Raw genomic sequence first — 46,025 nt, forward strand, 5'->3', positions numbered from 1 at the left:
CGGACGATCTGGCCGCGCTCGAGCCGATGCTCGCGCCCGGCCTGCGCGGCTGGCTCCTGCCCCGCGAAGGCCTGATCGCGCCGATTCCCGCGATGGCCGCGCTGCATGCGGGCGCCGAGGGCGCGCGCTGGCACTGGGCTCGCGCGGTCGATCAGGTGCTGCCTGGCGAGTTGCACTTCGCCGATGGCGGCCGCTGGTCGGGCGACTGGGCGGTCGACGCGCGCGGGCTGGGCGCGCGGCCGCCGCTGCCGCTGCGCGGCGTCCGGGGGGAAATCATCACCCTGTCCCTCGCAGGCCACGGCTTGCGGCGACCGCTGCGGCTGCTGCATCCCCGGCACCGCGTCTACCTGGTGCCGCGCAGCGACAGCGAGATCGTCGTCGGCGCCAGCGAGATCGAGAGCGAGGACCGCAGCCCGGTCTCGCTGCGTTCGGCGGTGGAGCTGATGGCGGCGGCGCAGAGTGTGCTGCCCTCGCTGTCGGAAGCACGCATCCTGCGCCTGGACCGGCACCTGCGCCCCGCCTTGCCCGACAACCTGCCCTTTGTTCATCACGAGCCCGGCCTGCTGCGGCTCAACGGCCTGTACCGCCACGGCTGGCTGCTGGCGCCCGCGCTGGTCGAGCGCCTGCTCGGCGATGCCGGGCTCGCCACGCTGGCGGAGCCGGCGGATCTGGAGATGTCCCCATGAGCGAATCAGAACCTTCGTCGGTCCGCGTTGACGGCGACACGCCGACGCACGCGATGACGGTGCGCCTCGACGACCGGGCGATCACGGTAGCCATCGGCACCACGCTCGCGCAGCTGCTCGCGCGCGAAGGCCGCGCGCAGGACGCGGTGGCCACCGCGCTCAACGGCCGCTTCGTCCCCCGAGCGGCGCGCGAGGCGACGCCGCTGCGCGACGGCGACCAGGTCCTGTTCTTCCAACCGATCGTCGGAGGCTGAGATGTCGGACACCCTCACCCTCGCCGGCGTCTCGCTGGAGAGCCGCTTTTTCCTCGGCACCGCCGGCTATCCGAGCCCGGCCGTGCTGGTGGATGCGATCCAGGCGTCCGGCGCGCAGGTGCTGACCGTCGGCCTGAAGCGCACGCTGCAGGCCGGCGACAACGGCGCGCTGGCCCAGGCGATGGCGGCCGGCACCGCGCAGGGCGCGCGCCTGCTGCCCAACACGGCGGGCTGTCGCAGCGCGCGCGAGGCGGTGCAGCTCGCCCACATGGCGCGGGAGTTGTACGGCACCGCATGGATCAAGCTGGAGGTGATCGGCGACGACCACACGCTGCAGCCCGATCCGTTCGAGCTGGTGGCGGCCGCCGCGGAGCTGGCGCGGGAGGGCTTTGTTGTCTTCCCCTACTGCACCGAGGACCTGATCCTCGGCCGGCGCCTGCTGGACGCCGGATGCCCGCTCCTGATGCCCTGGGGCGCGCCGATCGGCTCCGGCCAGGGCCTGCTCAACCTGCACGGGCTGCGCACCCTGCGCGAACGCCTGCCCGACACGGTGCTGGTGATCGACGCGGGCCTGGGCGCGCCGTCGCAGGCGGCGCGGGCGATGGAACTGGGCTTCGACGCGGTGCTGCTGAACAGCGCGGTGGCACAGGCTGGCGACCCGGTGGCGATGGCGGGCGCCTTCGGCGATGCGGTGAGCGCCGGCCGGCGAGCCTTCCGCGCCGGCTTGATGGCGCCACAGGCCTTCGCGGTCGCCAGCACCCCGGTCAGCGGCCACGCCTTCCTGCTGGGGGACGCATGACCGGGGCCGTCGATCGGCGCGAGCCGCTCGTCAGCGCCCTGCCCTCGCCGCTGGTGCCGCATCCGAGCCTGGCGTCGCCCTGGGCCCCGGCGGTCGATCCGGACCTCACGGTGCTGACGCCCTGGACCGAGGATCCGACGCCACCGGTGATCTGGAGCGTCGCCGGCACCGACAGCGGCGGCGGCGCCGGGCTGAGCGCCGACACGCGAGCCGCGGCGGCGATGGGCGTGCACCTGTGCCCGGTGGTCGCTGCGGTGACGGCGCAGCATTCGCTCGGCGTCAACGCGGTCTTCCCTCTGCCACCGAACCAGGTGCGCGCGCAATTGAGCGCACTGCGCCAGGACCTGTCGCCGCGGGTGATCAAAACCGGCCTGCTCGCGAGCGCGGCGACCGTCGATGCGCTGCTGGCGCAACGCGGCGACGCGTTGCTGGTGGTCGATCCGGTGCTCGGCGCGAGCGCGGACGGCGCAGCCTTCTGTGACGAGGCGCTGCTCGGCGCCTATCGCCATCAACTCGTGCCGGCAGCGGCCTTGATCACGCCGAACCGGCGGGAGGCGGAACGGCTGCTCGGTGTCACGCCTGGCCAGTTGGCAGTGCCGGAACTCGCCGCGAGGCTGCGCGGCCTGGGCGCGCAGGCGGTGTGCATCACCGGCGGCGACGACGCGGCGCAGGTCGACGGGCTGGCGCTGGACTGGCTGGACAGCGCGCTCGCCACCGGCTGGATCGCCTTGCCCAGGCTTTCCGGCCGCGACGGCGCCCCCCCGCATCACCACGGCAGCGGCTGCACTTTCGCGTCCGCGGCGGCGGCAGCGCTGGCGCGCGGCTTCGCGGTCCCGGACGCGGTGATCCTCGCGAAGATGCTGACCTGGTCGGCGCTGCGTGACGGGCATGCGGCCGGCGCCGGCCCCGGACCGCTTCGACCGGACCGCCGCTTCGTCGACGACCCGCGCGCGATGCCGGTGATGGGCTTCGGCGACGAGCGCGTGCCGGACCGGGCGACGCTGACGCGTTGGCGCGAGGTCCTGTGGCCGGCCTCCCGCCGCCCGCCGAACTTCTCCGGCGGCCTCTATGCGATCACGGATCGTCCGGAACGCGTCGCCGCGATGGCGCTGAGCGGCCACTTCGAGCATGTGCAGCTGCGCATCAAGCGCGGTGCCGGCCTCGACGAGGATCAGCTGCGCGCGGCGATCCGCGAGGCGGTGCGGGACATGGCCGGCCGTTCCAGCACGCTGTGGATCAACGATCACTGGCGGCTGGCGCTCGAGGAGGGCGCGCGGGCGCTGCACCTGGGTCAGGAGGACTGGGCCGGCCTGGGCGGCGAGGACCGCGACGAACTGTGGCAGCGCCGTTTGCGGCACGGCGTTCGACTGGGCCTGTCGAGCCACAGCCTGTGGGAGCTGTGCCGGGCGCGCGGCGTCGCGCCCGACTACATCGCCTGCGGTCCGCTGTGGCCGACGACGACCAAGGACATGCCCTGGCTGGCGCAGGGGCTGGCGCAGCTGCGCTGGTGGTCACGGATGGCCGGCGTGCCGGTGGTCGGCATCGGCGGCGTACTGGAAGACCGACAGTGGCGCGCCGGCTTCGCCGCCGGCGCGTCGGCGATGTGCCTGGTGCGCGCGGCGGAGGCGCTCGTCCCTTCGGGTGGACCGCGCTGACCCCGCGCACCGCGCCTGACGCCTCGCTGTCGGCCCGGGCCTGCGCTCGACCAGCGGCTCGCCGATCCCCCCGATTGGCGGCGCCCTTCTTCGCGATTGCCGATGGGCACCGGCTCATGGAGCATCGTTGCTCGTTCGATGCATGCCGCCGGAAGGCGGGTCGCTCGACCGCTTTCAGCGGCCCGTCCGACCAGCAACGAATGTACAACTTTGTTTTACTTGAGACCGTCAGCCTGCCTAGAATGCGGACCTCGCTGCCGCGGAGGAACGGTCATGGAAGTGGTGTTGAAGAAGATGGGAAACAGTACCGCGTTGATTCTCCCGCCGCCCGTGCTGCGGGACCTGGGTCTGGCCGCCGGCCACGCGTTGACGCTGGAGACGACGGCGGACCGCCGGCTCGTCCTGACGCCCAAGCGCAAGTACACGCTCGAGGAGATGATCGCCGCCTGCGACCTCTCGGCCGCGCCGCCGGCCGACATGGCCGCCTGGGACGCGCTCGGGCCGGCGGGGGGCGAGGCGTGGTGAGGAAGACCTTCGATCGCGGCGACATCGTCGCCGTGCCCTTCGACCCCACGCTCGGTCGTGAGCAACGGGGAGCGCGACCGGCGCTGGTGCTGACGCCGCTGGCCTTCAACCGGCTTGGCGACGTGCTGGTGGCCCCCATCACGCAAGGCGGCGACTTCGCCCGCCACGCCGGCTTCGCGGTGATGCTGACCGGCACCGGCTGCAGGACCCAGGGCGCCGTGCTGGTCAACAAGATTCGGATGATGGACCTGCAGGCGCGGCAGGCCCGCCGCATCGAGCGAGCGCCCGCCGAGGTGATCGAGGAGGCCGTCGCTCGGCTGTCGGCGATATTGGCCTAGCACCGCTCCGGATGGGCCGTCCGCGGGTCATCGGCGGGCGTTTCCGCCCCCCCGCGCTCCTCACTGTCGCGGCGACTTCGCCGGCCGCTTCGCCCCCGAGGCATCGGCCGGGGCCGTCGTGCCCTTGACCACCGCCTGCGCCAGCTTGAAGAACACATCGGTGTTGTCGATCACGCCGGTGAAGGCCAGCGCGCCGGGCCCGAAGGCCGACAGCGGGATGTCCGTCGCCGTGTGCACCGCCTGCTCGCCGGGCACCTGGCCGGTGACCAGGAACTCGCCCTGCGCGTCGTCGCGCTCGGCCGCGTTGGCCGGGTACCACTTCAGCGGCTCCGCCTTGGCCAGCGGTTGCTGCGCGTCGCGCAGCGGCGTCTGGTTGGTGCGCCAGTCTTCATAGCGATCCGCGTTCGCGCCATAGCCGACCAGCAGGCGATAGTCGATGTCGGTCGCCTCCGGATAGCCGTCGGCCGCGATGCGATAGCGCGGGAAGCCGGCCTTCTCGTAGACGCCGACGACCTTGTCGCGCAGGTTGGCCGCGCCCTTCTTCGTCGCCGCGTCCAGCAGCGCCTGGTCGGTCAGCATCGAGCCGCCGATCAGCGCCGCGCCCGAGCACTCATGGTCGGCGGTGACGATCACCAGCGTGTCGCCCTGCTCGCGCGCGAAGTCCTGCGCGACCTGCACCGCGCGGTCGAACTCGATCGTGTCGAGCATCCATCGCTCGCTGTCCATGTTGTGCGCCTGCTTGTCGATCGAGGCGCCCTCGATCATCAGCACGAAGCCCTGGGGCTGCTTGCGCAGCGTCGCGAGCGCGGCCCGGGCCATCTCGTCGAGCATTGGCTGGTCGGGGAAGCCGTAGTCGTCGACGACGCTGCCGCCCGCCAGGCCCTTCTTCGCACCGCGGCGACCGTCGATCTTGTCCAGCGCCACATTCATGTTGGAGAAGGCGAACAGGCCCAGCAGCTTGTCCGCACCCGCGCCGGCGATCGCCTCGTCGAGCGCCGTCTTCGTCGGCGCATAGCGGTAGCCCGCGTCCTGGAACTCCCTGATCAGATCGCGGCCCTTGTCCTTCGCGCCCGGCGCCGCGCCCCAGCGCTTCACGATTTCGGCCGTGTGCGGGTCGCTCGTCGAGAAGGCGTAGTCGTTGGCCTCGGCGCGCTCGGAGCCGGCCGTGCCGGCAGGCAGGAACCACTTGCGCCCGCCGCCCAGCAGCACCGTCAGGCCGGTCCGTGAGCGATCATCGAAGAACTGGTCGACGATGCCGGTGCCCGCGCCGCGGTTGCTGGTGTGCACCGCGTTGCCGGCCGGCGTCGCATCGAAGACATCGGCGGTGGTGACGACGCCCAACGCCTTGCCCTGCGTGCGATGCAGATATTCGGAGAGGTATTCGATGCGCGGGTTGTCGAAGGCGTCGACGGTGTCGTCCGGGAACACGCCCTCTTCATTGTTGTTGTTCTTGTTGCCGGAGACGTAGGCCGTCATGCCGGGCGCCGAGTCGGTCACCACCGAGTTCAGCGAGGCGGTCTTGACCATTCCCGTCACCGGGAAGGTGTCCATCGCCAGCGGCTGGATCGCCTTGCCCTGGGCATAGCCGCCCTTGACGATGCGCGCGGCCGTGCGTTGCGCCGCGCCCATGCCGTCGCCCAGCAGGATGATGAGGTTCCGCACCTTCGGCCCCATCGCCGCGGCGAAGGGCACCACGTCGAGGTCGCCGGTGGCGGTGACCTTCTGGCCGTCCGCCTGCACCGCCTCGACGCTGAAGGTGTGGCGACCGGCCTTCTGCAGGCTCACCGCGCGCACCGTCGCGATCGCGGTCTCCGCCGCCACGCCCTTGACGCAGCCGGCCGCGCAGTCGCGCAGCGCGACGGTGGCATCGACCGGCTTGCCGTCGATCAGGAAACGCGCGCCGGTGATGCGCTGCCCCGCATCCGGCTTGATCGTGGCCTGCAGGTCGAAGCGCTGGCCGGGCAGGAAGCGGGCGATGACCGGCTCGGAGCGGCCGCTCGCGAACAGCTCGCTGGGCGGCGTGAGCCGCGTCACGGTGGGAGCCGCCTGGGCGGCGCTCAGCGCCAGCAGCGCACAAGCGCCGGCGAGCAGGGAGGGCAGATGTTTCATCGTCGGGACTCGAGTCGAAGGAATCGGAGAAGGCTGGGAAATGGGGAACGCTGCGGGTGCGCGGATGCGCGGGTGCGCGGGTGCGCTCAGTGGCGATGGCCGGCGCCGTCGAGCCGCAGGCCCGCGGTGGCGTCGGTCTCCAGCGCCCCGGGCGGCAGGCGAAGGCGGATCCAGGACACCCGGCCGGTCTCGTCCTCGACGCGGCCCACCGACAGCGTGCCGGTCAGCAGCACCAGGCCGTCACGGTGCGCGACCAGGCGCTCCCGCTGCGCCGGATCGAGCAGCACGGTGACCGTCGCGGCGGGTAGGTCGTCGGCCTCGCCGTCGGCGTGCTCGCTCATGCGCACCGGACGCGGTGTCAGCCAGAAGCGACCGGGCCGGGCCTGTTCCTGCGCGACCATGTAGCCGACCAGCCGCACTGGACGGCCATCGGCGGCGAGCAGCGCGTCCGACAGTTCCAGGCCCGCAGGGCCGATCGGCGACTTGAAGAATTGGGAGAACCTGAGCTCCGACACCTCGGCCGTCGAGGCGGCCGGCGCGGGCGTGTCTGGCGCGGCCGGTGCCGCGCGCGCCGTCAGCGTCGCCGCGAGGGCGAGCAGGGCCGCGCAGCGGGCAAGCCGCATACCTGTGGTGAGTTCGACGCACATGGGCCGCGATTCTTTCGGCGACGGATGACGGTTCCGTGACGCACCGCTTTTCTTGCTTGACACCGCGCGCGGCGTCACGCGAAGCTGGCCCGCGAAAAAAAAGGGAGCCCATGAACACGCCCGACACCCGGCCGGCGCTGCAGGCCCTGAACGCGCTCTACGCGCGCCGCGCGCCGATCTACGACTACGAGCTGATGCCGGTGGCGCCGCTGCGGCGCGAGGCGATCGCCGCCCTGGAACTGGCGCCGGGGCAGACGGTGCTCGACATCGGCGCCGGAACCGGGTTGAGCCTGCCCGAACTCAGCCGCGCGCTGGGACCCACTGGACGGATCGTCGCCGTCGAGCCCTGCGAGACGATGATGCGGCTGGCTCGCCAGCGCGCGCGGACCAATCACCTGGACACCCCGGTCGACTACCTGCCGACCACGGCCGAGGACGCGCCGTATGCGTCCGCGCTCGACACGCGACGCGCCGACGCGGCCCTGTTCTTCTTCACGCACGACGTGCTGCAGAGCCTGGAGGCCGTCGAGCGCGCACTGGCCGCGCTGAAGCCGGGCGCGCGCATCGTCGCGGCCGGGCTGGCCTGGGCGCCGCCGTGGATGCCGATGAGCAACTGCTTCGTGCTCGGCGCGGCGATGCATTCGATCCTCCGCATGGAGGGCCTGGACTGCCCGTGGCGGCATCTGGAGGCCCGAATGGCCAACGCGGAGGTCGAGCGCCGCTGGCTCGCCTCCGCGTATCTGCTCAAGGGCCGCCGCTAGGCGGCTGGGCCGTCAGTCCTCGATCGGCACGAAGATCCACAGCAGGAAGTACAGCAGCATCCCGCCGCCGGCGCACATCGTGAGCGCGACGAAGACCACGCGCCAGAACCACGCGGCCAGGCCGCTGAGCCGGGCGAGGCCGCCGCACACGCCACCGATCCAGCGATCGTCGCGGCTGCGCCGGAAGGCATTGATCGCATTGACGGCCGGCGCGCCGCCCTGCGGCGTCGCGTAAGCGTAGGCGCTGGACGAGGACGGGCGCGCGCCGGCGCTCAGCACGCGGTCCTTGGCCCGGGTGAACTCCTCGTCGCTGAGGACGCCGCGCTGATGGAGATCGGCCAGGCGGTTGAGTTCTTCGCTGTCGGACATGGAGGGCTCCTTTTCCTGAAAGTCGTGCATCCGGAGATGCGATGGGATGAAGGCTACGCAGCCACCTCATCGGTCGCGACCCACGTGCGACCGGCTGCAGGTGGGCGCGATGCGGAGCGGATGACGCGCGACAGGGCGTTTTCACCCAGTGCCGGCGCGGCATCGCGGACTAGCATTCCCGCCCATGAACCTCGAAACCATCGAATTGCAGACGCGCGAGGCGCCCCGCTTCAGCCTGCTGGTGCTGCACGGACTGGGCGCGGACGGCAACGACTTCGTGCCGGTCGTCCAGGCGCTGGACCTGACGCCGGTGTTGACGCAGGGTGGCCTGCGTGTCGTGCTGCCGAGCGCTCCGGAGATCCCGGTGACGATCAATGGCGGCATGCGCATGCGCGCCTGGTACGACATCCGCCATGGCGACCTCAGCCAGCGCGAGGATGCCGACGGCCTGCGCGCATCGCAGGCGCTGGTCGAGGAGCTGATCGACCGCGAGGAGCGCGAGTTCGGCATCCCGCCGGAACGGGTCGTGCTGATGGGCTTCTCCCAGGGCTGCGCGATGACGCTGATGACCGGCCTGCGCTACCCGAAGCGACTGGCCGGGCTGGTCGGCCTGTCAGGCTATCTGCCGCTGCTCGACACGACCGAGGCGCAGCGCAGTCCCGCCAACGCGACCACGCCGATCTTCCTGGCGCATGGCACCGGCGATGGCGTGGTGCTGCCGGCGCGCGCAAAGGCCTCGCTGGCAGAGCTGCGCCGCCTCGGCTATGCGGTCGACTGGCACGAGTACCCGATGGCGCACGAGGTCAACATGGACGAGATCCAGGCCCTTCAGCACTGGCTCGTGCAGACGCTCACCGCCGCCGCCTGATCGAACGCCCCTTGCTCACACCGATGCCGTCGCCCCGCCCTCTTGATCCGATGCCCTCGTCCATGTCCAACCGGCCTTTCCTGCCTTCGTTGGCCGCGCTGTCGCTGGCGCTGCTGCCCCTTGCACCGCTGACCGCGGCCACGCCACCACAGGCCTCCACGCCGACCGCAGCAGCAGCCGCGACCGCGGTTCAGCCAAGCTCGGCCTTGCCGCCGATCACGCACGATGTCTACGCCACCTGGCGCAGCATCCAGCACACGCAACTGAGCCGCGATGGGCAGTGGATTGCCTACGCGCTGGTGGCGCAGGAGGCCGATGGCGAACTCGTCGTGCGCCGCGTCGCCGACGGCCGCGAGTACCGCGCACCGCGCGGCACCTCGCCGCAATTCAGTGCCGACGGCCGCTTCGTCGCCTTCGCGGTGCAGCCGACGCGCGCGGAGATCGACAAGGCCAGGAAGGACAAGAAGAAGGGCGACGACGCGCCCAAGCCCGGCGCCGCCTGGATGGATCTGGCCACCGGCAAGATTGAATCGGTGGAGCGCGTGAAGCGCTTCGGATGGGGCAAGGACGGGGGCCGGCACCTGGCGATGCTGCTGGAAGCACCGCCGAGGAAGGACGGCGCGAAAGACGGTGCGAAGGAGGTCAAGGCGCCGGCAGACCGGGCCGATGGCGAGACGGAAGCCGGGCTCGACGTCGCTACGCGCGCCCAGGGGCACGACGCATCCCTCGACCAGGAGGCGCCAGCGGACGGCAGCGCGCCGTCCGCGAAGAAGCTGCCCGGCAACGACCTGCTGCTGATCGACGCCGAGACCGGACAGCGCAACACCTTCAAGGACGCCGCCGACTTCGCCTGGAACAACAGCGGCACGCTGCTCGCCTATGTGGTGTCGGTGAAGGACGCGAAGGCCGCCCCCGGCGCATCCGGCGCTGCGAGGGCGATGCCCGCTTCCGCCGCGCCACAGAACCGGCCGGCGGAGCCGTCGGCGCCGGCCTCGGCCAATCCGCCGGCTCCCGCGGCGCTGCCGGCTTCGGATGCCCTCGGTGCGGTGCCTCCCGCCACGCCGGTCGCCGCGGCCAAGCCTGCGGCCGAAGACAGTGCCCGCGAAGGCGTCTACCTGATCGACCCGAGCGCGCCCACGCGGGCACGCGCGGTGATGTCCGGCGCCGGCAGCTACCGGCAATTGCGCTTCGACGAGGCCGGTCGGCGCCTGGCCTTCGTCAGCAACCGTGACCACGTCGCCGAGACCCAGGCCGCCGAGAAGGCCCGGCAGGCCGAGGACCGCAAGGACGGTACGAAGGACGGCGCCCGGGATGGGAAGAGCGACAAGCCCGATCCGACGCCGTTCAAGCTCTTCCTGTGGCAGGCCGGCCAGGACCGCGCCACCGTGCTGGTCAGCGCGGCCACCGCCGGCATGCCCGCCGGCTGGACGCCGAGCGAGCACGCGCCACTGGCCTTCAGCAAGGACGGTCAGCGGCTGTTCCTCGGCACCGCCGAGCTGCCCGCGCCCGAGCCCAAGGACGCGCCCGAGCCGATGAAGGTCGACCTCTGGCACTGGAAGGATCCGGAGTTGCAGTCGGCGCAAAAGGCCAAGGCGGAGCGCGAGCGCAACCGCAGCTACCGCGCCGTCGTGCATCTTGGCCAGGACGTCGACGCCGCGCGCTTCGTGCAGCTCGGCACCCCGGAGCTGCCGACGATCCAGGTCAACGAGAACGCCGGCGTGGCGCTGGGCCTGAGCGAGCTGCCGTATCGCCCGCTGATGTCCTGGGAAGGCGTGTACATGGACGCCTACGCGGTCGACCTGGACACCGGCGCGGCCACGCCGCTCGCGCGCAAGCTGCGCCATGCGCCGACCTTGTCGCCGGCTGGACGCTACGTGCTGGGCTTCGACGCGCCGGCCGCGCGCTGGATGGCCTGGCGGACGGACACGGCGCAAGCGATCGACCTGAGCGGAAAGATCAAGGCCCGCTTCGACAACGACGAGCGCGACGTGCCCGACCTGCCGACCGCCTACGGCAGCGCGGGCTGGACCGGCGAGGACGACAGCGTCGTGCTCTACGACAAGTTCGACCTCTGGGCCGTGCAGCCGGCGACCGGCCAGTCGCGCAACCTGACGCAGGGCTGGGGCCGCAAGCGGCAGATCCAGCTGCGGGTGGTGCCGCTCGACCCCGAGGACGCCGACAAGCGGGCGCTGCCGGCCGATGCGTTGATGCTGGCCGGCACGCACGACCTGACGCGGGCCAGCGGCTACTTCCGCGTCGACGCCAGCGGCGGCATCCCGACCACGCTGTTGCAGGACGACAAGATGATCGGCGGCCTGATCAAGGCCAAGGACGCGGACCGCCTCGTCTTCACCCAGCAGACCTTCACCGAGTTCCCCGACTTGTGGACCTCGACGCTCGCCTTCGAGCGACCGCAGCGCGTCAGCGACGCCAACCCGCAGCAGTCGCGGTATGCCTGGGGCACGCAGGACCTGATCGAGTACACCGCGGCGGACGGCAGGAAGCTGCGCGCGCTGCTGGCCAAGCCGCCCGGCTTCGACCCGAAGAAGCAGTACCCGATGATGGTCTACATCTACGAGAAGATGAGCGACAACCGCCATCGCTACGTGCCGCCGGCACCGGGCCAGAACATCAACGTCTCGCGCTACGTCTCCAACGGCTACCTGGTGCTGCGGCCGGACATCGTCTACACGACCGGCCACCCGGGCCGGAGCGCGATGAACACGGTGCTGCCGGCGGTCCGCCAGCAGATCGCCAAGGGCTATGTCGATCCGAAGCGGGTGGGCATCCAGGGACACAGCTGGGGCGCCTACCAGATCAACTACCTGATCACCCGCACCCACGAATTCCGCGCGGCGGAGGCCGGCGCCTCGATGGCCAACATGGTCAGCGGCTATGGCGGCATCCGGTGGGGCGCGGGCATCAGCCGCGCCTTCCAGTACGAGCATGGCCAGAGCCGCATCGGCGCCACGCCGTGGGAGCGGCCCGACCTGTACCTGGAGAACTCGCCGATCTTCCGTGTCGACAAGGTCACCACGCCCTACCTGACGATCCACAACGACGAGGACGACGCGGTGCCCTGGTACCAGGGCATCGAGTTCTTCACCGCGCTGCGCCGCCTGGGCAAGGAGGCCTACTGGTTCAACTACAACGGCGAGAAGCACGGCCTGCGCGACCGCGACAACATGAAGCACTTCACCGTGCACATGGCCGAGTTCTTCGACCATTACCTGCTGGACCGCCCCCGCCCCGCCTGGATGGACCAGCCGGTGCCCTACCTCGAACGCGGCAAGCGCGATGTGATGGGCCAGTTCAAGCCGGCGGCGCCGCCCGCCGCCACCGCCGTCGCCAAGGGACAGCAGGAGGCCGCCAGCGGCGGCAGCGCGAAGTGAGGCGCGCGGGCCTCAGGCCCGTCGCCCCGAGCCGCAGTTGCCCAGTCAGCGCACCGGGTCCGCGTTCTGCGCGGCCCGGCGGGCGCTCTCCAGCCGCTCGCTGATCGGCGGGTGCGACGACAGCCACTCGACGCCCTCGCTCGTGTGGCCGTCGCGCCGCATCGCGTCGCGCAGCTTGAGCCACACGCCGACCAGGGTCTCGTTGGGCAGGTGCTCGCGCAGGATCAGGCGCTGCGCTTCGGCATCGGCCTCGCGCTCCGCGTTGCGCCCGTAGCGCAGCGTCTGCACCGAGGCCATCGAACTGGCCGCGACGGTGGAGAAATCGCCCATCACCACGCCGGCCACGGCCACCAGGCCGACGCCCTGCACCAGGTGGCGCATCGCATGGCGATGCTTCACATGCCCGGCCTCATGGCCCAGCACCGCCATCAGTTCGTCGTCGGTCAGGTCCTGCGTCATCCCGTCGAGCAGGAACAGCGTGCCGTTGGGCAGCGCGAAGGCATTGAAGCCGCCACGCTCGCCCAGCCGCGCGAAACGCAGCTTGGCGGGCTGGCCCGGGAACACCCGTCCGGCGATGTCCTCGAAGCGCTGGCGCAGCGCGGCCTGCCGCGCCGCCGGCACGGTCGATGGCTTGAGCCAGCGCGCCGTCACCTCCTGCTCCACCTTGTCGCCGACGGCGATGTCGAGCTGCTTGGGCACCAGCGGCAGCGCCACGCGCGCCAGCAGGCCGGCGCCCTGGCGGTCGAACCAGGCGACCAGCGCGATCAGCGCGACCAGGCAGCACAGGACCATCGCCCAGCTCGAGATCAGCTGCGTCGTCAACGACTGGCCGCCCAGCGCGCGTCCCATCGCGCTGTCGGGCGGGATCCAGAGCGTGCCGCCGTCGGGCAGGCCGACCGGCGTCGGGCTGCCGCGCCACCATTCGCCGACCGTCAGGCCCTTGCGGGTGTAGCGACGCAGGCCCGGCAGCGACGGGCGCGACGCGGCCAGCTCGGCCTCCGACGGCGGCATCGAGGAGGAGGCCTGCGGGCGCGGCGGCCAGGGCATGAACTCGAGGTGGTTGCGGCTCAGGCGCACGCGCACCTCCTGCGGGCGGTTCTCGACGCCATCGAACCACCGGGCGGTGGCGGTGTAGGTCTGCGATCTCATGGCGATGTCTCCCCGCTCACCAGCCGATGTCCAGGCCGAAGGCATCGGCCACGCCGTCGCCGACGGCACCGCGGCCGCGCCGCTGGGCGGCGCGCACGACCAGCGTGTCCAGCGGCTCGTCGGACAGCACGGTCATGCCCTCGATACGCAGCTTGGCGATGCGCACCGCGAGGAAGGGCCAGTACAGGCCCAGGGTCAGCACGGTGAGCAGGCCGTGGCCCATCACGGTCTTGAAGAGGGAGAAGGCAGGCAACTCATAAGCGAACTCGATGCCGCCGGCCAGCCGGGTGTTGTCCCAGATCAGCTTCTGCAGCCGCGCGATGTAGATCGGCCAGCCGATCACCCACAGCACCCCGACCGTGGACAGCGGCGCGAGCAGCGCCACCAGCGACGCCTGCGCGCCGAAGAGGGCCTTCAGCGTGCCCATCGCCAGCGCGGCGATGATGCCGGCGACGAAGCCGCCCACCAGGCCGACGCCGACGAGGATCAGGTACAGGCCATAGAACTTGCGCACCGGAAGCTGGAAGTCGAACTCGAGCGCGCCGTAGCGGGCATGACGATGCTGGAAGCGCTTGAGCCAGCCGTGCGCAAGCGGAAACAGCAGTCCGACCGCCAGGCCCGCAGCGCCGATGACGATCGGCCCCAGCCCCATGCCGGCGCCGACCGACACGACGGTCCAGGCCACCAGCAGCGGCAGGCAGGAGGCGTAGACGGTGGCGGCGCTGGCCTGGAAACCGAAGCGCACGCCGCGCCAGCTGGTGTTGCCGAGCTTGAAGCGCTGGGCGCCCGCGAACAGCATCGGCCCGAAGGCGTAGAGCACCGCCAGCATCGCGAAGCCGGCGCCCTTGGACCATTCGAACGCATGGCCGTAGCAGACCAGCAGGGCCAGCGCCAGGACGCGACCGATCAGGATGCGACGCGGATCGCCGTGGAAATCGAAGCCGTCGCCGGCCAGCAGCGTGTGCCGCGCGAACCAGCTCGCCTTGCGGCGCTTCGCCCAGGCGGAGTAGATGCCCAGCGTCGCCAGCGTCAGCAAGGCGTTGACGACCCAGATGCGGAAGTACTCGCTGCCGGTGCCGGTGAAGGTCAGTCGCTGCTCATGCAGCTTCGCGAGCAGGCCGGTGGCCATCGGCCCGGTCTGCTCCGACGGTGCGGCGACGGCCGGCTTGAGGACCGGTGCGCGCGGCCCCGGCGGCGTCGGCAGCGGGGGCGCCAACGGCGCCGGTGGTGCGGCTGGCGGTGCCTTGGGCACCAGTTCCAGCTCGATCTTGTTCTCGATCAATCCCTCTTCTCCCGGGCCGTCCTGGCCCGGGCGAGAGTCTAGTGAAGCTGGCGGCCCCCGCCGATCCCCCGCCAGGGCGAGCGGGGAAAACGCCACGGTCGTGTCAGCGGCCTGTGGGGGGGCCGGGGCGCCCCCGTTCGAGCGCCTGCTGGTGGGCGTCGGCCGGTTCGAACAACGCCACCAGCGCCGCCATCACAGCGCGCGCCTTGGCCGAGTTGTCGCCGCCGTAGTTGCAGACGTAGACATCCAGCGTCACCGCGGCGATCTCCGGCCAACTGTGCAGCGCCACATGCGACTCGGCCAGCAACAGCATGCCGGTGATGCCGCCCGGCGTGCCATCGGCTGCGGCTGGGAAGCGATGCCAGTGTTCGCCAACCACGGTCAGCCCGGCCCCCTCCACCGCCTCGCGGGTCTGGCGGGCCAGGCTCCGGGCATCGGTCAGCAGCGCCGAGCGCGCACAGCCGGACAGGTCGGCGGTGAGGTGCAAGCCGTTCATGGCGGCGGAGTGTAGGCCGGCAGGGCCCGCCGGACCGCGATTCGTCCGCAGGCTGCGCTCAACCGGCCGGCTGGCCGGCTTCGGCCAGCAGCGCGTGGCAGCGCTCCTCGTGCTGGGCGATCTCGGCGAGCGTCACTTCGATGTCGCTGAGCTGCTGCTGCAACTGCTTGCGGTGCTGGTCCAGCACGCCCAGGAACGCGCGCAATTGCGGCACGGTGTCCGACTGGTTGTCGTACATGTCCACCAGCTGCTTGATCTCCTGCAGCGACAGTCCCAGCCGCTTGCCGCGCAAGGTCAGCTTCAGCCGCGTGCGGTCGCGCTGCGTGTACACGCGATTGCGCCCGGCGCGAGCCGGCGTCAACAAGCCCATGTCCTCGTAGAAGCGGATCGCGCGGGGGGTGATGTCGAACTCGGCCGCCAGCTCGGTGATGGTGAACAGCGGCCCCGCGTTGTCGCCGGCTTCGGGCAGCGCGTCCTCGGGCAGGTCATCGGCCGGGGTCGGGCGGGGTGAGGGGCTCATGGCTACACTGGCAAATGACGTTGACGTAAACGTAAGTCTAAAGCCATGGCCAATCCCCGCGAATCGGAACTCACCTACCCCTTGGGCGACACCCTCCCCGGTCCGGGCGAGGCGCTCGACCTGCTGCCCGGCCTGCGGTGGGTGCGGATGGGCCTGCCCTTCGCGCTGGACCACATCAACCTCTGGTTGCTGCGCGACGTCCAGGACGGCCGCGAGGGCTGGACCATCGTCGACTGCGGCATCCACAGCGATGCGACCAAGGCGAACTGGGAACGGGTCTTCGCCGAGCGCCTGGACGGTCTGCCGGTGCTGCGCGTGATCGTCACCCACTTCCATCCGGACCACATGGGCCTGGCCCACTGGCTGACCGAGCGCTGGCAATGCCGGCTGTGGATCAGCGCGACGGACTATCAGCTGGCGCGGGTGGCGTCCTCGTCGACGGTCGGCATGGGCGGCGAGGCGGCGGCGGCCTTCTTCGGCAGCCACGGGCTGACCGATCCGGCAGCGCTGGACAAGATCCGCGGCCGCGCGAGCTATTACCCCAGCATGGTCCCCTCGATCCCGCCCGCGTTCCGGCGGCTGATGGACGGCATGACCGTGCGCATCGGCGATCACGACTGGCGCTGCCTCGTCGGCCATGGCCATGCGCCGGAACACATCAGCCTGTTCAGCGAGACGCTGGGCGTGATGATCTCGGGCGACATGGTGCTGCCGCGGATCTCCACCAATGTCTCGGTGGTGGACGTCGAACCGGAGGCGGATCCGCTGCAGCTCTACCTGGATTCGATCGCGCGGCTGAGCACGCTGCCGGCCGACACGCTGGTGCTGCCCGCCCACGGCAAGCCCTTCCGGGGGCTGCATGCCCGCATCGACCAGCTGCAGCAGCATCACCAGGAGCGGCTGGCCGAAGTGCTGGAGGCCTGCACCGCCAAGCCCTGCCACGCGGCCGAGCTGCTGCCGATGATGTTCCGCCGGCCGCTGGACCTGCACCAGACGACCTTCGCGATGGGCGAGGCGGTGGCCCATCTGCATCGCCTGTGGCTGGGCGGGCTGCTGCGCCGGACGCTGGACGCGGACGGCATCCATCGCTTCTCGGTCTGAGATCGAGGTCGGAGGGAGAGGTCGCTGCCGGCCAACGAGGTCCGGAAAGACAGTCGCCGCCGCCCCGATCACGGGACGGCGGCGCTGCGCCTTGTTATGCATCAGCTTGTCGGCTCTGAGCGCGGGTCGACCTGACGCAGCCGGTGGGCTGGGGGACCCTGAGCGCCGCCGGGAGCGGAACGCGGGAGGGGGTTCTGACTCAGATGCGAGTGATGACAGCGGTATCCAGTGTGCCGCCCCACACAAATCAGCTACAAGCCCCCCCAAAGGGGGAAATGCGAATGTTTACCGCTCTCAACGAGAACGATTGACGGATTCCCGGTCTGGCCTCAGGCCTCGTCCATCAGCGGCAGCACCGCCTGCCTGAGGCGATCGCGTGCGAGTTCGTATTCCGGGAACACCGACCGCACCACCGCCCAGAACCGCGGGCTGTGGTTCATCTCCTTGAGATGGGCCAGTTCATGGGCGACGACGTAGTCGATCAGCGCCGGCGAGAAGTGGATGAGCCGCCAGTTGAGCCGGATCATGCCGTCCGCGCTGGCGCTGCCCCAGCGCGTCTGGGCGGAGGACAGCCGCAGGCCGGTCATCGTGACGCCCAGCGGCCCGGCGAAGTGCCGGCAGCGGGACTCGAACAGCTGCCGCGCCTGGCGCTGCAGCCAGGCCTGCACCGCGTCGCGGATCTGATCCGGCGCCGCGGTCTGCGGCAGACCGAGATAGAGCATGCGGCGCGGCACCGTCGCCAGCGTCGGCTGGGGATCGGCCTGGCCCTCGTCGAGCCGCGTGCCGGTCATCGACGGATCGAGCACGACGATCAGCGGCTCGCCCAGATAGGGCAGGCTGCAGCCGTCGCCCCAGTGGACCCGGGCCGCCTGCGTCCGCTTGGCGCGCTCACGCTGCTCGACCAGCTTGCGCAGGATCCAGTCGCCCTTCTGCTGCAGCGCGTTGTCGATGTCGCCCAGCGGCACCCACTTCGGCGCCGACACCCGCAGGCCGTCCTCACTGACGGTGAAGCCGATGCTGCGGCGCCGCGCGCGCTTGAGCTCATAAGGAATCGCCTGCCCCTGCAGCAAGACCTGGCGCAGCGACGCGCCGGCCTCACCGCGCGAGCGCGGCGTCGGCGCGACGGGATTCGGTACGGGAGGCGGAGGCGCGGGCGGGGGCTCGGTGTCGAACAGCGACAGCTGCGTGAAGTTCAGCAGCGCGCCCAATCCCCGCAGCTTGGAAGGCAGCATGGGCTGCGAGTGTAATCAGACGGCGGCCGGCGCGGGTGGCGGGGCCGGCGGCGCGGGCGGCACGCCGGTCATCGCGGACGCGCCGCCGGCCGGATAGGCCGCCGGGTCCAGCACCCGCATCTCGGTCTCGATCCAGCCCTGCACTTCCTTCATCAGGTCGGCCGGCGTGCGGCCGGTGCTGGGGATCATCGGACCGATGGAAATGTCGACCACGCCCGGCCGCAGCAGGAAGCTCTTGCGCGGCCAGCAGCTCGCCGAGTTCATCGCGATCGGCACCACCGGCACACCGGTCTCGACGGCCAGCCGCGTGCCGCCGGTCTTGTAGTCGCCGGTCTTGCCGCGCGCCACCCGCGTGCCTTCCGGGAACATGATGATCCAGTTGCCCAGGCCGGCGATGCGCCGCCCCTGCGCGGCCACCTTGTTCCAGGCCTCGCTGCGCTTGCTGCGATCGATGTGGATCATGTCCAGCCGCGCCATGGCCCAGCCGAAGAACGGGATGTAGATCAGCTCGCGCTTGAACACGTAGGCCAGCGGCCGCGGCATCAGCATCGGGTAGGCGAAGGTCTCCCAGGTGGACTGGTGCTTGGACAGCAGGATCACCGACTGGCTCTGATCCGTGGGCAGGTGCTCCATGCCGCGCACGCGCCAGCGCACGCCGCAGATCAAGCGGGCGCCCCAGATCGCCACACGCAGCCAGTTGGCACACATCCAGTACAGCTGCGTGCTGTTGAGGAACAGCGAGCACACCACGACCGCGGTGCCCCAGGGCACGACGGTGACGATCAGGTAGAGGACGAAGAGGATCGAACGCAGCGCGATGAGCATCAGCCCAGGTCTCCAGGAGCGGTATCGGGTTCAGCGGATTCGCCACGCGACTCGGCGCGCGCGCGGCGTTCCTCATGGATCAGGGTCTCGGCGAAGGCGGCGAGGTCCTGGTGCACGCGCGAACCGGGCACCAGCGCGATCTGTCCCTGCAGCTGCGCCTCGTCGACGCCGGCCAGGCGGTCGCCACGCACCAGGTGCGGCACGCAGCCGGCGTTGTGCGCCGTCTGCAGGTCGCGCACGCTGGCGCCGACCATGTGCACCTGCTGCAGGTCCACGCCGAAGCGCTCGCCGATCTGTTCGACCAGCCCCGGCAGCGGCTTGCGGCAGTTGCAGTTCTCTTCCGGCGCATGCGGGCAGAAGAAGGCGGCATCCAGTCGGCCGCCCTTCTCCGCCAGCAGCTGGTTGAGCCGCAGGTGCACCGCATTGAGCGAGGCCATGTCCAGCAGCCCGCGGCCGATGCCGGGCTGGTTCGTCGCCATCACCGTGTGCCAGCCGGCGTGGTTCAGCCGCGCGACGGCCTCGAGCGCGCCGGGCAGCGGCTCGAGTTCCTCGGGCGACTTCACGTGGTCTTCGCGGTAGCGGTTGATCGTGCCGTCGCGGCCCAGGATCACCAGCTTCATGCCATGCGGATGGTCGGACCGGGTGGGCATCGCGGGCTCCGTTCTGGGTCAGGGGTAAGGCAGCGACCGGACGGTCAGGCCGCCAGGCGCGACAGGTCCGCGACGCGGTTCATCGCGTCGTGCAGTTGCTTCAGCAGCGCCTGGCGATTGGCGCGCAGCGCAGGGTCCTCGGCGTTGACCATCACATCGTCGAAGAACGCGTCCACCGGCGCCTTCAGCGCGGCCAGCGCCTTGAGCGAACCGGCGTAGTCGTGCTGCTCGAACAGCGCGTCGGCCTGCGGCTTCACGCCGGCGAGCGCGTCGGCCAGCGCCTGCTCGGCGGCCTCGGTCAGCAGCGCGGGCTGGACTTCGGTCGGCAGCTCGCCCTCGATCTTCTTGAGGATGTTGCCCACCCGCTTGTTGGCCGCGGCCAGCGAGGCCGACTCCGGCAGCGCGGCGAAGGCGCGCACCGCGCCCAGGCGCTTGGGCACGTCGCCCAGACGGGCCGGATTCAGCGCCAGCACCGCGTCGACTTCCTGGGCGCTGTAGCCCTGGTCGCGCAGGCTCACCGCCAGGCGGTCGGCGAAGAAGCCCAGCAGCGGCTCGGTCGGATCCTGGATCAGCTCGCCGAAGGCCGGCAGCGCGCCCTGGATCAACTCGGGCAGCGACAGCTGCATGTGGTTCTCGACCAGGATGCGGATCACGCCCAGCGCGTGACGGCGCAGCGCGAACGGGTCCTTGTCGCCGGTGGGCAGCTGGCCGATGCCGAACAGGCCGATGAGCGTCTCCAGCTTGTCCGCCAGCGCGACGACCGTGCCGGTATGGTTGCGCGGCAGCGCGTCGCCGGCGAAGCGCGGCTTGTAGTGGTCCTCGATCGCCTTGGCCACGCCGTCGCGCAGGCCTTCATGGCGCGCGTAGTAGCCGCCCATGATCCCCTGCAGCTCGGGGAACTCGCCGACCATGTCGGTCAGCAGGTCCGCCTTGGCCAGCAGCGCGGCTTCCTGGGCCTTGCTGTCGAGCACGTCGAACTCGTCCTTGGCCTCGACCGTGTACGGATGCTGGGCCATGCGCAGCTGGTTGACGATCGCATGGGCGATCGCGCGCACGCGCTGGGTGCGTTCGCCCTGGCTGCCGAGCTTGCCGTGATAGACCACCTTGTCCAGGCCCTCGACGCGCGAGGCCAGCGTCTTCTTGCGGTCCTGGTCGAAGAAGAACTTCGCATCGGCCAGGCGCGGGCGCACGACGCGCTCGTTGCCCTCGATGACCTTGGACGCATCGTCCGGATGGATGTTGCTGACCACCAGGAAGCGGTGGGTCAGCTTGCCCTGGCCGTCCAGCAGCGGGAAGTACTTCTGGTTGGCCTTCATCGTCAGGATCAGGCACTCCTGCGGCACGGCCAGGAATTCGGGCTCGAACTGGCAGGACAGCACATTGGGCAGTTCCACCAGCGCGGTCACCTCGTCCAGCAGCTCGGGCGCGTCGATCGGCGTCAGGCCCAGCGGCGCGGCCTGCGCCTGCAGCTGGCGCACGATCTCGTCCCGACGCTGGTCGAAGGACGCGATCACCGCGCCCTCTTCCCGAAGCTGGCGCTCATAGCTGTCGGCGCTCTGGACCGTGATCGCCTCGGCCTTGGATTCGAAACGATGGCCGCGCGTCGTTCGGCCGGCGGTGAGGCCCAGCGCGCCGATCTCGACGAGGTCCTCACCATGCAGCGCGATCAGGCCATGGGCCGGGCGCACGAACTTGACGTCGCTCCAGCCGTCGGCCAGCTGGTAGGTCATGACCTTGGGAATGGGCAGCTTGGCGAGCGCCTCGTCCAGCGCCTTCTGCAGGCCGTCCTTGAGCGACACGCCAGCGACGACGGTGTCCAGGAACAGCGCCTCGGCCTTGCCGTCCGGCGCGCGCTTGAGGCTGGGCACGACGGAAGCGTCGGCGCCCACCGAGGCCAGCTTCTTGAGCAGCGCCGGCGTGGCATTGCCCGCGGCGTCCAGCGCGACGGCCACCGGCATCAGCTTCTGCTGCACGGCGCGGTCGGCGGCCTTGGCGGCGACGCCGGCCAGGTGCACCGCCAGGCGACGCGGCGTGGCGAAGGCGGTCACGGCCGCATCGGCCGGAGCCAGGCCCTGGGCCTTGAGCGCATCGGCCAGCACCGCCGAGAACGCCTCGCCCAGCTTCCTCAGCGCCTTGGGCGGCAGTTCCTCGACAAACAGTTCGACGAGCAGGTTCTTCGTGGTCATGGAGCGGTATTCCTCGTCGTCAGGCAGCGGTCTTCTTGTCCGACTTCTCCGCGGCCTTCTCGGACTTCGCGGCGGCTTCGGCGCTCTTCTTCTCGATCTGCGCGACGACCTCGTCGGCCCAGGCCTTCGGGGCCATCGGGAAGCCCAGCCGCGCGCGGCTGTCGACATAGCTCTGCGCCACCGCACGCGCCAGGTTGCGGATGCGGCCGATGTAGGCCGCGCGCTCGGTCACGCTGATCGCGCCGCGGGCGTCCAGCAGGTTGAAGGTGTGGGCCGCCTTGAGCAGCTGCTCATAGGCGGGCAGCGCCAGCCGCGTGTCCATGAGGTCCTTGGACTTGCGTTCGTAGGCGCCGAAGGCCTGCAGCAGGAAGTCGACGTCGCTGTGCTCGAAGTTGTAGGTCGACTGCTCGACCTCGTTCTGATGGAACACGTCGCCATAGGTCAGGCCATCGGTGTAGACGAGGTCGTAGACCGATTCCTTGCCCTGCAGGTACATCGCCAGGCGTTCGAGGCCGTAGGTGATCTCGCCGGTGATCGGCTTGCAGTCGATGCCGCCGACCTGCTGGAAGTAGGTGAACTGCGTCACCTCCATGCCGTTGAGCCAGACCTCCCAGCCCAGGCCCCAGCAGCCGAGCGTCGGGTTCTCCCAGTCGTCCTCGACGAAACGGACGTCGTTCTTCTTCAGGTCGAAGCCCAGCGCTTCGAGCGAGCCGAGGTAGAGCTCCAGGATGTTGGCCGGCGCCGGCTTCAGCACGACCTGGAACTGGTAATAGTGCTGCAGGCGGTTCGGGTTCTCGCCGTAGCGGCCGTCCTTGGGCCGACGGCTGGGCTGCACGTAGGCGGCCTTCCAGTGCTCGGGACCCAGCGCGCGCAGGAAGGTCGCGGTGTGGCTGGTGCCGGCGCCGACCTCCATGTCATAGGGCTGCAGCAGGGCGCAACCCTGCTTGGACCAGTATTCCTGCAGGCGGAGGATCAGTTGCTGGAAAGTCAGCATGAGGCGTCGGGCCGTCGGGCCGGCGGTGGAGCAAAACGCCCGATTCTATGTGCGCCTCGGATGCGGCATCGGCGTGCCGCCCCTGGCGGCGCGCCCCGATCAGGCGACGCGGCGGGCGCCATCGCGACGGCGTCGCCATGCCGGCACCAGCACCGGCAGCAGGCCCAGCGCGACCAGCGCCCACAGCGGCCACAGGCCAGCCGCCGACAGCCAGCGCGCATACGGCGTGGCACCGGTCCGCCCCTCGACGGTGACCTCGAGCACGCCGGCCCGCTCCGCCGGCAGCCGGGCCAGGACCTCTCCGCGATGGTCGACGTGGGCGGTCGCGCCGGTGTTGGTCGCCCGCACGATCGGCCGCTGGAACTCCAGCGCCCGCATCTGCGAGAACTGCAGATGCTGATCCTGCACCATCCGCGGCCCGAACCAGGCCAGGTTGCTCGCGTTGACGAAGACCGTGGCGGCCGCCTCGCCGTGATCCAGCGCGCTGGCGACGACGTCCTCGCCGAACAGGTCCTCGTAGCAGATCAGCGGCCGCAGGCGCTGGCCGGCGAAGGCCAGCGCGCGCTGGTGGGTGCCGCTGGCCTGGTCGTCCATCGGGATGTTCATCGCCCTGACGAACCAGTGGAAGCCGGGCGGAATGAACTCGCCGAAAGGCAGCAGGTGACGCTTGCCGTAGTCGTAGTCGCCCGGGAAGCCGATGCCGGCCAGCGAGTTCACGAAACCAACGGTCGTGTTCCCCAGGAAGGTGCCCAGCAGCAGCGGCCGCAGCCGGGCGTCGCGGCGCAGGCGCGCGATATGCGCCTCGTCGAGGAAGGCCAGCGGCACCGGCAGCACCGATTCCGGCGTGATGACGATCTGCCCGCGGGCCGATTCGATCAGCGCGGTCAGCTGGTCGAGGTTCTGGTCGAAGCGGTCGCGGTCGAACTTCTGATCCTGCGGGATGTTGGGCTGCACCAGCGACACGGCCAGCATGCCGCTCGGCCGGGTGAATTCCCGCGGCAGGAACTGCGCGACGCCGATGGCGACGACCAGCGCGCCCAGCAGCGCCCAGTGGCGCAGCGCCATCGCCGCAGCAAGCAGCGCCGCCACCGCGGTGATGCCGTAGACACCGACATAGGGGGCGAGCGCCGCCAACGGGCCCTGCGCATGCGCATAACCGCTGGCGATCCAGGGAAAGCCGGTGAACCAGCTGGCGCGGGCGAGCTCCGCGCCCAGCCATAGGGCGGCGAATGCGAGCACCCGCCGCGTCGGCCCCGCGCCGGCGGACCAGCGGGCGGCCAGGCCCATGCCGGCCGCGTAGTAGAGGGAGAGGAACAGCGCCAGCGCCAGCACCGCCAGCGCGGACACGGCCGCGGGCAGGTGCCCGAAGTCGTGCATGCTGATGTAGAGCCACCACAGCCCCGACGCCAGCCAGCCGATACCGAACAGGGCGCCGGCCAGCGCGGCGCGGCGCGGCCGGACGCCCTCGCAGGCGGCGACCAGCCAGGCCAGCGCCAGCGGCTGCAACCACCAGGCGGGACTGGGCGAGAACGAGGCGGTGTGCAGCACCCCGGCGACGAGCGCGAGCGCCGGATGGAACAGCCACGCGGCCCGGCCCGGGCGGGCTCCGCCGTCGATCCGGTCCGACAAGGAGCCGCGGCGCATCAGCCGCTGTGGTCGTCGGCCTCGGGCGCCGGTGCGCGGGTCACCTTGAACCAGCGCACGGCGCCGCCGCGATTGATCATCACCGAGAAGCGCAGGCCGGCGACCTCGACGGTCTCGCCACGGCGCGGCACGCGGCCGTGCTCGTGCGCCACCAGGCCGCCGATGGTGTCGAAGTCGGCATCGGACAGCGACAGCCCGAAGGCCGTGTTGACCGCGTCGATCTCGGCGTCGCCCGCGACGCGGTAGCTGCCGTCGGCCAGGGTGTAGATGCCCGCATCGCCATCGCCGACGTCGAACTCGTCCTCGATCTCGCCGACGATCTCCTCGAGCACGTCCTCGATCGTGATCAGCCCGGCGGTGTTGCCGAATTCGTCGATCACGATGGCCAGGTGATTCCGGTTGGAACGGAAATCCCGCAGCAGTTCATTGAGGCCCTTGCTCTCGGGCACGAAAACTGCCGGGCGCAGCAACGCGCGCAGGTTCAGTTCCGGAGCGCGCTGGAGCTTGAGCAGGTCCTTGGCCAGCAGGATGCCGATGATGTTGTCGCGCTGGCCGTCATAGACAGGGAAACGCGAGTGACCGGTATCGATGACGGCGGCCAGCAACTCGTCGGGCGGCGACTGGATGTCCAGCAGGTCCATCCGCGGCGCGGCGACCATCACGTCGCCGGCGCTGAGTTCGGCCATCCGCAGGACGCCCTCAAGCATCTGGCGCGATTCGGGCGCGATCAGATCGCGCTCCTCCGCTTCGGCGAAGTTCTCGATCAGCTCGCTGGTCGAGTCCGGGCCGGGGTGCAGGAATTCGAGGACGCGATCGATGAGACCGCGTTGGTCGTTGCCACGCCCGCCATGCTTGGCGGGCCGACTAGGCTGGGGATCAGACACTGTCGTGTGTGCCGTCGTTGAGGAGGCGCCAGAATAACCGATTGACATTGACATTCGCTTGAAACACAGTCATCCGCCCCCAGTTGCCGGGCCCAAGCTTCTCCACAGATTGGTCGTTCACCATGTCGTCCGTTCCTGACACCGCCGCCCCGGGTTCCGCCAGCGGCGCCGCCCCGAGTCCCGCCACGGGGCTGATCCCCGCCACCATCCTCACGGGCTTCCTCGGCTCGGGCAAGACGACGCTGCTCAAGCGCGTGCTGACCGAGGCGCACGGCCAGAAGATCGCCGTCATCGAGAACGAGTTCGGCGAGGAGAACATCGACAACGACATCCTCGTCAGCGACACGCAGGAGCAGATCATCCAGCTCAGCAACGGCTGCGTCTGCTGCACCATCCGCGAGGACCTGCGCACCACGCTGGCCGACCTGGCCGCCAAGCGCCGCAAGGGCGAGCTGGACTTCGAACGGGTGGTCATCGAGACCACCGGCCTGGCCGACCCGGGCCCGGTCGCGCAGACCTTCTTCATGGACGACGAGATCGCGGAGACCTTCCTGCTCGACTCGATCCTGACGCTGGTCGACGCCAAGCACGCCAACGAGCAGCTCGACACGCGCCAGGAAGCGCGCCGCCAGGTGGGCTTCGCCGACCAGATCTTCCTGAGCAAGACCGACCTCGTCGATGACGCCGCGGTGGACGCGCTGTCGCACCGGCTCAAGCACATGAACCCGCGCGCGCCGCAGTCCAAGGTGCACTTCGGCGAGGTGCCGATCCGGGACGTCTTCGACCTGCGCGGCTTCAACCTCAACGCCAAGCTGGAGATCGATCCCGACTTCCTGGCCGCGGACGACCACGACCATGCGCACGACCACGGTCATGACCATGACCACGATCATCACGACCATGAGCATGACGAGCACTGCGACCACCCGCACCATCACCACCATGACGACGACGTGAAGTCCTTCGTCTTCCGCTCGGAGCGTCCGTTCAACCCGGCCAAGCTGGAGGACTTCCTGGGCGCGATCGTGCAGGTGTACGGCCCGAAGATGCTGCGCTACAAGGGCGTGCTGAACATGAAGGGCACCGACAAGAAGGTGATCTTCCAGGGGGTGCACCAGCTGATGGGTTCCGACCTCGGCCCGAAGTGGATGCCCGAGGAGAAGAAGATCAGCAAGATGGTGTTCATCGGCATCGATCTGCCGAAGGACATCCTCATGCAGGGGCTGGAAGGCTGCCTGGCTTAGTGCCACACTGACCGATGGTCAAACCCATCGGCGGCGCGACGGCGGAGGTGGCTACAATCCGCCGCGCCCGAACCAGGCCCCTGCGCAACCGCGGGAAGCCCCGGCTTCTCATGTCGAGCAGGTATAAAGAGCCGCTAGGAGAGTGAACGTGAGCAAGACACCGGCCTCCAAGACCGCCGCGCCCAAGGCCGCCGCCAAGGTGGCCAAGGCTCCGGCGGCAGGCAAACCCGCCGACGCGGACGCGCCCGACAGCACGGTCTCTCTGCTGGACAGCCCTGTCCGGCCCTCGACCCCGACATCAACGAACCAGAACAGCCGCCCTGCCGTGAAGACCGATCCCAAACTCTCGTCTGCCTGGAAATCCAAGGCCGGTGCCGAACTGACCGACGCCGAAGTGCTGGCGATGCCGGACAGCGAGTACATGAACGACAAGCAAGTCGACTTCTTCCGCGCCAAGCTGACGCAGCTGAAGGAAGACATCCTGTCCAACGCCGGCGAGACGACCGAACACCTGCGCGAGGACACGTCCATCGTCCCCGACCCGGCCGACCGCGCCACGATCGAGGAAGAGCACGCCCTGGAACTGCGCACCCGCGACCGCGAGCGCAAGCTGCTGAAGAAGATCATGCAATCGCTGCAGCGCCTGGAAAGCGGCGAGTACGGCTACTGCGACGAAACCGGCGAGCCGATCGGCCTGGGTCGTCTGATCGCCCGCCCGACCGCCACGCTGTCGCTGGAAGCGCAGCAGCGCCGCGAGCTGAAGCAGAAGATGTTCGGCGATTGAGCCGGACATCGCGCAAAGCAAGGTCCGCCAGAGCATGACCGACCCCAAAGACGGCACCAAAGAAGGCGAGAGCTTCTTCCGCAAGGTGGCGCGCTTCGTCGCCAATCCGACGACCGACTGGGCGGAGATCAACTCCCGCCAGGACGATCCCGAGGCCGATGCCGCCAAGGCCGAGCTGCGGGCCATGGTGGAGCGCAAGCGGCGCAACGATTTCGTGCGCAAGCGCGAGCTCGACATGCTGCGCAAGATTCGCCGCGAGGGCCTGACGCCTGAGCAACTCGCCGCGCTCGGCGGCCATGCGACCTCCGGCATCGACGAACTGGGCCGCATCAGCGAGATCCAGGGCGCGCGCCGCGATGAAGCCAGCGTCAAGGCCAAGATCGACCAGATCGAGCAGCAGATGGTGGGCGAAGGTTTCGTCCCCACGCAGGTGCAGGGCCAGCATCCGCCCGGCTTCTTCGACACCAGCACGCGACCGGTCAATTTCGCCGCGACCCAGCCGGCGGACCAGATCGGCGCACGGGTGTCCGATCACGCCGCGCCCGCCGACATCGAGCGGCTGGACCTGTCGCCGGCGCCGGCCGCGGCCTCGATGGGCGGTGGCATGGCCCCGCTGTCGCCGGCTGGCGGACCCGCGCCGATTCCCGAGCTGAAGAAGGAAATCCCGACGCTGAGCTTCCGTGTCGCCGATCCGCAGGTCGAGGTCAGCGAGGTCGTCCACGATGCCGAGCTGGACGAGGCCGTGATCGCCTTCGCCAATGCCGACTACGAGCACTGCGAGCGCAGCCTGATCGACCTGACCCGGCCGGGCGGCGCGCGCCACGAACATGCCGACACCTGGCTGGTGCTGTTCGACCTGTACCGGGCGACCGGCCAGCAGGGCAAGTTCGAGCAACTGGCCAACGACTACGCCCAGCAGTTCGGACTCTCCTCGCCGCAATGGTTCTCGCTGCCCAAGCTGGTGGCCGCGGCCGTGCAGGAGGAGCGCGCTCCGCGCGGCCGCGCGAGCAGCGTCTCCTGGACGGCGCCGGAATACCTGGACACCGAGGCGGTGACGCAGATGCGCACCCGCTGCGAGAACCTGCCGATGCCGTGGGTGATCGACTGGGCGCCGCTGCGCCAGATCGACATCGAGGCCTGCGCCAAGCTGCGCGACCTGTTCCGCGCCTGGGCGCAGCAGGCGCTGGACCTGCGCTGGCTGTCCGGCGATCACTTCTTCAATGTGCTGAGGGAACAGGCCCCGGTCGGCAGCCGCGACGCGGATCCGATCCTGTGGATGCTGCGCCTCGAAGCGCTGCGCCTGGCCAATCGCCCGGACCAGTTCGACGAGGTCGCGATCGACTACTGCGTCACCTACGAGGTGTCGCCGCCCAGCTGGGAGAAGGCGCTCTGCCATGTCCGCATCAGCGGCAATGCGCTGTCGACGAGCTCGCCCTCCTCGATCCAGCCGGCGGCGATGGACACCGGCATCGCCTTCCTGGAGTCGACGATGACCGACGCGGTCAACACCGCGGCGCTGATGGAGCTGTCCGGCCAGTTGAGCGGCGACATCAGCGAGACGCTGGCGCTGATGACCGAGCAGCTCGGCGGCGCGTCGCTGGTGACGATCGCTTGCCCGAAGCTGATCCGCCTGGACTTCATGGCCGCGGGCGACCTGCTGAACTGGGTGCTGGCGCGCCGCAGCGAGAACCGTGCGGTGCAGTTCACCGACGCCCACCGGCTGGTGGCGCTGTTCTTCGGCGCCATGGGCATCAACGAGCACGCCAGGGTCAAGGTGCGGCACGTCTGACGGCTGCCGCGCCGGCTTCGACCTTCGCGACCACGGGGCCTCTGGCCCCGTTCTTCATCCGGATGTCCGATCATCGACATCGTCAACCGGCATTCGCACAGGCGGGGCCGCTCTCTTTTCCTCACCTTGTGATTCCCATGCGGGAACCCACGTGAGACCTTCATGACGTTCAAGGCGTCCCCGCACGTCCGATCCACCATGTCCCAAGACCACTCTTCCCCGCTTCCGCCGTACCACGGCACCACCATCGTCAGCGTGCGGCGCGGCAACCAGGTCGCGATCGGCGGCGACGGCCAGGTGACGCTGGGCTCGATCGTCGTGAAGTCGACCGCCCGCAAGGTGCGCAAGCTCTACAAGAACCAGGTGCTGGCCGGCTTCGCCGGCGCGACGGCCGATGCCTTCACCCTGTTCGAGCGCTTCGAGGCCAAGCTCGAGAAGCACCAGGGCCATCTGGTGCGCGCGGCGGTGGACCTGACCCGCGACTGGCGCACCGACCGGGTGCTGCGCCGCCTGGAGGCGATGCTGGCGGTGGCCGACCGCACCGCCTCGCTGATCATCACCGGCAACGGCGACGTGCTGGAGCCCGAGCAGGGCATCGTCGCCATCGGCAGCGGCGGCGCGTATGCCCAGGCGGCGGCCAAGGCGCTGCTCAACCACAGCGAGCTGAGCGCGGTGGACATCGTCAAGCAATCGCTGGTGATCGCCGGCGAGATCTGCATCTACACCAACGGCAACCACACGATCGAGACGCTGGACTGACCGGCGCCGGAGCACACGAATGAGCAGCAGCATGACCCCGCAGGAGATCGTCTCCGAACTCGACCGGCACATCGTCGGCCAGGCCGACGCCAAGCGCGCCGTCGCGATCGCGTTGCGCAACCGCTGGCGGCGCCAGCAGGTCGACGAGAAGCTGCGTGGCGAGATCACGCCGAAGAACATCCTCATGATCGGCCCCACCGGCGTGGGCAAGACCGAGATCGCGCGCCGCCTGGCCAAGCTGGCCGACGCGCCCTTCATCAAGGTCGAGGCGACCAAGTTCACCGAGGTCGGTTATGTCGGCAAGGACGTCGACAGCATCGTGCGCGACCTGGTCGACATCGCGGTCAAGCAGGAGCGTGAGCGCCAGATGCGCTTCCAGCGCGCGCGGGCCGAGGATGCGGCCGAGGAGCGCATCCTCGACGCGCTGGTGCCGCCGCCGCGCTCGTCGACCGGCTTCGCGCCGGCGGCGGACAGTGCCGGCGGCGACAACACCGCGCGGCAGGTGATGCGCAAGCGGCTGCGCGAGGGGTCGATGGACGACAAGGAGATCGAGATCGAACTGGCCGAGGCCCGGCCGTCGATGGAGATCGTCGGTCCTCAGGGCATGGAAGAGATGGCGGAACAGCTCAAGGGCCTGTTCTCGCAGATGGGGCAGGAACGCAGGAAGGCGCGCAAGCTCAAGATCGCCGAGGCGATGAAGCTGCTGGTCGAGGAAGAAGCCGCCAAGCTGGTCAACGAGGACGAGATCAAGACCGCGGCGCTGGCACACGCGCAGGACAACGGCATCGTCTTCATCGACGAGATCGACAAGGTGGCCACGCGCGCCGAGCACAGCGGCGGCGCGGACGTGTCGCGCCAGGGCGTGCAGCGCGACCTGCTGCCGCTGGTCGAGGGCACGACGGTCAACACGAAGTACGGGATGGTGAAGACCGACCACATCCTGTTCATCGCGTCGGGCGCTTTCCACCTGAGCAAGCCCAGCGACCTGATTCCCGAACTGCAGGGGCGCTTCCCGATCCGGGTGGAGCTGAAGTCGCTGTCGGTGGAGGACTTCGAAGCCATTTTGTCGAGCACGCATGCGAGCCTGGTCAAGCAGTACCAGGCGCTGCTGGCGACGGAAGGGCTGACGCTGGAGCTGAGCGCGGACGGCATCCGCCGGCTGGCGCAGATCGCCTTCGAGGTCAACGAGCGCACCGAGAACATCGGCGCGCGCCGCCTGGCGACGGTGCTGGAGCGGCTGCTGGACGACATCAGCTTCGACGCGCACAAGCATGCCGGCAAGACCGTCACGATCGCCGGCGCGCAGGTCGACGAGAAGCTCGGCGCGCTGGCGCAGAACGAGGACCTGAGCCGGTTCATCCTGTAGGGAGCGCGTGACGGCGCCAGAATGCGCCCATGAGCACTCCCCTGACCGACCTGTCCGTCATCCCTACCTCCGCGCGCGCGGAAATCCGATCGCGCTTGCGGCGTGCCGAGACCGAGCATGACGTGCGGGTGTTGCTCGCCGTCGAATCGGGCAGCCGCGCCTGGGGTTTCGCCTCGCCCGACAGCGACTTCGATGCCCGCTTCATCTACGTGAACCAGCAGGAGTGGTATCTGTCCGTCGGCCTCGAGGAACAACGCGATGTGATCGAGTACCCCATCGTCGATGAGATGGATATCAACGGCTGGGACCTTCGCAAGGCGCTGCGCCTGTTCCGTAGCTCCAATCCGGGCTTCGTCGAGTGGATCCAGTCACCGATCGTCTACGAAAGCCGCGGCTCCTTCCACGCACGGGCGCTCGAACTGCTGCCCGTTGTGTACTCGATCGTGCGCGGCATCCATCACTATCGCAGCATGGCCAAGACCAACTTCCGCGGCTACCTGCAGACCGAGCAGGTTCCGTTGAAGAAGTACTTCTACGTGCTTCGTCCGCTGCTCGCGGTCCGATGGCTGGAGCGCCACCAGTGCCCCGCGCCCATCGAATTTCATCGCCTGCTCGACACCGTTCGGGATGAACCGGGGTTGCCCGATGCCATCGACGACCTGCTTGAGTTGAAGCGCAACACAGCAGAGCTTGGAATGTCCGCACAGGTGGTCCCGATCCAGCGCTTCATCGAACATGAACTCGACCGCATCGAGGGCCTGGAACTGCCGGCCCACGACCGGCCGGAGGTCGAGCCGCTGCTGTCGGAGTTGTTCCGCGACGTGCTGCGGGAAAGCTGGGCGGGCTGAAGAACTTCTTGCGAGCCGGCTATCGTGCGGCGCACGGCAGGCTCACCCTGCGCTCACACCGGGCTCATGCTGAGCACCGATCCGATGGCCAGACTGGGCGCCTCTCCACCAGGAAAGGAACCCATCCGCCATGAATCGCCTGCTCGTTTCCGTCCTCCTGGGACTACTGGTCTGGAACCTCTCCACCGCACTGCTCATCGATGTCTACGTGCCCTCGCCCTGCGACGCCAGCGGCCGCTGTGACGGGGACATGGTCTTCACCCTCAAGGTCGTCGGCCTGTGGCTCGGCATGTTCTGGCTGAGTTCCGTCGGCGTGCTGCTGTATCACGTCGCGCGGTGGCAGCGCGACTGGCGCCTGCATCATCAAGTGGCCCAGTGATCGGCGAGCGGTGGGCGCCGGCCGGTCGCCGCCCCCGTCGAAATCCGCCGCCCTCGATCGTCGTCCCCGGGAAGCCATCCCGCTTCAAGGAGACACATGATGACCGATGACCCGATCCATGCCTTCCTCGGCGACTACGCGACCGCCGTCCTCGAGCGCGACCTCACGCGCTTCCTGGACCTCTATGCGCAGGACGTCCAGGTCTTCGACAGCTGGGACCGCTGGCACTACGCCGGCCGCGACGACTGGGGCGGCATGATCGCCGCCTGGTTCGACGGCATCCAGGACGTGCGCGTGCGGGTCACCGCGACGGACGTGACAACCTGGTGTGACACGCAGGTCGCGGGCGGCGTGGCGACGCTGGCGTTCACCGCGCTCGATGCCGGCGGCGAGGCGCTGCGCGCAATCGAGAACCGCCTGACCGTGCTGATGCGACGCGAGCAGGACCGGTGGCGCGTCGTCCATCAGCACAGCTCGGTGCCGGTCGACTTCCAGAGCCGGCAGGTCGTGGCGCGCTGAGCGCCCGACGGCCGGCGAGGACTTCACGCCGGCCTCACCGCCCGCTCATGCTGCCCTCGAACGGGATGGCGAGACTGGCCGCTCCTCAATGCATGGACACCCGTCCCGTCATGCCGCACTTCCATGTCTCGCTCCGCATGGGCCGCGATAAGCTCGCGCTCCCGTCGTCCCTCACCGCAGCGCCCATGCCCAGCACCCTCATCGAGATCCGCCGTGCCTGTTCCCCGGAGCAGGAAGCCCAGTTGATCGAAGCCGTGCAGGCAGCGCTGGTCGACGGCTTCCGGATTCCGCCCGAGGACCGCTGCGTGCGCCTAATCGCCTACGAGCCGCATCGCTTCATCCATCCACCGCGGCTCTCGCGGCCCGAGTGCTACACCCTCGTCACGGTGACGGCCTTCGCCGGCCGGACGATCGAAGCCAAGCGCCGGCTCTATCGCGCGATCGTCGATCGTCTCGGCGAGCTCGACATCCCTGCCGACCACATCACGATCACGCTGAACGAGGTCGAGCGGGAGAACTGGGGTCTGCGCGGCGGGCAGCCGGCCTCGGAAATCGACCTCGGGTTCAAGGTCGACGTGTAAGCGCGCTCGACGCGATCGGCTCGCCCCCGAAGCCTGGCCTGGCGCCTGCGGCTACAGCGCCAGGCGATGCGCCTGCAGCGCCAGCAGCCCGTCGAAGATCAGCGAGTCGATCAGCTCGTGCGGGATGTCCAGCGCCGGCGAGACCTTCCAGCCCGCGCCGCCGGTCATCAAGGTGACCGGCTCCTGCCCGCAGCGCTTGACGATGTGGCGGTGCATCCGCTCGATCGCGCCGGTGATCGCGTAATTGCCGCCGCTGGTGAGCGCATCCGAGGTGTTGGTCGGGAACTCGCGCACCTCGCCGGTCGGCACCCGCAGGCCGGCGGTGCCGCCTTCCAGCGAACGCAGCATGATCCCGTGCCCCGGCAGGATCAACCCGCCGAGGAACCTGCCCTCGGCGTCGAGCGCATCCACGGTCACCGCGGTGCCCACCATCACCACCAGTGCCGGTCGCGGCGTCTGCCCCCGCATGCGCGCGAGCACGTGGTGCCGTGCGCCGATCAGCGCGACGAAGCGGTCCGCGCCCAGGCGCCCCGGATGGTCGTAGCCGTTGGTCACGCCGCCGGCCTGCGCCGACGAGGCCACCCAGCGCGGTTCGATGTCCCACAGCTCCATCTGCTCCTCGACACGATGCCGCATCGCGTCGCCGGCGACATTGCTGCCGAGCATGCTGCCCGGCGTCGCCGGCAGCCTGGCCCAGTCGTGCTCGGCCAGCTTCTCGATGTTCTCGAGGAACTGCGCGCCGTGCGCCAGCATCGGGCTGCCCGGCTGCGGGCTCGCGTAAAGCGCCCACTTGAGGCGCGTGTTGCCGATGTCGATGGCCAGGAAGCTCATGGGCGTGGCGGGACCTTCTGTGCAGTTCTACGGGATCGGGCGGCCGGCGCGAGTCAGGGCGGCAGGTTAGCAGTGTTTGTCCTCAAGCCGGTGCCCCCTTCGGCCGATTTAGGATGGGATGCAGGTCAACCGCACCATCCCGGGGCGGCTTCCGACCCAACACAAGGCGCCAGACCGATGAAGTTCTCGATCGCCACGCGACTCTGGATTCCTGTTGCCGTCATGTCCGTCATGACGATCGTCATGTCGCTGGGGGCGGCCTCGCGCACGCGCAGCCTGCTGGAAGTCGCCCAGGCGACCCAGGAGAGGCAGCAGCAGCGCTTCGAGCTGGCGCTGCGCTGGCGCGGCCTCACCGAGGCCAACGCGAGTCGCGTGCAGGCCGGGCTGGCGGCCAACGACAACGCGGTTGCCGATGCGATGAAGGGCGACATCGCCAAGACCACCGAGACGATCAGCACGATCCAGAAGCAGCTCGAGGCCCTCGCCGAAGGCGACGACGACAAGGCCGCGATGGCGCGGATCGCCGAACGACGCCAGGCCTACATCGCCACGCGCAACGAGGCCAACAAGCTCAAGGCCGGCGGCGATGTGAGCGGCGCGCACCAGGCGCTGCGGCAGAAGGTCGTGCCGGCCATCGAGCAGTACCTGGTCGCGCAACAGGACTTCGTCACGCTGCAGCAGCAGCGTTCAGCGGCGCTGCGGGAGGCCGCGGGGGCCGAGCGCATGCGCACCGTGTGGGGCGTGGCGGCGCTGATGGCGCTGATCGTGGGCCTGCTGGCCCTGGCCACCGCCTACTTCGTGCGCACGATCTCGGCGCCGCTGAAGTCGCTGATGGCCGAGGCCGAACGCATCGGCGAGGGCGACCTGTTCCATGTCGACCGTGACTACAGCCAGGACGAGATCGGCGACGTGCAGCGCGCACTGGCCGCGATGAAGAGCTCGCTCCGCAAGGTGATCCGCGAGGTGCGGGCCAGTGCGGACGGCATGCAGACGGCCAGCCAGGAGATCGCCAGCGGCAACCAGGACCTGAGCCACCGCACCGAGCAGACGGCCTCCAACCTGCAGCACGCGGCGTCCTCGCTGGCGCAGCTGACCGGCACGGTGCAACAGAGCGCCGACAGCGCGCGCACCGCCAACCAGCTGGCGGGCAGCGCGGCCGAGGTCGCCGAGCGCGGCGGCACGGTGGTGGGCGAGGTGGTGGGGACGATGGCGCAGATCGACGCCTCGGCCAAGAAGATCAACGACATCATCGGGACCATCGACGGCATCGCCTTCCAGACCAACATCCTGGCGCTGAATGCCGCGGTGGAGGCGGCGCGCGCCGGCGAGCACGGCAAGGGATTCGCGGTGGTGGCCTCGGAGGTCCGGGCGCTGGCGCAGCGCAGCGCGGGCGCGGCGCGCGAGATCAAGGCGCTGATCGGCGACAGCGTGGCCAAGGTCGAGGCCGGCTCCCAGCTGGTGCGCGATGCCGGCGCCACGATGACGGAGATCGTCGCCAGCGTGCAGCGGGTGTCGGACATCATTGGCGAGATCAGCGCGAGCACCGTCGAGCAGAGCCAGGGCATCGGCAGTGTCAACGGCTCGGTGGCGCAGCTGGACCAGATGACGCAGCAGAACGCGGCGCTGGTCGAAGAGTCCGCCGCCGCGGCCGAGTCGCTCAGCGACCAGGCGCGCAAGCTCACCGCCCTGGTCGGGCATTTCAAGGTCAGCGATCCCAAGCCTGGATCGAACGACCCGGCGGTCGTGGTGCCGCCACCGCCATTAGCGCGGACATCGGCTCCGGCACCGAAGCCCGCTGTCGCCGCCTCGACGGCAAAGCCGCCGACCGCGAAGCCGGTGATGGCCAAGCCGGCCGCCGCCGCCCCGTCGACCCCCAGGGCGCCTGCCCCTTCGGTCGTCAAGGCCCGCCCCGCCCTCACGACGCCGCCCACTCCCAAGCCGGCGCCAGCCACCTCTCCCGGTCCCAGCGCCACGTCCGCACCGGGCGACGACTGGGAGACGTTCTGATCCAGCGCAACGGCCTCGGTGATCGAGGCTCCCTCCGCCCCTGGCAGGTCTCCGCCGGCGGCATCGCCGGCCTGATCTTGAGCATCGGCCTGGCGCGCTTCGCCTACACGCCGTTGCTGCCGCTGATGCAGCAGCAGGCCGGCCTCAGCGATGCGATGGGCGGCACCCTGGCCGCCGTCAACTATGCCGGCTACATGAGCGGCGCCCTGATCGCCGCGCTGATCGACGACCCGCGCTGGCGCTCGCGGCTCTACCTCTGGGGCATGGTCCTGGGCCTGATCGCCACCGCGCTGATGCCGCTCGCGCCCAGCCTGCCGCTGTGGGCACTGTCGCGCTACCTCGGCGGCCTCAGCGGCGCCGCCGGCATGCTGCTCGGCTCCGGCCTCGTGCTCGGCTTCCTGATGCGCGCCGGCAAGCGACCGGAGCTCGGCGTCCACTTCCTCGGGCTCGGCCTGGGCATCGTCGTCTCCGCCCTCGGCGCGATGGCGATGGACCAACTCGCGCTCGACTGGGCCGGCCACTGGTGGGGCTTCGTCGTCGTCGGCCTCCCGCTGCTCGCGCTGGCCGTGTGGTGGCGCCCGCCGGTGCCGCCGCCGGTCACCGCGACGAGCACCGCCACCGCGCCCGATCCGCGATGGATGCGCTGGATGATCGCCGGCTACTTCTGCGCCGGCTGGGGCTTCGTCATCAGCGCCACCTTCACCGTGGCGATCGTCGAGCGCCAACCGCTGCTGCGAGGCCAGGGCCCGTGGGCCTGGCTGCTGGTGGGACTGGCCGCCACGCCGGCCGTGTTCCTGTGGGACCGCATCGCGCGCCGCCTCGGCGACCTCAACGCGCTGCTCGCCGCCTTCGCGCTGCAGATCCTCTCGGTCGTGCTGCCCGCGCTCTCCGGCAGCCTGGCGGCGGCCCTGATCGGCGCACTGCTCTATGGCGCGACCTTCATCGGCCTGGTCAGCCTCACGCTCGCGCTCGTCGGCCGGCGTTCGCCCGGCAATCCGGGCAAGGCGATGGCCCGCCTCACCCTCAGCTATGGCGTCGCGCAGGTGACGGCGCCCGCGCTGGCCGGCGCGATGGCACAGGCCAGCGGCAGCTATCTTGCTTCGCTCTGGCTGACCGCCGCGGTGCTCACCGTCGGCATGGCGATCATGGGCCGCCTTCGTGCGCTGGAGCAGAACGCCACGGCCTGAGACTCACGCGGCGCGGAAGGCCGCCTCGGCCTGAAGCGCCTCCGCAAGACGGGCCTCGGCGCCGCCGCTCGTCTCGAGCGCCGCCAATCCGGCGACCTCCCGCCACCGCGGCGACAAGGCCACCACCTCGCCGATCACCAGCAGCGCCGGGCTCGGCAGGCCCTCGCGCTCGATCGCGACCGGCAACTCCGCCAGCGTGGTGAAGCATTCGCGCTGTCGCGGCGTGTGCGCCGCGCTGACGATCACCGCCGGCGTGCTCGCCGACAGACCGCCGTCCTGCAAGGCCTGCGAGATGACCGCCGCCCGCGCCAGCCCCATGTAGACCACCAGCGTCAGCCGGCTCTTCGCCAGCGCCGCCCAATCGGGCGCAATGCCGTGCTCGCCGTTGTGCCCGGTCACGAAGGCCACGCCCGGCGTGCAGCGGCGGTCTGTGACCGGCACGCCGACCGCAGCCGGCGCCGCCAGACCGGCCGACAAGCCGTTGATCACCTCGACCTCGATGCCGGCCTCCCGCAGCGCATCGACCTCCTCCCCGCCGCGGCCGAAGACGAACGGATCGCCGCCCTTCAAGCGCACGACACGCGCGCCGGCCCTGGCCTCACGGATCATCAGTTCGTGGATGAAGCGCTGTTCCGTCGAGACACAGCCGCCGCGCTTGCCCACGCGCAGCACACGCGCCGACGCCGGCAGGCAGGCCAGCACCCGCGCATCGACCAGGTCATCGGTCAGCACGACCTCCGCCTGCTGAAGCCGCTTCATCGCCTTGACGGTCAGGAGCTCCGGATCGCCCGGTCCCGCGCCGACGAGGGACACCATCGGCGCGCTGGGATGCTCGATGGGATGCGGGCTGGCATGTGGGCTGGCATCGAGGGACGTCATGTCGCTTCCTTCACTGCATTCGAAACCGAAGAACTCGCCGGCGGAACGGCCTGCACCATCCGGCGCAATGCCGGCAGGCAGGAGCCGCACTGCGTGCCGCAGCGCAACTCGCCCTGCAGCGCCGCCAGACGCGCCTCGGGCGCGCCCTCCGGCTGCCGCTGCAGGCAGGCGGTGATGGCGTCCTCGCGCACGTTGAAGCAGTTGCAGACCTGGGGGCTGACCGCCACCGCGGGCCCGTCCGCATCCGGGGCGAGGAGCCGGCGCCCGAACGGCGCGACCGGCACGCGCTCGCTCCACAGCGCATCGAGCCACGCGCCCTCAGTGCCCTCTCCGACGCGCAGCAACGCCTGCAACCGCGCCTCGGCCCCGTCGCCGTCCAGCCGCAGCGAACGGCTGCGGCCGCGCCGGCCATCGGCGTAGCGCAGCACGCCGATGCCATTGAGTTGCAGCACCGTCGACAGCGCCTGCACGACCGGCGCGGGCGGCGGCTCGGCGAAGGCCAGTTCCAGGCTCCAGCCCTCCAGCCCCTCGTGCGCGGGTCCGGGCAGGCAGCAGGCGTACTCGGCCTGATCCATCAGCACGCGCAGCTGGCTGCGCAGCGCGGCCGCGTCGCCGGCCTTGACCCAGGCCGCGCCGAACACGCGCCACGGCAGGGCCACCGTCTCCACCGAGACAGCCGCGAACTTGAGCTCGGGCTGCCGCGCGTCCGGACAGAACGCCGGTTGCGTCAGCGCATTGATGCCGAACTGGCCGCGCCCCCCGAGGAACTCGCTGCCCCAGTGCATCGGCAGCCACGCCTGCTGCGCGCCGACGCCCTCGTCCGCGCGCAGCGGCACGATCAGCGGTCCGCGTCGCGACTGCACGCGCACCAGCGCGCCAGCGGTCAGCCCGCGGCGCGCGATGTCCTGCGGATGCATCGACAACGCGGGCCCCGGTTCGCCGGCAAAGAGCCGCGCGACGGTGCCGCTGCGGCTCATGCCATGCCATTGATCGCGCAGCCGGCCGGTGCTCAGGGCCAACGGGTACTTCGGATCCTGCATCTCGGCCGTCGGCTTGAACGGCTTGGCGATGAATCGCGCCCGGCCGTCCGCATGCGCGAAGTGGCCGTCCTCATACAGCCGCGACTTCGCGCCCGCGGCGCCCGCCGGCCAGGGCCACTGCCGAGGCGCCTCTTCCAGCATCGCGTAGCTGAGCCCGCCGATGTCGAGGTCCCGGCCCCGGGTCGCCTCGCGATGCTCGATCCACGGCTGTTCCGGCGTCTCCCACGCGAAGAGGCTGGGCTCACCCGGCCGCAGCGCGGCCTCGATGCGCTGCGCGACATCGCGCACGATGCGCCAGTCGGCGCGGGACTCGCCCGCCGGCGGCAGCGCCGCGCGCACCCGGCTGATGCGGCGCTCGCTGTTGGTGACGGTGCCTTCCTTCTCCGCCCAGGTCGATGCCGGCAGCACCACGTCGGCGAACGCCGCCGTCGCCGTGCCCGCGAACGCTTCCTGCAGGATCACGAGCTCGCAGCGCTCCAGCGCCGCGCGCACCAGGGCCTGATCGGGCAAGGACTGCGCCGGATTCGTACAGGCGATCCACAGCGCCTTGACCTCGCCCCGGGCGGCGGCCTGGAACAGTTCCACCGCCGTCTTGCCCGGCTTGTCAGGCATCGCGCCGACGCCCCACAGCGCCGCCACTTCGTCGCGATGGGCCGCATTGCCTGGATCGCGATGGCCCGGCAGCAGCGTCGCCATGCCGCCGCTCTCGCGCCCGCCCATCGCATTGGGCTGGCCCGTGAGCGAGAACGGCCCCGCCCCGGCGCGGCCGATCTGGCCCGTCGCGAGATGCAGGTTGATCAGCGCCGTGTTCTTCGCCGCACCGCTGCTGCTCTGGTTCAGGCCCATGCAGTACAGCGACAGCGTCGACGGCGACTGCGCGAACCACTGCGCCGCCTGCAGGATCTGCGCTTCCTTCAGGCCGGTGAGCCGCGCCGATTCGCTCGGCGTCATCGTGCGCACCAGCGCCTTCAGCTCCGCGAAGCCGGCGGTGTGTCGCTCGATGAACGCGGCGTCGATCCAGCCTTCCCAGATGCACGCATGCAGCATGCCGTGGAAGAGCGCGATGTCGCTGCCCGGCTTCAGCGCCAGGTGCAGGTCGGCGAACTCGGCCGTCTCGGTGCGGCGCGGGTCGACGACGACGATCTTCATCCCCGGCCGCACCGCACGCGCCGCCTCGATGCGGCGGAACAGGATCGGATGCGCCCAGGCGGTGTTGGAGCCGGCGATGAACAGGCAGTCGGACTGCTCGAGATCCTCATAGCAGGCCGGCGGCGCATCGGCGCCCAGCGATTGCTTGTAGCCCACCACGGCCGAGCTCATGCACAGCCGCGAGTTGCTGTCGATGTTGTTGGTGCCGACCAGCCCGCGCGCCAGCTTGTTGAACGCGTGGTAGTCCTCGGTCAGCAATTGCCCGGAGATGTAGAAGCCGATCGCATCCGGCCCGTGCTCGGCGCGGATCGCGAGCAACTGGTCGGCGATGCGCTGCGTGGTCGTGTCCCAGTCCTGCGCTTGCAGCGGTTCATCGCGCGTCGGTCGCCAGGCCGGCTGCAGCAGGCGTTGCCGCTGGCGCACCAGCGGCGTCGCGGTCAGGTGCAGCGTCGATCCCTTGGTGCACAGCCGGCCGAAGTTGGCCGGATGGTCCGGATCGCCACGCACGCCGACGATGCGCGCGGCCTCGCCCTCGCCCACCGTGTCGATCAGCACCCCGCAGCCGACGCCGCAGTACGGGCAGGTCGATCGCGTGCTGCGCATGCCCTCGGCCGGCGCGTCCGTGGCCGCGGCGGGCTCGTGATCCTGAGGCGCCCGGGCGTTCATCGGCCGGTGCCGCTCAGCAGGCCACGCGGGTGCAAGGACCGGCCATCACCGGCGGCAGGTCGATGCCCACCGTGTCCAGTTCCTGCCGGTCCAGCAGCACGACGCCGTCCTCGACCTTCACCTGGAACACCGGCGTGCGGCCCTCGTCGGGCTCCCGGGCGCAGCCGTTCTCCAGCGCGATGGTCCAGTTGTGCAGCGGGCACGCCACCGCGTTGCCGAAGACGATGCCCTGGCTCAGCGGCCCCGCCTTGTGGGGGCAGCGGTCGAGCAGCGCGTGGATGCGGTCGTCGGCGGTGCGGAACAGCGCCACCTGCGGGCCCTTGGCGCGGGCGACGCGGCGCGAGCCCAGCACAGGAATGTCGGTGACGGCGCAGACGGAGATCCAGTCGGTCATGGCGGGGCCTCTTGATCAGAAGGGGCCGCGCAGCGGCGCGGCGGGAACGGTTTTGGCGCTGGCACCGGCGGACTCGGACGACGCGGCGCCGGTCGGCACGGCGATGCTGGCCACCGGCTCGAACTGGCGCACGTCGACCTGCGCCTTCGCGAACTCGAACCACGGATCGGGCTCGCCATCGAGCGCGTACTGCAGCTCGGCCCACAGCGCCTTGCGGCCCTCGTGATCCTCGAGGATGCGCTGCTTCACATGGTCCAGGCCGACGCGGCTCACGTAATGCACGGTGCGCTCGAGGTACCAGCCCTCCTTGCGGTACAGCTGCATGAAGGCGCCGGTGTACTCCATCACCTCCTCGGCGGTCTTGAGCTTGACCAGGAAGTGCGCGACCTCGGTCTTGATGCCGCCGTTGCCGGCGATGTACATCTCCCAGCCGGAATCGACACCGATGATGCCGACGTCCTTGATGCCGGCCTCCGCGCAATTGCGCGGGCAGCCGCTGACGGCGAACTTGACCTTGTGCGGCGCGTACATGCGCCACATCGCGCGCTCCAGGTCCTTGCCCATCTGGGTGCTGTCCTGCGTGCCCATGCGGCACCACTCGGAGCCCACGCAGGTCTTCACCGTGCGCAGCGCCTTCGCGTAGGCATGCCCGCTGGGCATGCCGATGTCGCGCCAGACGTCGACCAGATCCTCTTTGCGGACGCCCAGCAGGTCGATGCGCTGGCCGCCGGTCACCTTGACGGTCGGGATCTTGTATTTGTCGACGGCGTCGGCAATCCGACGCAGCTCATCGGCGGTTGTCTCCCCGCCCCACATCCGCGGCACCACCGAGTAGGTGCCGTCCTTCTGAATATTCGCGTGGCTGCGCTCGTTGATGAAGCGCGATTGCGGATCGTCCACGGCCTCCTTCGGCCAGGACGAGATCAGGTAGTAGTTCAGCGCCGGACGACAGGTCGAGCAGCCGTTGGGCGTCTTCCAGCTCAGGCGCTCGTAGACCTCGTCCAGCTTGACCAAGTGTTCGTCGAAGATGGCGTTGCGCACCTCCTGATGGCTCAGTTCGGTGCAGCCGCACATGGCCTTCTTCTTCGGCGCGGCGGAATAGTCGCCGCCCGCGGTGAACATCAGCAGCTGCTCGACCAGCCCGGTGCAGGAGCCGCAGGACGCGCTGGCCTTGGTGTGCTTGCGCACCTCCTCCAGCGTGAACAGGCCCTTCTCCTTGATCGCCTTGCAGACGGCGCCCTTGGTGACGCCATTGCAGCCGCAGACCTCGTCGCTGTCGGCCATCGCGGCGGCCTTGTTGTGGCCCTGGTGGCCGACGTCGCCGATGTTGCTTTCGCCGAACATCAGCTTGTCCCGGATGTCGGCGATCTTGCGGCCCTCGCGCAGCAGCTTGAAGTACCAGCTGCCATCGACGGTGTCGCCGTAGAGGCAGGCGCCGACCAGTTGGTCGTTCTTGATGACGAGCTTCTTGTAGACGCCGGCGAAGGGATCGCTCATCACGATCTCCTCGGTGCCGTCCCCGCCCATGAAGTCGCCGGCCGAGAACAGGTCGATGCCGGTGACCTTCAGCTTGGTGCTGGTCTGGCTGCCGAGGTAGCGGCCGATGCCGAACTGCGCCAGGTGGTTCGCGCAGACCTTGCCCTGCTCGAACAGCGGCGCCACCAGGCCATAGGCGATGCCGCGGTGCGCGGCACACTCGCCGACGGCGTAGATGCGGGGATCGGTCACCGTCTGCAGCGTGTCGGTCACGACGACGCCACGATGGCAATGCAGGCCCGCGCTTTCGGCCAGCGCGGTGTTGGGGCGGATGCCGGCGGCCATCACGACCAGGTCGGCGGGGATCTCCTCGCCCCCCTTGAAGCGCACCGCCATCACGCGACCGTCCTTGTCGCCGATCAGCGCCTCGGTGTGCGCGCCCATGCGGAAGCGCAGGCCGCGCTCCTGCAGCGACTTGCGCAGCAGCTCGCCGGCCTGGTCGTCCAGCTGGCGCTCCATCAGCCAGTCGCCGATGTGGACCACGGTGACCTGCATGCCGCGCAGCATCAGGCCGTTCGCCGCTTCCAGGCCCAGCAGGCCGCCGCCGATGACGACGGCGTGCTTGTACTTGGTCGCCGCCTCGATCATCGTGTTGGTGTCGGTGATGTCGCGGTAGCCGATCACACCGTCCAGGTCCTTGCCGGGCACCGGCAGGATGAACGGATTGGAGCCGGTGGCGATCAGCAGCCGGTCATAGTCGGCCTCGGTGCCATCGGCCGCGATCACCTTGCGCCGGATGCGGTCGATCTGCGTGACCGTCTTGCCCAGGTGCAGCGTGATGCCGTTCTCCTCGTACCAGGAGAGCGGGTTGAGGATGATCTCGTCCAGCGTCTGCTCGCCGGCCAGCACCGGGCTGAGCAGGATGCGGTTGTAGTTCGGATGCGGCTCGGCGCCGAACACGGTGATGTCGTACAGATCGGGCGAGATCTTCAGCAGCTCCTCGAGCGTGCGCACGCCCGCCATGCCGTTGCCCACCATCACCAGCTTCATCTTTTTCATGCGGCACACTCCAAACGGATTCGGGCGATGACGGCAGAATCGCCGCCACCATGAGTTTCGACATCGCCATCGGCCTGGCCAGCGACCGCGGCCCGAGGGAACGCAACGAGGATTTCGCCGCCGTGCAGCGCCCGCAGGACGCGCGCGAAGCCGCAAAGGGCTGGATCGCGGCGCTGGCCGATGGCGTCTCGGGACAGGCCGGTCATCCCGGCGAAGGCGGCGGCCGCATGGCGGCGCAGACCACCGTTGGCGCGCTGGTGCGCGATTACCACGCCACGCCGCGCCACTGGGACACCACCGTCGCGCTCGACCGGCTGATCGCCGCGCAGAACGGCTGGCTGGCCCATCACAACCGCCGCGGCGAGCGCTCGGCGCTGACGACGCTGAGCGCCGTCGTGCTGCAGGGCGGCGGCTACACGGTGGCCCATGTCGGCGACAGCCGCGTCTGGCTGATCCGCGATGGCCAGGCGGTGCAGCTGACCCAGGACCATGCGATCGACCAGAGCGACTTCGCCCGGCTGACCCGCGCGATCGGTCTCGACGACACGGTGCGCGTCGACTACGCGCAAGGCGATCTGCGCGCCGGCGACCGCCTGCTGCTGACCAGCGACGGCGTGCATGGCCCGCTGCGCGCGAGCCAGCTCGCCGAACTGGCGATGGGCGAGGACGCCCAGGCGGCGGCAGAAGCGCTCGTCCGCGCGGCGCTCGACGCCGGCGGCCGGGACAACGCCACGGCGCTGCTGGTGCTGGTCCGCGCACCGGGCACCGCCGATTACGACGACCTGCTGCGCGGCGCGCAGCGGCTGCCGGTGCCGCCGCGGCTGAAGGCGGGGGATCTGCTCGACGGCCTGCGCATCACCGCGCTGGTGGCCGACAACGGCGTGCACCGGCTCTACCGCGCGCGCCGCGACGAGGACACCGAGGACCGGCGCCCGCTCGCGCTGAAGACGCTGAGCGAGGCCCGCGGCGACGACCCGCAGGAGCGCGCCATGCTGGCGCACGAGGGCTGGGTGGCGCGCCGCGTCGGCGACCATCCGGGCCTGGTGCGCGGCCACGAGACGCCGGATGCCAGCGCGCTCTACCTGCTGGCCGACTGGCACGACGGCCGCACGCTGGAAGACCTGATGGCCGAGGGACGGCCGGCGCTGGCCGACTTCCTCGCCGCGGCCGGCGAGATCGCCGCCGCGCTGGGCCGGCTGCATCGCGCCGGCATCGTGCACCGCGACATCAAGCCCGGCAACCTGCACCTGGGCAACGACGGCCGCTGGCGCCTGCTGGACCTGGGCGTGGCGCTGTCCGGCCATGAACCGGAGGCGCTGCGCGACCTGCATGCCGGCACGCCGAGCTACATCAATCCCGAGCAGTGGGACGATCCGCCGGCATCCGCGGACGCGGGCAGCGATCTCTTCGCGCTGGGCGTCACGCTGTACCAGTGGCTCACCGGCCGCTTGCCTTATGGCGAGATCGAGCCCTACCAGCGCGGCCGCTACCGGCATGACCCGCGTCCGCCCTCGCGGCTGCGGCCCGACGTGCCGATCTGGCTCGACCGCCTGCTGCTGAAGGCGGTGCACCGCGAGGCCGCGGACGGTCTCGATCAGTTCGCGCCCGAGCTTGCGGCGCAGGCTCGACACATGGACTTCGAGCGCGTTGCTCAGCACCTCGGCGTCGTCGCCCAGCACCTGCAGCTCCAGGTCGCGCTTCG

40 protein-coding genes and 2 pseudogenes are annotated in these 46,025 nt (G+C 70.2%); 22 read left to right on the forward strand and 20 right to left on the reverse strand.

From position 1 onward, the window contains the following. The 6 genes from CS062_RS16925 to CS062_RS25895 all read left to right on the forward strand — a co-directional run. Positions 1-686 (forward strand): FAD-dependent oxidoreductase (locus CS062_RS16925; RefSeq protein WP_143742383.1); only part of this gene is annotated, 686 nt, incomplete at its 5' end. Next, a complete protein-coding gene (gene thiS / locus CS062_RS16930; RefSeq protein ID WP_233218106.1) occupies positions 683-940 on the forward strand; it encodes a sulfur carrier protein ThiS in 258 nt (85 codons plus the stop codon). The genes CS062_RS16925 and thiS, both read left to right, overlap by 4 nt. Position 941: 1 nt before the next feature. Beyond that, the gene (locus CS062_RS16935) at positions 942-1,739 is read left to right on the forward strand and encodes a thiazole synthase (protein ID WP_099862769.1); all 798 of its coding nucleotides are present in this window, start codon (positions 942-944) and stop codon (positions 1,737-1,739) included. Beyond that, positions 1,736-3,394 (forward strand): bifunctional hydroxymethylpyrimidine kinase/phosphomethylpyrimidine kinase, encoded by a 1,659-nt coding sequence (locus tag CS062_RS16940; RefSeq protein WP_099862770.1) that lies wholly within the window; start codon positions 1,736-1,738, stop codon positions 3,392-3,394. The genes CS062_RS16935 and CS062_RS16940 overlap by 4 nt, the downstream gene beginning before the upstream one ends. Before the next feature lie 273 nt (positions 3,395-3,667). Continuing rightward, entirely contained in the window at positions 3,668-3,919 is a 252-nt protein-coding gene (locus CS062_RS25890; protein WP_143742384.1) for an AbrB/MazE/SpoVT family DNA-binding domain-containing protein, read from the forward strand. Continuing rightward, positions 3,913-4,257 carry a type II toxin-antitoxin system ChpB family toxin gene (locus CS062_RS25895; RefSeq protein WP_143742385.1) on the forward strand — a complete coding sequence of 115 codons (345 nt, stop codon included), beginning with the start codon at positions 3,913-3,915 and terminating at the stop codon, positions 4,255-4,257. Before CS062_RS25890 ends, CS062_RS25895 begins: the two co-directional genes overlap by 7 nt. A 60-nt stretch (positions 4,258-4,317) precedes the next feature. Here CS062_RS25895 and CS062_RS16950 read toward each other — a convergent pair whose 3' ends face one another. Both CS062_RS16950 and CS062_RS16955 read right to left on the reverse strand, forming a co-directional pair. Continuing rightward, positions 4,318-6,366, reverse strand: coding sequence for an alkaline phosphatase (locus CS062_RS16950; protein WP_099862771.1), 2,049 nt, complete (start codon positions 6,364-6,366; stop codon positions 4,318-4,320). A gap of 86 nt (positions 6,367-6,452) precedes the next feature. Further along, positions 6,453-7,013, reverse strand: coding sequence for a hypothetical protein (locus tag CS062_RS16955; RefSeq protein WP_143742386.1), 561 nt, complete (start codon positions 7,011-7,013; stop codon positions 6,453-6,455). A 110-nt stretch (positions 7,014-7,123) separates the two neighbouring features. Here CS062_RS16955 and CS062_RS16960 point away from each other — a divergent pair, with 110 nt between their 5' ends. Next, the gene (locus CS062_RS16960; protein ID WP_099862773.1) at positions 7,124-7,774 is read left to right on the forward strand and encodes a class I SAM-dependent methyltransferase; all 651 of its coding nucleotides are present in this window, start codon (positions 7,124-7,126) and stop codon (positions 7,772-7,774) included. Between the two features lie 12 nt (positions 7,775-7,786). Here the strand turns inward: CS062_RS16960 and CS062_RS16965 are convergent, their stop codons facing one another. Further along, complete coding sequence (locus CS062_RS16965) at positions 7,787-8,143, reverse strand: PspC domain-containing protein (protein ID WP_099862774.1); 357 nt, start codon at positions 8,141-8,143, stop codon at positions 7,787-7,789. Between the two features lie 184 nt (positions 8,144-8,327). On the opposite strand from CS062_RS16965, the gene CS062_RS16970 reads away from it, so the two are divergent. Both CS062_RS16970 and CS062_RS16975 read left to right on the forward strand, forming a co-directional pair. Continuing rightward, a complete protein-coding gene (locus CS062_RS16970) occupies positions 8,328-9,011 on the forward strand; it encodes an alpha/beta hydrolase (RefSeq protein WP_099862775.1) in 684 nt (227 codons plus the stop codon). Positions 9,012-9,073: 62 nt separating this feature from the next. Further along, positions 9,074-12,403, forward strand: a complete 3,330-nt coding sequence (locus CS062_RS16975; RefSeq protein WP_143742387.1) for a S9 family peptidase — start codon at positions 9,074-9,076, stop codon at positions 12,401-12,403. A 45-nt stretch (positions 12,404-12,448) separates the two neighbouring features. Here CS062_RS16975 and CS062_RS16980 read toward each other — a convergent pair whose 3' ends face one another. The 4 genes from CS062_RS16980 to CS062_RS16995 form a co-directional block, all read right to left on the reverse strand. Beyond that, positions 12,449-13,552 carry a M48 family metallopeptidase gene (locus tag CS062_RS16980; RefSeq protein WP_158238814.1) on the reverse strand — a complete coding sequence of 368 codons (1,104 nt, stop codon included), beginning with the start codon at positions 13,550-13,552 and terminating at the stop codon, positions 12,449-12,451. 16 nt (positions 13,553-13,568) lie between these two features. After that, positions 13,569-14,834, reverse strand: a complete 1,266-nt coding sequence (locus CS062_RS16985) for a YjgN family protein (protein WP_099862778.1) — start codon at positions 14,832-14,834, stop codon at positions 13,569-13,571. A 103-nt stretch (positions 14,835-14,937) separates the two neighbouring features. Further along, entirely contained in the window at positions 14,938-15,330 is a 393-nt protein-coding gene (gene speD, locus CS062_RS16990) for an adenosylmethionine decarboxylase (protein ID WP_099862779.1), read from the reverse strand. 58 nt (positions 15,331-15,388) lie between these two features. Beyond that, a complete protein-coding gene (locus CS062_RS16995) occupies positions 15,389-15,850 on the reverse strand; it encodes a MerR family transcriptional regulator (protein WP_099862780.1) in 462 nt (153 codons plus the stop codon). A gap of 45 nt (positions 15,851-15,895) precedes the next feature. Here CS062_RS16995 and CS062_RS17000 point away from each other — a divergent pair, with 45 nt between their 5' ends. Further along, a complete protein-coding gene (locus CS062_RS17000; protein WP_099862781.1) occupies positions 15,896-16,951 on the forward strand; it encodes an MBL fold metallo-hydrolase in 1,056 nt (351 codons plus the stop codon). A gap of 329 nt (positions 16,952-17,280) precedes the next feature. Here CS062_RS17000 and CS062_RS17005 read toward each other — a convergent pair whose 3' ends face one another. The 7 genes from CS062_RS17005 to CS062_RS17035 form a co-directional block, all read right to left on the reverse strand. Continuing rightward, positions 17,281-18,183: a M48 family metallopeptidase gene (locus CS062_RS17005; RefSeq protein WP_099862782.1), complete on the reverse strand. Its 903-nt coding sequence runs from the start codon at positions 18,181-18,183 to the stop codon at positions 17,281-17,283. A 15-nt stretch (positions 18,184-18,198) separates the two neighbouring features. Continuing rightward, positions 18,199-19,008, reverse strand: a complete 810-nt coding sequence (locus CS062_RS17010; protein WP_099862783.1) for a lysophospholipid acyltransferase family protein — start codon at positions 19,006-19,008, stop codon at positions 18,199-18,201. Beyond that, positions 19,008-19,658: a D-glycero-beta-D-manno-heptose 1,7-bisphosphate 7-phosphatase gene (gene gmhB / locus CS062_RS17015; RefSeq protein ID WP_233218107.1), complete on the reverse strand. Its 651-nt coding sequence runs from the start codon at positions 19,656-19,658 to the stop codon at positions 19,008-19,010. Before gmhB ends, CS062_RS17010 begins: the two co-directional genes overlap by 1 nt. 44 nt (positions 19,659-19,702) lie before the next feature. Continuing rightward, positions 19,703-21,844 (reverse strand): glycine--tRNA ligase subunit beta, encoded by a 2,142-nt coding sequence (glyS, locus tag CS062_RS17020; RefSeq protein ID WP_099862784.1) that lies wholly within the window; start codon positions 21,842-21,844, stop codon positions 19,703-19,705. 19 nt (positions 21,845-21,863) lie between these two features. Continuing rightward, on the reverse strand, positions 21,864-22,838 hold the full coding sequence (glyQ, locus tag CS062_RS17025; RefSeq protein ID WP_099862785.1) for a glycine--tRNA ligase subunit alpha: 975 nt from the start codon (positions 22,836-22,838) through the stop codon (positions 21,864-21,866). A 99-nt stretch (positions 22,839-22,937) separates the two neighbouring features. Further along, complete coding sequence (lnt, locus tag CS062_RS17030) at positions 22,938-24,467, reverse strand: apolipoprotein N-acyltransferase (protein ID WP_233218108.1); 1,530 nt, start codon at positions 24,465-24,467, stop codon at positions 22,938-22,940. 14 nt (positions 24,468-24,481) lie between these two features. Further along, positions 24,482-25,366 carry a CorC family transporter gene (locus CS062_RS17035; RefSeq protein ID WP_233218109.1) on the reverse strand — a complete coding sequence of 295 codons (885 nt, stop codon included), beginning with the start codon at positions 25,364-25,366 and terminating at the stop codon, positions 24,482-24,484. Positions 25,367-25,488: 122 nt separating this feature from the next. Between CS062_RS17035 and CS062_RS17040 the strand changes: the two genes are divergently transcribed. The 9 genes from CS062_RS17040 (at position 25,489) to CS062_RS17080 (ending at position 33,635) form a co-directional block, all read left to right on the forward strand. Next, a complete protein-coding gene (locus CS062_RS17040; RefSeq protein ID WP_099862787.1) occupies positions 25,489-26,610 on the forward strand; it encodes a CobW family GTP-binding protein in 1,122 nt (373 codons plus the stop codon). Positions 26,611-26,758: 148 nt separating this feature from the next. Continuing rightward, on the forward strand, positions 26,759-27,394 hold the full coding sequence (dksA, locus tag CS062_RS17045) for an RNA polymerase-binding protein DksA (RefSeq protein WP_175538132.1): 636 nt from the start codon (positions 26,759-26,761) through the stop codon (positions 27,392-27,394). Positions 27,395-27,428: 34 nt separating this feature from the next. Further along, positions 27,429-29,183 (forward strand): hypothetical protein, encoded by a 1,755-nt coding sequence (locus CS062_RS17050; protein ID WP_099862788.1) that lies wholly within the window; start codon positions 27,429-27,431, stop codon positions 29,181-29,183. A gap of 198 nt (positions 29,184-29,381) precedes the next feature. Further along, positions 29,382-29,942 (forward strand): ATP-dependent protease subunit HslV, encoded by a 561-nt coding sequence (hslV, locus tag CS062_RS17055; protein WP_099862789.1) that lies wholly within the window; start codon positions 29,382-29,384, stop codon positions 29,940-29,942. Between the two features lie 19 nt (positions 29,943-29,961). Further along, on the forward strand, positions 29,962-31,308 hold the full coding sequence (gene hslU, locus CS062_RS17060; RefSeq protein WP_099862790.1) for an ATP-dependent protease ATPase subunit HslU: 1,347 nt from the start codon (positions 29,962-29,964) through the stop codon (positions 31,306-31,308). Between the two features lie 29 nt (positions 31,309-31,337). Then, positions 31,338-32,156, forward strand: coding sequence for a nucleotidyltransferase domain-containing protein (locus tag CS062_RS17065; RefSeq protein WP_099862791.1), 819 nt, complete (start codon positions 31,338-31,340; stop codon positions 32,154-32,156). Positions 32,157-32,286: 130 nt separating this feature from the next. Next, positions 32,287-32,535 (forward strand): hypothetical protein, encoded by a 249-nt coding sequence (locus tag CS062_RS17070; RefSeq protein ID WP_099862792.1) that lies wholly within the window; start codon positions 32,287-32,289, stop codon positions 32,533-32,535. Positions 32,536-32,634: 99 nt separating this feature from the next. Continuing rightward, on the forward strand, positions 32,635-33,054 hold the full coding sequence (locus CS062_RS17075) for a nuclear transport factor 2 family protein (RefSeq protein ID WP_158238815.1): 420 nt from the start codon (positions 32,635-32,637) through the stop codon (positions 33,052-33,054). 92 nt (positions 33,055-33,146) lie between these two features. Continuing rightward, positions 33,147-33,635, forward strand: coding sequence for a tautomerase family protein (locus CS062_RS17080; RefSeq protein WP_199174271.1), 489 nt, complete (start codon positions 33,147-33,149; stop codon positions 33,633-33,635). A 51-nt stretch (positions 33,636-33,686) separates the two neighbouring features. Here the strand turns inward: CS062_RS17080 and CS062_RS17085 are convergent, their stop codons facing one another. After that, positions 33,687-34,466, reverse strand: a complete 780-nt coding sequence (locus tag CS062_RS17085) for a type III pantothenate kinase (protein ID WP_099862794.1) — start codon at positions 34,464-34,466, stop codon at positions 33,687-33,689. Between the two features lie 177 nt (positions 34,467-34,643). Here CS062_RS17085 and CS062_RS17090 point away from each other — a divergent pair, with 177 nt between their 5' ends. Next, entirely contained in the window at positions 34,644-36,473 is a 1,830-nt protein-coding gene (locus CS062_RS17090) for a methyl-accepting chemotaxis protein (protein WP_099862795.1), read from the forward strand. 77 nt (positions 36,474-36,550) lie between these two features. Beyond that, positions 36,551-37,660, forward strand: coding sequence for a YbfB/YjiJ family MFS transporter (locus CS062_RS17095; protein WP_233218110.1), 1,110 nt, complete (start codon positions 36,551-36,553; stop codon positions 37,658-37,660). Positions 37,661-37,663: 3 nt separating this feature from the next. On the opposite strand, the gene cobA is transcribed toward CS062_RS17095, so the two are convergent. The 4 genes from cobA to nirB form a co-directional block, all read right to left on the reverse strand. Continuing rightward, on the reverse strand, positions 37,664-38,539 hold the full coding sequence (gene cobA / locus CS062_RS17100) for a uroporphyrinogen-III C-methyltransferase (protein ID WP_233218111.1): 876 nt from the start codon (positions 38,537-38,539) through the stop codon (positions 37,664-37,666). After that, positions 38,536-41,331 carry a nitrate reductase gene (locus CS062_RS17105; protein ID WP_099862804.1) on the reverse strand — a complete coding sequence of 932 codons (2,796 nt, stop codon included), beginning with the start codon at positions 41,329-41,331 and terminating at the stop codon, positions 38,536-38,538. Before CS062_RS17105 ends, cobA begins: the two co-directional genes overlap by 4 nt. Before the next feature lie 76 nt (positions 41,332-41,407). Beyond that, complete coding sequence (gene nirD / locus CS062_RS17110; RefSeq protein ID WP_091719853.1) at positions 41,408-41,788, reverse strand: nitrite reductase small subunit NirD; 381 nt, start codon at positions 41,786-41,788, stop codon at positions 41,408-41,410. Positions 41,789-41,803: 15 nt separating this feature from the next. After that, a complete protein-coding gene (gene nirB / locus CS062_RS17115; RefSeq protein WP_099862796.1) occupies positions 41,804-44,323 on the reverse strand; it encodes a nitrite reductase large subunit NirB in 2,520 nt (839 codons plus the stop codon). Between the two features lie 50 nt (positions 44,324-44,373). Between nirB and CS062_RS17120 the strand changes: the two are divergent. Next, positions 44,374-45,747, forward strand: a pseudogene (locus tag CS062_RS17120) (protein kinase domain-containing protein); the annotation flags it as partial. Positions 45,748-45,954: 207 nt separating this feature from the next. Here the strand turns inward: CS062_RS17120 and CS062_RS27440 are convergent. Beyond that, positions 45,955-46,002: pseudogene (locus CS062_RS27440) on the reverse strand (hypothetical protein); the annotation flags it as partial. Positions 46,003-46,025 lie beyond the last annotated feature (23 nt).

It is taken from the genome of Roseateles chitinivorans, from assembly GCF_002761755.1.
GTDB classification, from domain to species: Bacteria; Pseudomonadota; Gammaproteobacteria; order Burkholderiales; family Burkholderiaceae_C; genus Roseateles; species Roseateles chitinivorans.

Coding starts and splice junctions, on each gene's coding strand:
- thiS (WP_233218106.1), top strand. CDS start 683: ATGAGCGAATCAGAACCTTCGTCGGTCCGCGTTGACGGCGACACGCCG.
- CS062_RS16935 (WP_099862769.1), top strand. CDS start 942: ATGTCGGACACCCTCACCCTCGCCGGCGTCTCGCTGGAGAGCCGCTTT.
- CS062_RS16940 (WP_099862770.1), top strand. CDS start 1,736: ATGACCGGGGCCGTCGATCGGCGCGAGCCGCTCGTCAGCGCCCTGCCC.
- CS062_RS25890 (WP_143742384.1), top strand. CDS start 3,668: ATGGAAGTGGTGTTGAAGAAGATGGGAAACAGTACCGCGTTGATTCTC.
- CS062_RS16950 (WP_099862771.1), bottom strand. CDS start 6,366: ATGAAACATCTGCCCTCCCTGCTCGCCGGCGCTTGTGCGCTGCTGGCG.
- CS062_RS16955 (WP_143742386.1), bottom strand. CDS start 7,013: ATGTGCGTCGAACTCACCACAGGTATGCGGCTTGCCCGCTGCGCGGCC.
- CS062_RS16960 (WP_099862773.1), top strand. CDS start 7,124: ATGAACACGCCCGACACCCGGCCGGCGCTGCAGGCCCTGAACGCGCTC.
- CS062_RS16965 (WP_099862774.1), bottom strand. CDS start 8,143: ATGTCCGACAGCGAAGAACTCAACCGCCTGGCCGATCTCCATCAGCGC.
- CS062_RS16970 (WP_099862775.1), top strand. CDS start 8,328: ATGAACCTCGAAACCATCGAATTGCAGACGCGCGAGGCGCCCCGCTTC.
- CS062_RS16975 (WP_143742387.1), top strand. CDS start 9,074: ATGTCCAACCGGCCTTTCCTGCCTTCGTTGGCCGCGCTGTCGCTGGCG.
- CS062_RS16980 (WP_158238814.1), bottom strand. CDS start 13,552: ATGAGATCGCAGACCTACACCGCCACCGCCCGGTGGTTCGATGGCGTC.
- speD (WP_099862779.1), bottom strand. CDS start 15,330: ATGAACGGCTTGCACCTCACCGCCGACCTGTCCGGCTGTGCGCGCTCG.
- CS062_RS16995 (WP_099862780.1), bottom strand. CDS start 15,850: ATGAGCCCCTCACCCCGCCCGACCCCGGCCGATGACCTGCCCGAGGAC.
- CS062_RS17000 (WP_099862781.1), top strand. CDS start 15,896: ATGGCCAATCCCCGCGAATCGGAACTCACCTACCCCTTGGGCGACACC.
- CS062_RS17005 (WP_099862782.1), bottom strand. CDS start 18,183: ATGCTGCCTTCCAAGCTGCGGGGATTGGGCGCGCTGCTGAACTTCACG.
- CS062_RS17010 (WP_099862783.1), bottom strand. CDS start 19,008: ATGCTCATCGCGCTGCGTTCGATCCTCTTCGTCCTCTACCTGATCGTC.
- gmhB (WP_233218107.1), bottom strand. CDS start 19,658: ATGCCCACCCGGTCCGACCATCCGCATGGCATGAAGCTGGTGATCCTG.
- glyS (WP_099862784.1), bottom strand. CDS start 21,844: ATGACCACGAAGAACCTGCTCGTCGAACTGTTTGTCGAGGAACTGCCG.
- glyQ (WP_099862785.1), bottom strand. CDS start 22,838: ATGCTGACTTTCCAGCAACTGATCCTCCGCCTGCAGGAATACTGGTCC.
- CS062_RS17040 (WP_099862787.1), top strand. CDS start 25,489: ATGTCGTCCGTTCCTGACACCGCCGCCCCGGGTTCCGCCAGCGGCGCC.
- CS062_RS17050 (WP_099862788.1), top strand. CDS start 27,429: ATGACCGACCCCAAAGACGGCACCAAAGAAGGCGAGAGCTTCTTCCGC.
- hslV (WP_099862789.1), top strand. CDS start 29,382: ATGTCCCAAGACCACTCTTCCCCGCTTCCGCCGTACCACGGCACCACC.
- hslU (WP_099862790.1), top strand. CDS start 29,962: ATGAGCAGCAGCATGACCCCGCAGGAGATCGTCTCCGAACTCGACCGG.
- CS062_RS17065 (WP_099862791.1), top strand. CDS start 31,338: ATGAGCACTCCCCTGACCGACCTGTCCGTCATCCCTACCTCCGCGCGC.
- CS062_RS17070 (WP_099862792.1), top strand. CDS start 32,287: ATGAATCGCCTGCTCGTTTCCGTCCTCCTGGGACTACTGGTCTGGAAC.
- CS062_RS17075 (WP_158238815.1), top strand. CDS start 32,635: ATGACCGATGACCCGATCCATGCCTTCCTCGGCGACTACGCGACCGCC.
- CS062_RS17080 (WP_199174271.1), top strand. CDS start 33,147: ATGGACACCCGTCCCGTCATGCCGCACTTCCATGTCTCGCTCCGCATG.
- CS062_RS17085 (WP_099862794.1), bottom strand. CDS start 34,466: ATGAGCTTCCTGGCCATCGACATCGGCAACACGCGCCTCAAGTGGGCG.
- CS062_RS17090 (WP_099862795.1), top strand. CDS start 34,644: ATGAAGTTCTCGATCGCCACGCGACTCTGGATTCCTGTTGCCGTCATG.
- cobA (WP_233218111.1), bottom strand. CDS start 38,539: ATGACGTCCCTCGATGCCAGCCCACATGCCAGCCCGCATCCCATCGAG.
- CS062_RS17105 (WP_099862804.1), bottom strand. CDS start 41,331: ATGCGCAGCACGCGATCGACCTGCCCGTACTGCGGCGTCGGCTGCGGG.
- nirD (WP_091719853.1), bottom strand. CDS start 41,788: ATGACCGACTGGATCTCCGTCTGCGCCGTCACCGACATTCCTGTGCTG.
- nirB (WP_099862796.1), bottom strand. CDS start 44,323: ATGAAAAAGATGAAGCTGGTGATGGTGGGCAACGGCATGGCGGGCGTG.